The sequence below is a fragment of the Lewinella cohaerens DSM 23179 genome (assembly GCF_000379805.1).
In the GTDB taxonomy this organism is placed as follows: domain Bacteria; phylum Bacteroidota; class Bacteroidia; order Chitinophagales; family Saprospiraceae; genus Lewinella; species Lewinella cohaerens.
In genome coordinates, this window is sequence record NZ_KB903552.1 from 1 (window position 1) to 57,671 (window position 57,671).

At 46.4% G+C, this 57,671-nt stretch carries 28 protein-coding genes (1 of these 28 running past the window's edge); 9 read left to right on the forward strand and 19 right to left on the reverse strand.

The window, feature by feature from the left end:
- From A3EU_RS35550 to A3EU_RS0117350, 3 genes are all read right to left on the reverse strand, one after another.
- Positions 1-147, reverse strand: a 147-nt coding sequence (locus tag A3EU_RS35550; RefSeq protein ID WP_020537459.1) for a DUF4372 domain-containing protein, incomplete at its 3' end; no start/stop codon positions are given.
- A 127-nt stretch (positions 148-274) separates the two neighbouring features.
- On the reverse strand, positions 275-622 hold the full coding sequence (locus tag A3EU_RS0117345) for a hypothetical protein (RefSeq protein WP_020537460.1): 348 nt from the start codon (positions 620-622) through the stop codon (positions 275-277).
- Between the two features lie 181 nt (positions 623-803).
- Positions 804-1,673 (reverse strand): hydroxypyruvate isomerase family protein, encoded by an 870-nt coding sequence (locus tag A3EU_RS0117350; RefSeq protein ID WP_020537461.1) that lies wholly within the window; start codon positions 1,671-1,673, stop codon positions 804-806.
- 65 nt (positions 1,674-1,738) lie between these two features.
- On the opposite strand from A3EU_RS0117350, the gene lgt reads away from it, so the two are divergent.
- A complete protein-coding gene (gene lgt, locus A3EU_RS0117355) occupies positions 1,739-2,551 on the forward strand; it encodes a prolipoprotein diacylglyceryl transferase (protein WP_020537462.1) in 813 nt (270 codons plus the stop codon).
- Between the two features lie 13 nt (positions 2,552-2,564).
- Here lgt and A3EU_RS0117360 read toward each other — a convergent pair whose 3' ends face one another.
- A complete protein-coding gene (locus tag A3EU_RS0117360; protein WP_044086163.1) occupies positions 2,565-4,247 on the reverse strand; it encodes an aryl-sulfate sulfotransferase in 1,683 nt (560 codons plus the stop codon).
- A gap of 184 nt (positions 4,248-4,431) precedes the next feature.
- Between A3EU_RS0117360 and A3EU_RS0117365 the strand changes: the two genes are divergently transcribed.
- Entirely contained in the window at positions 4,432-5,421 is a 990-nt protein-coding gene (locus A3EU_RS0117365; RefSeq protein WP_020537464.1) for an N-acetylmuramidase domain-containing protein, read from the forward strand.
- A gap of 156 nt (positions 5,422-5,577) precedes the next feature.
- Here the strand turns inward: A3EU_RS0117365 and A3EU_RS0117370 are convergent, their stop codons facing one another.
- The 4 genes from A3EU_RS0117370 to A3EU_RS33035 all read right to left on the reverse strand — a co-directional run bounded on the left by A3EU_RS0117370 (position 5,578) and on the right by A3EU_RS33035 (position 15,478).
- On the reverse strand, positions 5,578-9,621 hold the full coding sequence (locus A3EU_RS0117370; protein ID WP_020537465.1) for a caspase family protein: 4,044 nt from the start codon (positions 9,619-9,621) through the stop codon (positions 5,578-5,580).
- A gap of 159 nt (positions 9,622-9,780) precedes the next feature.
- The gene (locus A3EU_RS0117375) at positions 9,781-11,040 is read right to left on the reverse strand and encodes a DEAD/DEAH box helicase (protein WP_020537466.1); all 1,260 of its coding nucleotides are present in this window, start codon (positions 11,038-11,040) and stop codon (positions 9,781-9,783) included.
- Positions 11,041-11,114: 74 nt separating this feature from the next.
- Positions 11,115-13,427 carry a caspase family protein gene (locus A3EU_RS0117380; RefSeq protein WP_020537467.1) on the reverse strand — a complete coding sequence of 771 codons (2,313 nt, stop codon included), beginning with the start codon at positions 13,425-13,427 and terminating at the stop codon, positions 11,115-11,117.
- A complete protein-coding gene (locus tag A3EU_RS33035) occupies positions 13,427-15,478 on the reverse strand; it encodes a sensor histidine kinase (RefSeq protein ID WP_020537468.1) in 2,052 nt (683 codons plus the stop codon). The genes A3EU_RS0117380 and A3EU_RS33035 overlap by 1 nt, the downstream gene beginning before the upstream one ends.
- A gap of 520 nt (positions 15,479-15,998) precedes the next feature.
- Here A3EU_RS33035 and A3EU_RS0117400 point away from each other — a divergent pair.
- From A3EU_RS0117400 to A3EU_RS0117415, 4 genes are read left to right on the forward strand one after another with little or no spacing between them, the layout of a single operon-like run.
- Positions 15,999-19,220, forward strand: a complete 3,222-nt coding sequence (locus A3EU_RS0117400; protein WP_020537471.1) for a LamG domain-containing protein — start codon at positions 15,999-16,001, stop codon at positions 19,218-19,220.
- Between the two features lie 11 nt (positions 19,221-19,231).
- The gene (locus A3EU_RS0117405; RefSeq protein ID WP_020537472.1) at positions 19,232-23,101 is read left to right on the forward strand and encodes a hypothetical protein; all 3,870 of its coding nucleotides are present in this window, start codon (positions 19,232-19,234) and stop codon (positions 23,099-23,101) included.
- Between the two features lie 58 nt (positions 23,102-23,159).
- Positions 23,160-24,530: a Bd3614 family nucleic acid deaminase gene (locus A3EU_RS30920; protein WP_020537473.1), complete on the forward strand. Its 1,371-nt coding sequence runs from the start codon at positions 23,160-23,162 to the stop codon at positions 24,528-24,530.
- Between the two features lie 47 nt (positions 24,531-24,577).
- Complete coding sequence (locus A3EU_RS0117415; protein ID WP_020537474.1) at positions 24,578-34,258, forward strand: hypothetical protein; 9,681 nt, start codon at positions 24,578-24,580, stop codon at positions 34,256-34,258.
- Positions 34,259-34,327: 69 nt separating this feature from the next.
- Here A3EU_RS0117415 and A3EU_RS33040 read toward each other — a convergent pair whose 3' ends face one another.
- From A3EU_RS33040 to A3EU_RS0117435, 4 genes are read right to left on the reverse strand one after another with little or no spacing between them, the layout of a single operon-like run.
- Positions 34,328-37,666: an nSTAND1 domain-containing NTPase gene (locus tag A3EU_RS33040; RefSeq protein ID WP_020537475.1), complete on the reverse strand. Its 3,339-nt coding sequence runs from the start codon at positions 37,664-37,666 to the stop codon at positions 34,328-34,330.
- Positions 37,667-37,670: 4 nt separating this feature from the next.
- Positions 37,671-42,212 carry an nSTAND1 domain-containing NTPase gene (locus A3EU_RS33045; RefSeq protein WP_020537476.1) on the reverse strand — a complete coding sequence of 1,514 codons (4,542 nt, stop codon included), beginning with the start codon at positions 42,210-42,212 and terminating at the stop codon, positions 37,671-37,673.
- Positions 42,213-42,216: 4 nt separating this feature from the next.
- Positions 42,217-46,026 carry an nSTAND1 domain-containing NTPase gene (locus A3EU_RS33050; protein ID WP_020537477.1) on the reverse strand — a complete coding sequence of 1,270 codons (3,810 nt, stop codon included), beginning with the start codon at positions 46,024-46,026 and terminating at the stop codon, positions 42,217-42,219.
- 31 nt (positions 46,027-46,057) lie between these two features.
- Complete coding sequence (locus A3EU_RS0117435; RefSeq protein WP_020537478.1) at positions 46,058-48,055, reverse strand: caspase family protein; 1,998 nt, start codon at positions 48,053-48,055, stop codon at positions 46,058-46,060.
- Between the two features lie 348 nt (positions 48,056-48,403).
- Here A3EU_RS0117435 and A3EU_RS0117440 point away from each other — a divergent pair, with 348 nt between their 5' ends.
- A complete protein-coding gene (locus A3EU_RS0117440) occupies positions 48,404-49,723 on the forward strand; it encodes a hypothetical protein (RefSeq protein ID WP_156825806.1) in 1,320 nt (439 codons plus the stop codon).
- Between the two features lie 545 nt (positions 49,724-50,268).
- Here A3EU_RS0117440 and A3EU_RS0117450 read toward each other — a convergent pair.
- The 5 genes from A3EU_RS0117450 to A3EU_RS0117470 form a co-directional block, all read right to left on the reverse strand.
- Positions 50,269-51,096, reverse strand: coding sequence for a M15 family metallopeptidase (locus A3EU_RS0117450; RefSeq protein ID WP_020537481.1), 828 nt, complete (start codon positions 51,094-51,096; stop codon positions 50,269-50,271).
- A gap of 392 nt (positions 51,097-51,488) precedes the next feature.
- Positions 51,489-52,355: an ATP-binding cassette domain-containing protein gene (locus tag A3EU_RS0117455; RefSeq protein WP_020537482.1), complete on the reverse strand. Its 867-nt coding sequence runs from the start codon at positions 52,353-52,355 to the stop codon at positions 51,489-51,491.
- Positions 52,352-53,026 (reverse strand): molybdate ABC transporter permease subunit, encoded by a 675-nt coding sequence (gene modB / locus A3EU_RS0117460; RefSeq protein ID WP_020537483.1) that lies wholly within the window; start codon positions 53,024-53,026, stop codon positions 52,352-52,354. The genes A3EU_RS0117455 and modB overlap by 4 nt, the downstream gene beginning before the upstream one ends.
- On the reverse strand, positions 53,023-53,814 hold the full coding sequence (gene modA / locus A3EU_RS0117465) for a molybdate ABC transporter substrate-binding protein (protein ID WP_020537484.1): 792 nt from the start codon (positions 53,812-53,814) through the stop codon (positions 53,023-53,025). Before modA ends, modB begins: the two co-directional genes overlap by 4 nt.
- Before the next feature lie 149 nt (positions 53,815-53,963).
- Positions 53,964-55,385, reverse strand: a complete 1,422-nt coding sequence (locus tag A3EU_RS0117470; RefSeq protein WP_020537485.1) for a hypothetical protein — start codon at positions 55,383-55,385, stop codon at positions 53,964-53,966.
- Positions 55,386-55,605: 220 nt separating this feature from the next.
- On the opposite strand from A3EU_RS0117470, the gene A3EU_RS0117480 reads away from it, so the two are divergent.
- Positions 55,606-55,977 (forward strand): nuclear transport factor 2 family protein, encoded by a 372-nt coding sequence (locus A3EU_RS0117480; RefSeq protein WP_020537487.1) that lies wholly within the window; start codon positions 55,606-55,608, stop codon positions 55,975-55,977.
- 106 nt (positions 55,978-56,083) lie between these two features.
- On the opposite strand, the gene A3EU_RS30940 is transcribed toward A3EU_RS0117480, so the two are convergent.
- Entirely contained in the window at positions 56,084-56,716 is a 633-nt protein-coding gene (locus A3EU_RS30940) for an HD domain-containing protein (RefSeq protein ID WP_020537488.1), read from the reverse strand.
- Between the two features lie 21 nt (positions 56,717-56,737).
- Positions 56,738-57,196 carry an Lrp/AsnC family transcriptional regulator gene (locus tag A3EU_RS0117490; RefSeq protein WP_020537489.1) on the reverse strand — a complete coding sequence of 153 codons (459 nt, stop codon included), beginning with the start codon at positions 57,194-57,196 and terminating at the stop codon, positions 56,738-56,740.
- 150 nt (positions 57,197-57,346) lie between these two features.
- On the opposite strand from A3EU_RS0117490, the gene A3EU_RS0117495 reads away from it, so the two are divergent.
- On the forward strand, positions 57,347-57,671 hold the 5' portion of the coding sequence (locus A3EU_RS0117495) for a MarC family protein (protein WP_020537490.1). The gene runs 233 nt beyond the window's last position; only the first 325 of its 558 coding nucleotides appear in the window; the start codon lies at positions 57,347-57,349; its stop codon lies beyond the right edge, outside the window.

A 57,671-nucleotide genomic window follows, 5' to 3' on the forward strand; every position in this document is an offset into this window, starting at 1 on the left:
CTGGCCAAAGCTCATACACAAAAACTGATGCCAGCAGGTGAAATTGCGAACTCGATAATTACCGCCGTACTTGTCAACATACTTGGTAAACTCTTTGTGATTGATCAAACTCATCAACTGCGCAAAGACATATTTACCTCGATTCATTAGCTACCCTCTTTTGGGCGCTAATTTGGCCTTCTTCGCAGGCGATTCAAATCGTTTCCGAAGAAAACCGTTGTAACTTATTGATAAACAGAAACCTTATGAAGGTTCCTTGTTTTTTAACCGGACACTACTGACTTTGAATATCTTTTCTCTGATCTAAATTTATACTCCAAAGGGCCGGGAAAGAGTTGGGGAAATACTCACCTACACCTTTGAAGAATATACCATTTACCTCTACATCAAGATCACTGGAATATGTCCCAATATCAACTCTTGGACTGAATATAACGGTCGACCTCTTACTAATAACGGGATTAAGAGGGTACATGATTTCATTGGCACTACTCGTCATTGGCTCGTCCTGCGTAAAGATTGGCTTTAAATAATTAACTCCAATAAAACCTATCACACCTACACAAATAGTTACTATCAATTTATTAACTAAATTGTTTTTATCGATTTCAATCTTGGTCATCGTCAATAAATTTTTATTACCTCAATCAATATGAAAAAAAATAATTAGACAACGTAATTATTAACTTTTCCTATTTGAGATGCAAAAAACGAGACTAGTTATATTTATAAACAAGAATTAGCAGCTTCTTGTCAAGAAGTTGGAATTTTTCGCTCTTCTTCTCCTTTTCCACCAACTCCTTCTACCCCAAACTACAAATCCCCAGCCCCTCTCTCAATGCTTCAATCTTACTATCATAAGAAGGAATAAACTCTTGCCCAATGAAGCCAGTATAGCCAGTGTTGTTGATGGCTTGGATAACGGCAGGGTAGTTGATTTCCTGGCTGGAATTGATCTCTCTACGGCCGGGCACGCCACCGGTGTGGTAGTGCGCAATGGCCGCGTTATGTTCCTGAATATTAGCTATGAGGTTGCCCTCCATGATTTGCATGTGGTAGATGTCGTAGAGCAGCCTGAAATTGGGAGAGCCAATCTTATTGACGAGGGCAACACCCCATTCGGTGTGGTCGGCCATGTAGTCTTTGTGGTCGACTTTACTGTTGAGGAGTTCCATGATGAGGGTTACGCCAGCGCGTTCGGCTTCGCGAACTAGTGGCTCCAGGCCCCGGGCGCAGTTTTCCAGGCCTTTAGCGTCTTTCATGCCGTTGCGGTTGCCGCTGAAACAGATGACGTTGGGGATGCCAGCATCGGCAGCTTTGCGAATCAAGGCCGGATAAGCTGCTTGAAGGGAGGCGTGATTCTTGCGATTATTAAAACCATTGGGGATGCTGGCGAAGCTATCGGTAGCCACGGCACAATTTAAGCCCTTGGCTTGTACAATGGCCCATTCTTCCGGGCGCAATAATTCTATACTTTTTAAACCTATGTCTACGCCTCGTTCAGCCAACTCTTCAAGAGGGATGTCCTGGTAGCACCAGCGGCAGGCAGAATGCTGAAAAAGCTGTTTTGAGGTGGATGGAATACTGCTATTTGTAGCTTGGATGGCATTGCCCAAACTTAGCGCCCCTGCGCTTAGGAGGCTGCGGCGGAGTAATTGTCGGCGGTTTATCATTCTTTAAAGATAAGGAAAGCTAGAATATTTTGCGACCTTTATGGTCCAATCAACCCAGGTGTGTTATGCAGTTTTTTCTTCTTGCTATTGAATGGAGTATTTCGCCAGAGATTGCCGAGTTGGGCCCATTGAGCCTACGCTGGTATGGTTTGTTATTTGCACTGGGCTTCCTTTTGGGGCTGTTTATTGTCCGCCGGATGTTCCTTGCGGAGAAGGCACCAGAGGAATGGTTGGATAAGTGTTTCATGTACATGGTGATCGGTACTGTGATTGGGGCACGCTTGGGGCACGTCTTTTTCTATGATTGGGACTATTACAGCCAGCACCTTGGCGAAATTCACCAGATATGGAAAGGTGGCCTTGCCAGTCATGGAGGTGCGATGGGTATTGTGATTGCCCTTTGGATTTTCTCTCGCCGGATCAGCAAGAAACCTTTGCTGTGGATTTTGGATAAAGTTGCAGTGCCTACAGCACTGGCCGGTTGCTTTATCCGTTTAGGGAACCTGATGAATTCTGAGATACTGGGCAAGCCTTCTGATGGCGACCTGGCCTTTGTTTTTACGCGCGTAGATGATGTGCCCAGGCACCCAGCGCAGTTGTACGAATCTATTACTTACCTTATCGCTTTTGTGATTCTTTATTACGTGTATTGGAATACCGATAAGCGGAAAAAGCCAGGCTATATTCTAGGCTTGTTTTTCGTGTTGGTATTTGGCAGCCGCTTTTATATCGAGAATTTCAAAGCCAGCCAAGGAGGTTTTGAAACCGTTTTTGGCAATGCGCTTAGTACCGGCCAATTGTTGAGTATTCCTTTTGTGCTGGTAGGTCTTTTTCTGATGTTTCGCCCTGAAGGGCAGAAGGTTGGGAAACGGGCTTGAGGGGGCGGTGGAATTAAAGCAATATGATCTTTTCGGTTAGCGCTCCGCTTGCTGTTATTACCTTCAAGTAGTAAATTCCGCGAGGATAATCAACGGTTTTTATAACCGTATTAAAATGATCATTTTGCTTCTTGAACCCTTTAATCATCTGGCCAGATGAGTTGTATAACTCTACACTGAAAACATGATTGTCATTAAAATCAATGGCAATGTTTAAGTGGTTGGTTGCTGGATTGGGGAATACCTTGAAAGATGCTATTTGAGCCTCTGAGTTTTCTACGATGGTACTGGTTTTTAAAGGGTGACTTCCCACCATGCCTATGCCATGGGGCACCCAAACTTGATAAACACTATCTGTAGTGGCAGTAATTGATGGCGTAGTTTCTCCGGTAGACCAAATATACTCGGCGTATCCTGCCGGAGCGCTAATAACGATAGAATCACCAGAAATATCATAGGTTAGCAATGGCCGAGGAAGATCAAATCCCAATGTGGTGGCCTGTATTCTATAGCTCATATAGGAGTCTTCAAAGTAAAGACTAGTGAGCAAATCTCCAGCTTGATTAACAAGACTAAAGGTAGGACTAGGGCGAAAAACATAGCCCCAGTTTATTAAGACTAGGCTATCACCTAGCCATTGTGCGTTTCCCATTGCAGAAGCGTAAATACTCTGATTTGCATCGTAAGACCATTCAAGGGTAGCGGTAGAATCTGAAAAATCGAGTGCATAAGCGGCGGCCCTGGAGTACTGTGTTGGTACTCTTAAATTGCCATTGTCATAAATACCAATATTTCCGTTGGATAAGCGATTTGCAGAATGTTGTGCACTAAAAGTATCGCCTGGATTGAGGATGTTAAAGGTACTCCGTTCTCCTCCTAATCTCCATAATATCTCGCCTGTTCTATTAAGTCTATCTACTTTGTACACAGTAGATGTATTACGAAGAGAGACCAATAAGTCACCATCATCATCGAGGGAAAATGAATTGCCATGTGCATAATCAAAATCACTTGAATAGTAACTCAAACCTTCGGAGAATTCCTCGGGGTGCACAAAATCAGTGCTGTGCCATTGCCAGATTAGATGGTGTTCTTCATCAAATTCCTGGATGCCATAACCTCGTACTGATGTATTTACCGATCCGGTAATGCCATTAAATGTGTATTGGCTAAGATTCATGATGGTGTCGTACAAGGTGCCGATGATCTTGTTTCCGTTTTCTAATAACAAAAAATCATGGGTGTCACCACGTTCATCACTAATTGCGGTTGTCAAAGTGTCGAGTAATTGAAGATCACTATCATAGGTTAAAAACACAGCTGCTACTTCGGGCTTATAGGTTATTGAGCTAAAGTTGTTTATTCCTTCATGGTATTTATAGTCGAAGGATGTTTCTTGTTGGTCTTTTCTGTACCAGGCGATATAGCCTAGCGAATCAAGAATAAACATGTTCGTTTTGGTTGCGGCATTGAGTTGATACGAATTGGCGCAATAATGCCCCCGGAATGAAAGCTCATTCAATTCGAACTGATAACTTGGGAAATCTGGTGGGGTTGGTCTGTTGTATTCCTGAGCACTCACATATTCAGTAAAAAGGGCAAGTAGTAGTAAATATTTATAGTGCATAGTGTTCATCAAAATAAGGGTCAAGAATAAATGCTGATACAATATATAGATTTTTGAATTTGCGTCCATGACTACGCTTTGCCACTTATCCTTGATTTATTGTCTGTTACCTTGTCATTATAGCTGGCAGGCATGAGGTTCTTTTATCCTGCGGCAACAAGGTGTAATTTGTAATCAATACCCTTAGGCGTTTTTTTACCGAAAAAACACTATCTTTTTACCTCGCTATTAAAGCATCTAAAATACCATAACCATGTTAAACCTAGTTAAAGACCCCAAAATTCAGCAAGTACTGAGTCCACCCAATGCTACACCACACTGGGAAAAAGACCTGGACCGTTTGGTAAAAGGCGATGTGACGCTTAATCGCCGGTCGGCGGGAGAAGATTCTATCCGTGCTTTTCAGCGATTACTGATCTTTCTTGGATATTCCACCTCTTCTTCAGGCTCCTTTTCGATTGATGGGGATTTTGGTCGCGGCACCAACCGGGCCTTGGCCCAGTTTGAGTTTGACAACAAGTTGGAGTCATCCATAATTTCACGGAAAACACTTACTTATGATTGCTCCTGGCAGACCGCCCGCAAGCTTATCAAGAGTATTCCTGATGTGAAATTAAACATCAAGACCCTTGAAAAAATGCTGGAGTTGGCCAAAGAGGCCATCGATACCAACACTGTCAATTGTGGCGATTTTGATGAAGCCATCTTCCAGCTTAACGCCCTCCACGATAAGAAAGGACTCACTTGCCGGGAAATTAATAAACGCTACGGCGCTGCTGCTGAAAAGGCGGCAAAGGAACTAAAAGCCGCCAACGGGCGCATCATCCTTCCTGAATGGATATTAGCAATTATCCGCCAAGAAACGGCCGGTGTAGTTCGCCCAAGATTTGAACAGCATTGGTTGTCAAAATTGGCAAAAAAACACCCTAATACAGACCTTGTTGAACTACGCTATCAATCCATGAGTTTTGGCCTGGGCCAGGTGATGGGCTTCAATTACAATCGGGTAGGGGCCTCTTCGGCCAAGGAGTTGTATACGTTGCCGTTAGACAAGCAGATTACGTCGATTGCCCGCTTTCTGACTTTGAGCTCACGCGTACGCCCGGCGGTGCAAAAGTTAGACCCAAGCGCAGATGACTTCAAAGCGGTAGCGCGATACTATAACGGTTCTGGCTATGCGGCTCATCATTACGATGAGAGTTTGGCAAGATGGTTCCGGGAGTTTAAGGTGCTGCGGGGATAAAATCCCAGAGGAGCCTCTTACAAAAACAAATGAGCCTCTACTTGGCCTGCCAGATAGGGGCTCATTTGTTTTGTGTGTGCAATACTAAATGTTTGTGCTGAAAATATGGCTTGGACTGTACCCTGCTGAAGCCCAAGCTACGCTATACTAAAGCCATTAGACTTGTTCTGACAACCATTGGGCATCATAAGTTTGGAGTATTTCAACTAACAATTCTTGGAATTTCTCTGCCGTTCCATCCATATGTCGCCTTATCCAGAAGCCCAGGGCAATATATTGACTGATAATATGTGGGCTGGTACTTTGAAATGAATTGTTGCGCTCCGCAAAGAAACTGTAAGGGCCTTCTGAGGTTGAATCTTCTTGCCAAAGCCGGTAACGCACTTCTTGCCACCGATTAACATCAAAGCCACTAGCGTTATAGTCGATAATAATCAAGCGGTATTTTGTGATGGTACGTTCTTTTTCGCTTGGGTGTTCCTCCCAGTACTGGGAAGCCCAATAATATACCCTGGCCAGGTCTTTTAGCTTGTGGTTGTAGAAGGCCTGCGCTAGCTTTTTCAACAACTTATTTTGCTTAAAAGAAATAGCCGTTTGGTGAAGCCAATCAATAAATTCCGGATTGTATTTGCCAAATTCATCCGATGAATCGAGATTGAATTCCTCACCATGCGGACCGCTAATAAAAATGGCTGCCGGCGCTAAAGATTGGAGTTTTTTCAAGCTCAGCAGCGGCTTGAAAGTATGATATAGCGCAGTGGTGAAATAAATAGGTTGACCAAGGTGCTCAATGTCGTATTTATCCGCTTTTTCCAAAATATCGACGACCTCTTTAGCTATTGCCTCCTTATTAGTCGCTACTTCTTTTCGATAGTCTTCCGGGGAGTCCCATATTTTATCTGTCGCTGCCAACCATTCCGGATCATAAGCCTGCAACATTTTTTCCAAGATGGCCCGAAAGTATTCCATCGTGCCATCCAAGGTTCGCCGTAGCCAAAACGCACAAGCGACCCACGCAACCGTCTCGTTTTTATCAAAGCCTCGCTCCTCAGGCATTTCAGGAGGTGTTGAAGCAGACACTACAAAGTTATAATAAAACCAAAAAGTACTCTTGTCTTCGTCACTAATATCCCCTGATTGAGCCAGATAAGCTTCTGCCATAGCAGGAAGGATGTAATCGTTTTTTGCGTGGTACTTATAAATGTTGTAAAAATTCCGAATCTGCACTTGTAAGAATTTCGTGTAAAACGGCATGGTCAATCGACGGAGAAAGGAGTCCTGGTGTGCAGGAATAGCGTATTTTGTCAACCAATCCAGAAAGGCCGGATTGTAATGGCCAAAATCAGCAATACTATTTTCAAAACCCGCTAGATGTGGCCCACTTGAAAAGACAGGTACAGGTGAAATGGACCGAATTTTATCCAGATCCATCAAGACTTTAATATTGTTATAGATATCTCTTACCCCTTTGAGATTTCCAAAATCTTTGTCATCCAGAAAAGAAGTGGCTCGCCAGGTAGCACCCATCATTTCATGGATAACTTGTTCTTTTTGCCGCTTGAGCTCAATGATACTCGCGATTCGTTTTTGCCAACTTTGTTGGATAAAAGACGCCTCCGCCTGGTTGAGGCCATGCTTGCCCTGTTCCAGTAAAACGGTTAGTACTTTATCTGAATTCCCCGAAAGGATAAGAGAGTTGAGGTCGGGGAAGGTTTGTTGGCTATGGCATTCGTGCCAAAACTCAAGAAAGGCTGCTTTGTCTTCCTCTGGTGTTTCTGCCAGCATCTCGTTGACAAAAACGTTGTCCTTGTCTTCCAGTAGGAAAAGAGAAGCATCAGCGACTTGCTTGATAAGTTGGAGTAATTTGGGATTACTGTCCCAGAGGCGGCTAAAGGTGGTATTTAGGTCTACCAAAGAACGTTCTTGTTCGTTCTGTTCTTTTTCGTAGCCCCTTGGGCTTGGTGCCGCCGCCCTGGCATTATCTGTTACGGCTTTCCATAGCTCTCGCTGTAAGCTCAGGTTTTCTTTTCCAAAATTGTTGATCCATTTTTTACCCATCGTCCAGGTGTTGATCAAGGAGTCATGGATGAGTTCTTCGTAGCGGATACCTGCTTCGCCGCCGGTAGAGATGAGATTGGCCGCGCGTAGCGCATCCAGTATTTCCTTGACGGCTTGGTTGTCATCCGCAAAGCGTAATTCATCGAACTGCTGGTCACGGTATACCCTACGGCGGGTGTATTCGCCATCGCTAAGGCTTACCATCCGCAGGAAAACATGGCGTAGGAGTTCTTGCTTAGGGTTAGGGGCTTGATCAGCGTCTTGATTTTCTTCTGCTGGCTTAGCGCCAAAACCATCATAAATGAGTTGCATCCGCCTGCTGAGGGCACCGCTCACGCCGCCCAGCTTATCACGGTAGGCGGTGCGTTTGAAAAGGCGCTCGCTAGAAGCCGTATGGGTTACCATCTCTTGCATGGTGTAAGACAGCAATGGTAGGGCACTAGGTAGGTAGTTGAGGTCTTCCAGAATAGCATCTGCCAAGTCGCCAGCTTCATCTTGTTGGAATTCGTAAGCAAACAAAGTCGCGGGATTCACCAATGCCGATCTTAGATCATCAAGCCCCAGCGTAGAGAGGCGATACAGCTTGAAATAATCATAGTAAGATTGCTGCTTACCCCAAAATTGCGCTCCAAATTCAGAAACCTCCAACTGCCATTCAAAATCAGAACGCATGGAGATGATTATTTGCAGATTGCCCGCAACGGCCGCTTCAAACAGTTCTTTGAGGTAAGTGTTGATGATGGCTTGCTCTTCAGTGGTGCAGGTCGTGAACAGTTCTTCAAACTGATCGAGATAAAGGACTTGTTTTTTGCCTGTGTTTAGATAAAAAAGGCGTTCACCAAAGAAGGACGACGACGGCATCTGGTCCATTGATTTCGGCGGTGCAAACCGGAAAGGCTTGGTCTCGTCGCTCATTACTTCTACCCATTTCTGGTCTTGGTACCGCTTCATTGACCAGGGGCGATCACCAGGTCGGAATTGAAAAATTTCGTAGCCTTCCTGCTGGTAAGTCGGTAGTAACCCTGCTTTGATCAAAGAAGATTTACCGCTACCTGATGGCCCTGAAAGGACTAATAGGGTGGGGCTTTTTGGCGACTCCTCTTCTTCTGTTTGGGCAGAAAGCCCCATGATAGCCCGCAAGTTCTCTACATCGCTGGTGCGGCCAAAGTAGTAGTCTGCATCTTCGAGGTCGTATTGTTCTAGCCCTTTGTAGGGGTTTTTACGCTTGCGCTCGTCCCACTTGGGGTCGTTCTCTGGATGGCGAGGGTCGCAGAAGATAAATTGGCCGCCATCGTGTTTACCCATTGGGAAAAGGTCGGGGTTTTGAGGCTTGAAGGCTGTTGCTTTGCGGGTGCGCCGTTCTACTTCATCGTGGAGGTAAATGAATAACTCATGAGTGGTCAGGATACCATCGCCGAGATTTTTACCCGCAGGTTTGAAATCGGGTCGGGCCTTGCCACTGAGGGCGGCGACCAGTGCCTCGGCAAAAGGAGAATTGGTAGCTGCGGCTTCTCCTCGTTCGCTGATCAAATCGGCGGCTTTTTCGGCGGGGCCAGCACTGGCTAATACCTGCCAAGCGCGTTTCTCCTGATAGCGATTGAATCGCTTTTTACTCATGGGCCGCAAGCCGACTCCCATACTTGCTCGAGTGCGGCTGATACGCCGGAAAGCACCTGCAAAACAGCAATCCATGATGGCCAAGGTATGGTGACAATCGAAGGCTTCCAGCTGTTCAAAAAGCCACTCCATCTTGATTAGTGTCTCATTTTTGGAGAGTTCTGCGATGGAGAAGCTGACGTCACTGGGCATCAGATAGCCAGCAGCGCCTGCGCCATCAATATCGCCTGCAAGACCGTGGCCAGCGTAATAAAACAAGAGACCGTCTTTGGATTTGATGGTACCTGCTTGTTTTAGCTCGGCAAGAAACTTTTCAATTTCTACTCGCGTCGGGTCGTAGCAGGTGTGTACATTTTCTTCGTCAAAGCCCTGGTAGTTGACTAGCGCTTCTTTGAGCGCGTTGGCATCGGCTTGTGGTGTCAGCAGGTGGGCACCGATATTTTCATAGCGGTTGATGGCAATTAGAATTGCGTGTGCCTTGAGGGCGCCGGGAAGTTTGGTGCGGGTTATTTTTTGAGTAGGCATGGTGGTGAATTAGGGGTTCTGTTAATGGTAGAAATCAGTGCATTCGGTGCGCACCTTCAGTATAGGCTAGTGTAACTTGGGCTTCAGCCCGAGTGTAATGACAACGCTCGGGCTGAAGCCCAAGCTACGGTTTACTACCAGTTTTAGGGCCAAAAGGCACTAATGCTTCTTCCCTTTCCGGCGCTTTGATTTACCTTTCTTGTTTAGCGCGAGTGCTTCCTCCGTCGCTTTCATGAGTTCTTTTATACCAAACTGGTCTTCTTCGGCCATCTTTAGCGTTTCGCGATAATCGGCCCGATCGAGGTCGAGAATCTTGATTTCGTAGCCGGTGTAGGAATGAATAGCGTGCAGCAATGCTTTCTCCCCAGGCGCGCAAAAGGAGTAGGCTATCCCCCTTTGTTTGGCCCGTCCGGTACGGCCAATACGATGCACATACTGATCTGCTTCGGTGGGTAAATCGTAATTGATAACGTGGGTGATATTGGAAATATCGATACCACGTGCGCTCACATCGGTTGCAATGAGTAAGCGTTCTTTGCCTGCTTTAAAGGCAGCGAGGGTAGTAATTCGTTCTGATTGTTCTACATCGCCATGCAAGATTAAGCTGGAAATACCTACTCGCTCCATGGCTTTTTGTACCCGCTCTGCACGTACTTTGGTACGAACAAAAACGAGCATTTTGCCTTCCGGTTGCTCTTTGAGGACGCGCTCTAGGAAAAAGCGTTTATCATCCATTTCTACGAAGAGCACGGAGTGATCTACATTTTTTGAAACGGGATCTTTGGGCGAAATTTGGATACGAATGGCCTGCTGGGTCAACGAATGGGCCAAGGATTTGATTTCATCGTCGATAGTAGCCGAGAAGAAGAGGGTTTGCCTGCGTTTAGGCAGCAGCCTGAGCACATCTTGCACATCCTTCAGAAAGCCCAAGCCCAGCATTTGGTCGGCTTCATCAACAATGAGCATTTCTACTCGTTCCAGGCGTAATACGCCCTGATGACTGAGGTCAAACATCCGCCCTGGAGTAGTGATCAATACATCTACACCTTTGGTGAGCGTGGCAATCTGCGGATCTTGTTCTACGCCGCCTAACAATCCATAAATCTTAACGCCGGTATTTTTTCCTAATTCCTGAAACACTTTGGTAATCTGTAGCGCCAACTCCCGAGTAGGGACCATGACCAGGCATTTGATACCATCTTTCCTACGTTGGCGTTCCTTGAAACTTTGTAGTTTTTGCAAAACGGGTATCGCAAAAGCCGCGGTCTTTCCTGTGCCTGTTTGGGCAACAGCCAATATATCTGCTCCTTTTAGAATGAGTGGGATAGCCTTATACTGGATATCCGTTGGGCGTCGGTATTCCAGCGCTTCGATATTCTGTTTTATCTCGGGAGAAAGGGGGTAGTCGGAAAATTTCATGGTACAAAGATAGATGCTTATAGAGAAATATTTTTACCCCCTCAGGGCTTTCGGCAAAACGCCGAAAGTACAGCTTACTGCCGAACAATCGTCAGCTTGAGTGTTCGTGCATCCCAACCATCGGTAGATCCAGCGCGTTTTAGACGGCCCATACTTTTGTCAGCATCCAGACCGGATTGTACCAGCAGTTCCTTGTCCAAGAGTTGTTTTTGGGTTACCAGAAGTTTCAATTGCAAAACACCTTTTGCTTCGGATCTCGCCATGGAGAAGGGCGTCAAGTCGAGAAGATCAGTGCCCGCTTGGTCCGTTTTTTTGTTCAGCTCTTTGTCGAGTACGAAGTCAATAGCGGCATTGCTTTTAAAATCGTAGAGATAATAAAAACGGTTTTCTTTGTTACTGTACAACCGTAAGCCAAAAAGAATAGTGTCGTCTTCTAACTCCAAACCCATTTCTTCTGCCTTGTCTGGCGTGATAAAGCTTTCGGTAGGTAGTTGCAGCTCTACCGGGAATTGATCGAATTTTTTCGAATTTTTATAAATTTCGGCCATATTTAAACCATCTCCTTCAAAAATATTCACCTTCCCCGTCGCGCTCCATTGGGCATAGTCCATGACAAATAACTCCACCTTAAAATCATCCTTTATTTTTGAGGCTTCATTTTTGAGGGCCAGTAGCCTGGTCCAGCGGGCAATTTTTCGGAGGTGCCCTTTTGTCATTTCCACAATGGTTTTCTCTGTTACCTCCGTGGTTATTGCGATGGGGTTGGAGGTCCAGGGGCGATCTTGGGTCAGGTCCCAAATTTGGTAACCTTTGGTATTAATAATGATGCGTGCACTGGCCTGCTGTTTTTCTGCTGCGTTTCCGGCGATGAGAATATTGTTTTTTGACAAATCCTGGTCTTGTTCGTGCATGATTTCCGACCACTGTTCCCGCAACATGGCGGTGGCATTGGTAGAGCCTTCTAAATGAACGTAGAAGGGGTCTCCCGGCAGCTGGAATATTTCCGCAATGTAAGGCTCCTTGGCGAGGTCGTCTTGCTTAGCGGAATCTGGTTTGATGGCCTCCAACTTGCCAGTAAGGTCTTCCAATAGTTCGAGCTCACTTTCCTGTACCCCAACCTTTTTGACGAGGGCAAAACCAAGAAATTCTCGTCCCTCCTTCTTGTACACTTTTATGATGATCTCCTGGGGAGCCCCTGCTGGCAGTGCTGAGAGATCAACCTTCGTCGGGAGGCCGTGAATGGCACCACAACGAATAAACCATTTATCATTGTTGGGTACGACTTCGTATTCCTGAGCATTCCCCAGCGTCCAGCCTTCCAGAAAGGCGGTGTGCGGATTGAAGCCAGCAATGGGCTCAAACTGCGGACTCTGTGCATTGCGCTTGGAGCGCGCCTGAGAACGGGTCTGTTTGAATAAGTCGGCATAGTTTAGCGTCCCTACTTCAGCTGCCGTAGCTGCCGTTGTGAGTACACTGATCAAGCTGCTGCTAAAGATGCCCCCAGCAGGTAGGTCGCCTGCTTTCTCCACATTGGAGCAAGCCGAGAGGAGTACGTGCCGTGATTGGGGAATACGCAATAGTCCACCGTTGGCAATTTGGTCGCTATAGTAATTATTGTAATAACTGTCCAGCGGGCGGACGCTCTGGCTAGTGACACCATCACCCCGCAGGAAATCAAAATGACGAGATTTAAACCCGGCGGGTTCCTGAAAATCGCGCGTGCCTGACCCGGAATGACAACAATCCAACGAGACAACGATATGAGGAATAGCACCCTCTTTGGTGGGTACGCTATGGTAGAGCGTATCAATCATGGCTGCCAGTTCTTTATCGGCCAGAAAGATGTCGCTTTGGATACCTTCGGGGTTGTAGCATACCAAGCTTTGGTCTTTGCCATTAGGTTCCAGGGAAGGCAAGGCGTTGCCGTTGGCGTCTACCGGTTTGGCAAACTCGGCAGCGGTAAACTGCTCGGTGCCGTGGCCACTAAAATGGAACCAGAAAGTATCATCCGCCGTACCACCGCCGTTGACGAGGTGGTTTTCAAAGGCACTGATGATATTCACATAGGTGGCCTTGGCGTTGGTCAGAATGCGAAGGTGTAGGCGGCCGTGTTGTTCGGTGAAATCTACAGATTCCTTGGCTTCGATCAGTTTCGCATCTTTCTGTTTGCCAAATTTTTCGCGCAGATAATTAGCCGTAAGGTTAACATCATTGATACAGCCTCCCAATTTGGTGACGGTACCCTGGTAGTCATTGATGCCTACCAGAAGGGCAAAAATACGCGGTTGTACGCCGTTTTTATCACGCAGGGTGGTCGGAAATGGTCTGGGGTTGCCGTCCTTTTCTTCTGGTACCTCCGTCGATGATTTCTTTTTTTCTTCAGCCATTATGGGTTTTGTTTAAGGGTGGAGTAATTGTTTTTCAGCAACTTTAAAGGCAGCCGGAGGGTGACCCGCGTGCCGGCAGCAACACCATTGTCATGGTACAAATCTTCTATTTGTAAAGCAGGGCCTTTTACTCGTCCCAGTGATTTTAAACGCTGTTGGGTAATATCCATACCCATTGATTTTTGTTGCTGCAAGACCGACGCTTCTTTTTGCTTGCGTGCAGCCTCGCGACCAATGCCATTGTCTTCGATGACAAATTTGAGGACCTTCTCTTCCTGCCTCACCCACAAGTTGATGTGTCCTCCTTCCGGTTTAGGTTTGATGCCATGGAGGATAGCATTTTCAAGGTAGGGTTGTAGGATCAATGCTGGCGTCGCAATGTCCTCGGTGGGGATATTGGGGTCGTACTCAATATTAAAGGTCAGCTTATCGCTGAAACGAAGTTGCTCAAGTGCTAAAAAATGCTTCAATGTTTTTAATTCCTGGGCCAGGCTAATGATGTTGTTGGCTGATCCGTTGAGGATTTGGCGAGTCAAGCGAGAAAAATGCACCAGGTATTTAGAGGCTTTTCTGGCTTCTCCTTTGTTCACCAGATGCTCAATGGCATTAAGGCTATTGGAAATAAAGTGGGGGTTGATCTGGGCGCGCAGGGCTGCCATCTCTGCTTTCAGTCGGTGGTTCTGGAGGCGTTGCAGAAAAATTACGAATAGCACACCCACGGTCAGCAATGCTGTCAGCCCAATCATCAACTGACGCTGTCGCTTGTTCGCTGCGCTGACTCGGAGGTCGCGTTGTTCGACCTGGTTGATACGCTGGTAGGCCGTTTTCGCGTAATTCGTGATGGTATAAACGACACCAGTGTAATTTTCATTGAGGAAAGGCCCAATGGCTTCGCCTAAAGCATCTTGATGCAGTCCATCACTGTAGCTGTACAGATAGGCCAGCTCTTCACTGATACTTTCCATTACCCTGATGCCGCCTTCTTCTTTAGCGCCGAGCATGGCTTTTTTGTAGTAAAAAATGGCAGAATCGGCGTGGCTTTCGTCAATGTCAATGGCCCAACTATCCTGAAAAACGTTACCCAGTAACTGATAGGTGCGATAGGCGTTATCGCTCGGCAAAGTCAGGCTTTTTTTCAATTGTTCGACGGCAATAGCAAAATCGGTAAGATGACCGGATTGGTTGAACTTGAGCCGATAGAGATACCCTCGCCGCTGGTAGGCGCGCACCAGGAGGTCTTGGTCCTTGTTAGCTTGCCCGTAAGTGAGGCAAAAATTAAGCAGGGAATCTGCCTGCTGGAATTGTTTCTTGGTGTCCATGTAAAAAGTTGCCCAGTCCAGCCACAGTCGGGTACGGTTTTCCCAGTTGTCCAGGTCTTGAAAGATGCGGTCGCTTTCCTCGTAATAGGCCTGCTCTGCTATGGAGTCGGTGCTGGAATAGGTGGTGGCGAGGTTGTGCAAAATCATGGCCTTGTTTTTTTGGGCGACTTCCTGCTCAAGCGATAATTGAGGGGTCAGTTCCAAGGCTCTGGTAAAATAGAAGCGGGCTGAATCCTGCTCTCCTTGACGATTGTACAGGTACCCCAGCAGGTTGCTCACATCCACTTCCCAGTAAGGATATTTATGCTTGGTCAGGAGGCGTTTGCTGATTTGAGCATCGACTAAGGCATCCTCCACATCTTCACCGTACTTAGCGCGTTTTCCTTTACTCCAAGCCAGCCTGTTGGCACTGATGCCACGTGGAATATTCCAATTGTTTTCGGTAGAAATATAATAGGCCAACTGGGCGTAGCGCAAAGTAGCATCCTCATCGTAGTTTTTTACCCATTCGGCAAAATGGAGAAGGCTATCCACTTGCTGACTGGGGTTTTCCATGGCCCTTACCCTGGTCAGTACGCTGCTGGTATCAGCGTAGGTGACTAACCCTTCCGCTGTTAGCTGGCGCAACAACTGAGGCTCAAAATCACTACCCTGGTATTGCCCACAGCTGTAGAGCAGTAGCAGCAATAGTACCCCTGGTAAGGGTTTTGATGAGAAAAGGGTGTTCAGCATACCGCCTTTGGTTTAGAAGCAAGCGGTAGATAATGCTCGCTCACTTCAATAATTAGGTCTAAAGTTACAGGAAGCCTAAGATAGTATAATCCTGCTTTAAGCGCTCGTCCGTTTTGCCTAACCCGAATAAAAACCTTGCCAATTCAGGAATAACCAAAGCCGCCCTCTCTTGATGGAATAATTGATTGTTCTTCTTGCTGGGTGAAATTTGTGACTGTGAAATGAAAGATATGTTGAATTTTATTCCTATTATTGAGTAGTTTTTACATAAAAACTGATCCAATTTTCTTTTTGTGCAGATGCCTGTACAAAAAGCTTCAAGTAAAAAAGTAGGTAACAGCGGGCCTTGTTCGGTAGCGCGTATTTCAAAGTTGTCTACTCGTTTTACGATCTCCCTTCAACACAGCGTTTCTAAGCTTCTGCATTTTCAGAAGGAACCATATTTTGAGTATTAGAGGACTTTTTTCTGGCGTTTGATGCAAATTCAAATATCCAAGGAGCACTTAAATGTAAACCCATTATGGCAAACCCACACCTTATCGCAACGGGAGTTGTTTACCTTTCCAATGCCACTGTACCTACTCCTTTCTTTATAGATACGGATGGCTTCAAGATAGCGAAAATGAATTTGGGCCCTAAAGATTTCTTTGCCCGAAATAGCCGTCAATCGAATCAGCTAAAAGGAAGCGGACATGTGATTTTTGCCAACCTTTTGGTATCTCCAAGCTCTGCTTCGTGTTCAGCTAACTTTGCTTTGAATCAGCAGGGCCTTACGCTCACCGTAGAGCATACGGGAACCATCGGTGAGTTTTCAAATGCACACTTTTCCGACTTGAAAGTAGTTTTCGAACAAGATGCTGATGGGCCATTAAAAGTATCGGAAGCAAATCTTAATATGACGCTGATGGAGTCAACGCTCCGATTAGAGGGCAAGCTCGATCGCAAAGGATTTCACTTTCAGTTAGTACAAAAACCACAGACGCTTGAACTGCCCCCGATAGGTACGGCTACCTTATCGAAGGTTGATGTAAATACGAATGTACAGCGTTGGGAAAAACTGATTTTGTTATATAACTTTTCGGAGTCACTGAAAGATATTGTATTCGACAATGCTACGGCTGCTCCACGCTTGCACCTGAATGTCGCCAATGTTTCTAGAATAGCCGGAGGTGGTATTAAGTTGATTAAGAAAAGTAAAGCCGTCTCCGTACCCTTCTTTCAGCGGATACCTGGAGAGATGCACGAAAGCAAGGCTTTCACCTTCGAATTATGGATTACCCCTACCGCCTCAGGTAGAAATAAATCAGGAACAATCCTGTCGATGGGCAATCCAAAAGGAAGGTCCAGCGAAAACTATTTAGATATTTCTCAGAATGGTGCGGGAAATATACTGGTTAACGGTACTTACACCACCACTATTGGTGCTTTTGAGGGCCCTTCGATTTTGACGGGAAACCTTTGTCATTTGGTATTCACACATGATGAAAGTGGCGCAGAGAAATTATATGTTAACGGTAGCTTGCTCGCTGCCAGATCAGTGAATGGTGAGGTGCAGCCCGGAGAAGAAGGGCTGCTGCTGACGCTTGGCAACGCTACCAAGGAGGACAACGCCTGGTTGGGAGAGTACCACGGTTTGGCTATCCACACTCGGGCGATGACCGAAGAAGAAATAGCCAGCATTGATCAGCCAAGCGTTGAAATTGAAGGAATGTTTAGCATTGCCAACGCTCCGGAACCCCTGGATATAATGCTTCCTGCCAAGCTGGAACTCCTCCAGCCTCAACCGCGTATCTCAATAGATATTGATGATCGGGAATTTGCGATTCGCCCCGAATTAAAAATAGGAAACATACATCTGCAATGGCGAGGATTCGGTAATAATCAATGGCAACTAGCCGGGGAGGCTGTAGCATCGTTTTGGGAAAGCAAGGTGCCAATGTTGGTTGGCCAGGGCCGTGGAAGTACCACTAAGTTTGCCACAGTAAGTAACGATCCCCGCCTGGAATTAATCCAAAAGGAAAGTCCTGTAGAGATACAATTGGACAAACTTGGGGCCGTTGAGTTTACCCAGATTACCTTAAAGGTTTCACGAAGGAGTGAATCAAAATGGGAGTTGCGATCTACCGGCGACCAAGAATTTGTCATCTTACCTGCCATTCGCTTCCGTGCTTTTGATTTGTTCGCCGATATGCTGGTGGAAACGCCTCAATTGAGTCTTACAACAGCGCATTTGGTTTTATCCGGAAAATGGTTGGAGGAAACAACCGCGCTGCATGCTTCCCGAACGACTGGTGACTTCCGCATGCTGGCAGAAATATCGTTTCCGATGATTTTCGATCTGGTCATCCCCACAATCCTTGATCCGCAAACAGGTGAGGTGCTTAATGATGGCGCCCAACTAAACCAGCAATTATTAAACGTTGATTTGGGCCTGGAGGTGAGTCAAAATGGTTTAATGACCAAAGTAAACAGCAACTTCAGCTGGATTGACCAAGAAGCAGTACAACAACAAACGGAGATTCCAGAATTCACCCTCTTCACCCCTCCTCCGAACAAGAATTCGATCCTGGGGTACATAAATAACAACATTCAGTCGAGCATCCACGAGCTGTTCAGCGAAACGGGTAAACAAGCCGCAGAATACTATCTGGCAATAGGTACAGATCAACCCAGGATTTACCTAAACAGTAAGGATAGTGAACCAGAAACCATGGAGACCATCACTCCTATGATTCTCCCCGTTGCTGCTGATATTGGTGGTGCCAGTAGCATATTCTGGCTCAATCAAACCGCTGATGAATGTAAGTTGATCATCAATATTAAAAACAAATCCGCGCTTGAAATTGATGAAGCTTATCTTGCTTTTATCAACGACTTAGCGAATCAGGAAGACGTCAGTGTGGCTGGTATTCAGCTTGTCCAACGCCGAATTGCCGAACGCCTGCCACTATCCTATGATCGACTTCTGGCCTATTATTACGGCTGGAATAAAGCCAAAGGGTACATCGATCTTCACTCGGGTATGCGCCTGCGTATTGATTTCCAAAATTACCAGTTTGTTCAAGCATCTGACCAATCGGCAGAGCGCGGTTTTACGGGCAGCGGCAGCACCTTTGTAGAGCTGGGGACTTATACCCGAAAGCTGAACGATGGCAGCTACGAGCAATGTCTGGGTTTTGATCCGTTCCTGTCTCAATTAGAAACAGAAGGGTCGGTTGATATTGCCAGCAGAGGAGCTGGTGGTATTTTTGATCTATTGAAGACGGAAAACAGGAAAGCGATTTATCGCTTGTTTTTACCCCTAAACCCATCTACGGGCCTGGGCTCCGAACGTGTCGCGACTATTATCGGAACGGATAGCATAGCAGACATGATCCAGGTCACGGATAAATTCGATGCCGACGCCAATATTCTGCCCGACACAGGGGCCAGCTTCTTCTTCCGGGGCAAGGCAGTGATAACCCCGGAGATACAGGTCTTTGTTCGTGACCAAGCCATCCGGGTACCTGTAGGTACGACCGTTCGGCAATTGATTCAACGCTTCGACGACATTCCCCAGGCAGGAATTGGGACCCAGGATTTGTCAAATTTCCTAAAAATTGGCAAACCGCTGCGCTTGGTTCACGAGGGAGTAAACAGCACGCCAGCCTACCGTTTTGTCAATATACAAAACGCCCAAGCTGTCAATCAAATGGATGCATTGGACCTCCCACTGGTCAAGGGTGATCGCTTTTATTTCTAATAATTCAAGTCATGGCAAATAATTGGAAATTCAGCGCGGCGGTATTGTCGAAGGTAGAAGAAGTACCCGGTTTTGATGGGGATCAAGCCTATACGCTTGCTTGGTATGGGACGGGAACCACTGCCGATTTGGCTAGCCGCTGGGCCAGCCAAACTGGAGCCTTCCTGTTTATAAAAGCAGCTTATAGCACTATTGATAATGATGTTTTTAAGGGAAAACTGGCGAATTATCTTAACGCTCCCCTTCGCGGAAATATCAGTTTATTGTGGCTGGAAAACCCACTGGCATCTCTCGCAGATTGGCAGACGAATAGTATTTCCACGCTTGCGAATGGAAACAGGGTAGAAGTAAGCCAGCTTGCTTATTTAGATATCCGCAATTATTCCTTTTCCATAGCTGCTCGGACCACGGTTGCTTTTAATAGTGCCAAGTTGGAGTTTCACCGCTCAGGACAAAATCCACAGGCTTTTGAATTGGCAACTAATTTTGGCCATTATCGATTGTACGATATTCCCGATGTAGTGAACCTACCCATGCAGGGGGCACAAGCAGGATGTATTGAATTCAACTTGAAGGTGAAAAAAGAAGTCGATGATCATTTAGGTACCTATGGTTATCCAGCTTTAGCAAAACTTGATCTGAGTATACGTTTATTTATGCGCGACCCGGATTTTCCGGAAAGTGGAGACAACTTCTACGTAAGTTCGCATCGCTATCCGTTTTTTACAGAACAAAGCGATTATGCTCTCGGCGAGTCTTACTACCGCGATAGTATTGATTTTCAGGTAAGCCTGGATTTCCTTTATCCGCAACATCCAGATCGCAGCTTTTTCGGCTTACAGATCATTGTTGACGACGATCCAACGGTGGACACTTTTAGGGACTTGGGGTACCCTACGGGGTTTCGTACCAACCTGGGCTACACCGCACACATCATACCCACCGCTACCAGTAAATTTGTCTTTGCTACCCGCCCGAATAAATTACTGTCCGAAGACCAGGCAGCAGCTTTTTATCTCACGCCGAGTGGTGCTTTTAACCTGAGAGTACCTCGCTACCACACAGACCTATCGGTAGATGTTAACCATGAGGATAGTTTAATTTGTGGAATTTCAGGGGTAGAGTACATCAAAATATCCGGTGATACGGGCTCGGTATTGCATTGTATTGCCGATCAACCGGCCTACTTGCCTAACTATGTTTCGGTGGAGGCATTGATGCGTGATCTGGGAACAATTCTCGAGTCCTATTCCTCCAGGACGCTTCCTGCAAATACCACCGACCTTGACATGCTCATTGAAGACAAGCAAGAAGGAGAAGCCAATGAAGCAATGGGCATCACGGATGATGAACGCGAGGAAATCCTGAACATCATCCGGTTGGATTATTTCCCTCCCGGCTACCAATTCACAGAAAAAGCCATCGCTGAGTACATGAATCTGGAGATTGTCGAAGAGTTGATAGAATGGCTGAGAACAACGCTTCAAGCGGCTACCCTAGCGGATGGTGCCGACGGCAATATACTAACTACAGCAGCCACTACGGCCTGGATTTATGTAACTGATCCTGAAGGCGCAGTATACTATGCCCAGCCAGATCAGGCTATTTTGTACAAAGCAGAAAAATCGAGCACCCAGTTTCTTGATTTTATGGAAGTGCCTTCCGTGGGCTTGCCGGCCAGCCTTACGACTAGCCAGGAGGCTGATCTTTTACAAAAAAGCAACACCAATGCTTTAGCGTTTCCGATGTTGCCCTATGGCTTTGTAGATTCGCAAAAACTTACAGACTTGAGGCAGCTGGAAATCCAGTTGATCAGTAACTTTCGAAGGGATCGAATTCAAAGTATTTCCGCTGTTTCAAACAACATTACCCCTTTAGTACCTGTAGGTACAGAGTCGAGTGAAGAAGAAATAATCTATCAGGGAGCAACCCCTCAAGGTTTACTGGCGAGCTACCCGAAGAATTTCATGCAGATTCAGGAATTGATGATCGCCAAAGACACCGAAAACGAGGAGGTTAAGCTGGTGAATATTGAGCATGGGTCAGCACTTAAGGCCAGTTTGCAATCGAACCAGCTATTTATGGTTGCTTCTGATCCGGATTCGCTCAAAGACTATTTTTCTACCGCAGAACTGGATCTCTATATTCAAGCTGCTACAGCGCAGGGAAAAACAGTAAAGGCAACCAACAGGTTGACCATTGGGGAGTGGATTTTTGAGCTGGGCCCCTATGGTCAAGAAGAGGAGACGAGTGGCGAAGCCATCAAGCACTGGGACAAAAACGGCACCATTGTGATCTTCAAATTTCACGACAAGCCCCTCATCGAGCTGGTAGATGATCCCAGCATGTGGTCCTTTGCTGGTGAGTTTAACGAGAATCAAGCCAAGACGAGCAGAACCTTGAAGCGCTTGCTTACAGAAGCTATCGAGTCGGGGAAAAGTGCCGACCCCAAAGAGCGGCGTAAGTACGAGGTACTGGCCCGAGCCGCTACCTATGCAGGCTGGTCGGGCATCCTTGCTTTCAACGTGGATATACCGCTGGGCAATTTACCCGACAGCCTTAAAGCCTTGGCTGCCGGAATCGATAAAGACAAATTTTTCTCTCAGTACGTGGGCATTGAGGTGACGCAGATACATTCTACAGGAACGGCGCTGGTGCCGCAACAGTCCTCTCTATTTGGACTGATTGATTACAACAACAATAACATCCCGCTGGCCGACGAAAGTGGCTACAATTTCCACGTTCGTTTCTTGACGGTAATCTTCCAGAATTCCCAGATTGTGGATTTTGCTGCTGAAGTACTCTTGATTCTCGACAAGCTCTTTGATGAGCCAACCCAGCTACTCAACAGCACCAATGGCCGAAATATTCTTAGGTTAAAAGGGGTGGCGGAAGAACACAACGGTAAAACCACCTACTCTTTCGGTTTCAGTGGTGCCAACCGCTTCCAGTTGTCGGGTAAGGTGATCCAGGAGGTAGAAATTGTGAAAGCCCAATTTGCTACCGATCCGATTGGGGCTGCGGTAAACAACAAGCTGGCCATCAAAGGCCGCTTCTCGCTTTGGGGGCGGATGCGGTTTGCTTACCTGGAAGGCTTGGATATTCTCTCCTTTGGGGCTTACCCGCAGCAGGAAATAGCAGGAGCACCGCAACCAACGGATCAAGCGGGCGAGCCAGACTACCTCAATATGAGTAACCTCCAGGTAGTAATGGCTTTCGATTTGCACGAAGTGACAGGAGACGTAAGCAACAAGACATTCTCCTTCAACCCCAACCAGGTAGCCTATGACCTCAAGCGCAGTGGTTGGCGCAAGCACAGCTTGTACGAGAAATTTCCACTCAAGTTCAAAACCCTCCGCTACGTCAAGAACGACGCCAATGCACTGGCCAATAGCGGCTTTATGCCGGTGCGTTCAGGTTTGCAGTCTACGCTCACCAAAGACGATATAGGCAGCAACTGGTACGGCCTGGTCTTCGACCTGAACATGGGCAGCATCGGTTCCCTAGCCGGGGGCGCAGGCCTAAATGTGGGCGTGATGGCCGCCTGGAAGCCAGGAAAAGAAGGGCTGTATATCGGCCTGAAACTCCCCGGGTCTTCGGGGGGCAAGAAAGAAATCAGTATTCAGGGCGTATTAAAGATCGCCTTCAAGCATATTCAGTTTGTAAGCTACCCTATTGTTGCCAAAGAGGTGGAGGATATGACGCCGGAAGAACGGCAGCAAGTAGGCTACCTGCTTAAACTGAAGAACATCGTAATCAAATTCTTCGTCGTGTCTTTCCCACCGGTGGGTAAAACCGAAATTATCCTCTTTGGTGACCCTCGGGAAGAGGTGGAGCGAGAGGATAAACTGGTGGGCTGGTATGCGGCTTATACGAAGTAAGCTGGATTACCTGAAAAGCAAGAAAACTATTTAACACCATAAAATTCATTCGATCATCATGCCTATTTCCGTAAAAGAAGCTGCTGTATATTTTGCCCTGGCGGAGAGCGCAAGGCAGGCCGGTAAAGAGGTTGCCATCAGGTTCGAAGAGAATGGAAAGATTACAGCTATTGGGGTGGGGGATGAACGGTCTCCCAATGATGCGCGCTCTGCGATTATCAATGTTTTACAAAATGCCAAATACGGCAATTTTATCGCTACTTCTTACCCCGCAGATACGGATGAAAAAAGCCTCGGCATGTGTATCATGCAAAGGGTAAAAGCGGTTTATTTCTTCAATACCGGAAATAAGACCATACAAAAACTGGAGAACATAACCGACCAAAATCCACCCTGGGATGGGACAGCATACACAAAAGTATCTGGAGAAAAAGAAGTCGGCTTACCCGAACTTGGCACTAAATCACCTTCGGATTGGCTGCAAGAAATCACCACCCGTCCTCCTGTAGCAGAAAAGGATAGCTCAACGATTGGCTCTAGAGCATTCCGAATGTATGATCAGTTTAACAAAAGTACACGGCTAAGTCATTATACCGCATTTCCAGATCTTACTTTACCTGCTAATTTACCTTCTCCCGGGGCGAGGGAAGACACCCCATTAAGGCACGAAATTTTCAATAAACTAGCTTGGGCCATTGTTGGAGAAGCCGCCACCCAACGCGGAGAGAATAAAAAGTACCCTAAAGGCCACAACATAGGCTCCGTACTCCGAGGCCCTAAGGACGAAATTCTGGCTTGGGGTATCAATACAGGATCAGGATCGAGAAACTCCACCCTACACGGAGAAGTTAATTTGATGCTTAATTATCGCAAACATTCTATCGACGGAGCAGAGATCGGGGCAAACCTTGCCGACAAGGACAAGCCGATCGTATACTCCACCTTAGAGCCTTGTCATATGTGCGCCGGAATCATCGCGACTGGAGGCAGCCACATGAGTTGCTATTACAGTCAGCCAGATGAAGGGATCAAGTTCAACGCATTGCAGAGAAAATACAATCAGAGCAAGCAAGATGCTATCGATAAAATCCCAGATATGCCTAAAAGTGCTAATCTGATGGGCGTTCTGGGTGGCTTTTTTTATTTGGGTGGAGAAGTAGCACTCAAGCAGACGAAGTCCAAAAAAACAAAACCAGCGGTGACTCCCCTGCTCAACGAAAAGGTTCATCGTTTCATTCTCATGGCCATTCAAGAGTATTTCGAATTGGTTCCTAAGCTAGGATCCCCAAAAAGAGACGACTGGGATGTGTCACCAGAGAAAAAAATATGGGACGCAGGTCTTAAGTTATTGCACCACATCAACCCAGGGGTAAAGGAAAAATGGAAAGCCTATAAGCCCGGCTATGTTAAGGGCATTATTCCTGATTAGTTTCCGATTTGACTATTTGACACATTGATCTACCTAAGCCTCATTTTATGACCTTTCTAGAGTTACAAACCCAAACAGCACCGGACGCCAGTGGAAATTGTACCCTTTCAGGTAGCGATTTCCCGGAAGATGTGGGCGTAGCACGCCTGCTAGAGGTCTATTTCGTCGGTGGCGAGGTAGCCTTGTCTGGCGCAGCACAAACGTCGAATGAAGAGGAAGAAATAGTTAAACTAACGGGAATACTGCAAAGTGGCTTTCTTGGGCTGCCCGTTTTAGCAGGTAAGGCGATCACTTTTTCGGGAGCGTTTTCCCTGTCGACAGAAATTCCCGATGTGAGCATCGTACTGACTTTTGATGACGACTGGTCTTTGGTAGAGGCTTTGACCGAAGGCAGCGATTTATCGAGCATTGATGAGGCTCTTAATATTGACATTGCCAAGAAATTGGCTTTCCCGGTCAAGACGATTGAACTAGAGAGCGGAACCCTAAGTGTTACTCTCAATATCAGCCCAAACAAAGCACTTGGTTTAAGTGAGCTATCCGAGTACGTGCAAGGAGCAGAGATCGTTTCTCAATTCCCCACGGAGGGCTTCCCTTCTTTTACTCAAAACCTAATCTTTGAATCCTTCGGGATAGGAGCACGTATTGAACCCGTGACCCTTACTTTTTTGACGGCAGAGGTGGCCCTCAATAACAAAAACACCAACTGGGCACCTTTTGGCGATTTGATTGAGTTTAAGGAACTACGAGCTGCGTTTCTCTTGATGAATCCCCTGGGTGGGGCTACTGCCAGTATACACATCCAGGCTACCGCCCTGATTGCAGATAAGGAGATTATCGCTGCCGTTGATTTGCCGTCTATGGTTTTTCAGTGTATGCTAGGCCCAGACGAGACCATTCAGCTCAAGGAACTATTAGCGATGATGGGCGTGGAAGAATTGCCCATGCCCGAAGTTGTTTGTGATGAACTCGAAGTAGTGGGCGATCCTGCATCCTCGACTTTTGAGCTGTTTGTAGGTTTCGAAACAAAGATTGAACTCGACCTGTTAGTAACTACCTTGTCGATTGATGAGTTGAGAGGGCATTTCACGCTCATTACCGGCCCTGAACGTGAAATTGGAGCAGAGATGTTCGGCAAGATAAGTTTCGGCGATACTGCTTTCGATCTTTCCGCTTCTTCCTTTCCTGGTGAGCCAGGGTGGATATTTACTGGCGGCCTGAGCGATGGAAGTGAACTAAACTTTGGAAAACTGATCACAGATTTGGCTTCCTCTTTTGATGGGATGCCAGGCCGGCCATCAGTATTAGAAGATAGCCTGATCGTCACCAACCTTCAGGTGGCCATCAACACCCAAACCAAAGACTTCCATTTCCTCTGTGAAATCGAATTTCCGCTTGACGGAAAGACTGCGCACCTGCTCCTCAATATTGATATCATCAACACCACTGGTGAGCTGCGCAAAACCTTCTCTGGCGTATTCACACTGGGGGCGCGTGAACTGTCGGTCGTCTTCGACAAAACCACGACGACCAGCAGCCTGATCGCCGCTTTCAAAAACGAGGAAGGAGAAGAAATCAACCTGGTACGCGATGTCGTAGAGCTGGTTTCTGACGGCACCGCCCTTGACCTACCAGATGATGGTCTCAACCTACTGACGCTGAAGCTTTACCTGCTAGAATTCAGTTATTTCAAGGATACGACCGCCGCCTTAACCCGTTATGGCATCAAAGGCGATTTTGCCTGGGAGCCCAAGCTAGGCCTAAGTAGTGACCCGAATGAAGCTTTCAAGGTGCGTGCTACTGTAGATTTAACCAAGGAAAAAGGTACGGATAAACACGTACTGGGAACCATCTGCGGCAGGATCGATTCACCCATTGACGGTTTGGAATTTCTGTCACTACAGGCTTGTTATAACATTTCACTTCTTACCCCTACCGAAGTCAAAAAAGAGCTGCTTTTGCAGTTGCAAGTTGGCCGAGTAGGATTTGAGGCCGTTTATGTGAATACGGATGGGGATATCGATCTAAAGTTCGGAATCAATATTGGTGATTCGCTGACCTTGGGGGAAGTAGCCTCGTTCTTCATCTCCCTAGTTGATCCTTCGGTGATTGAATACGAGTTTGATCCGCCCTGGGATGCTTTGGCAAGCATCAATCTAGCTTCTTTCATCAATAGCATTAAACTGAACCTGATCATCACCAAAGATCCGGTTACCAAGCGGAGTGTGACCAGCTTTGGTGTTACGCTTACCAACCTAAACGACCTGCTGCCCTCTGCCCTGAAACCCTTTATCTCCATCACTGAACTGGGCATCAATTATCAGGCACAACCCGCCACTACCAGCGGCGGCAAGAAGAAAAGCACGAAACAAGTTAAGGTCAAAATTCTAGGCACCTTCCTGGGCGAACCCAACAAAACCCTCGAATGGGACCCCCTTAATGATAAAGCTCCCGAAGTGCCGGGGCAAGGTATTTCCATGTTCGATTTGCGCTACCTCGGCTTGGGGCAGCGCGTCGCTATTACGCAAGCCAGTAATGTGGCCTCCATTGGTGAGGTCATGGAACTGTTGCGCGGTGTCATCGACGAAGGCCAAGCCAAATTGATTGCTGATCGCTCACTGAGTCAGCAGAACCCGCTGGCCATGTTTGGTGATAATAGCCCCATTTCATTTAGCCCGGAAAGCGAGTGGCTCATTGGTCTGGACGTATCGCTTTTGAAGGTTCTGAAACTCACCGTGATCTTTAATGACCCCGTCATTTATGGATTGCGCATTGAGTTAGATGGCGAAATGGCCAAGAACTTTGCTGGCCTTAAATTTGAAATCCTCTACCAAAAGGTCACAGACGATGTTGGTAAGTACCATATTGATCTGACCTTACCTGATTTTGTTCGGCACTTCACGGTAGGAGCCGTTTCGGTGACCCTCCCGCTCATCGTGATTGATATTTTTACAAACGGTGATTTCAAACTCGATTTTGGCTTCCCCTGGAATTTCAATTTCTCACGATCCTTTGCCATTGAGGTCTTCCCCTTTACCGGAGCCGGTGGTTTTTATTTTAACAAATTATCTGCGGCTACAGCCACTAGCACACCCGCTGTAGTGAATGGTACGGATGGCGAACCCGTAGGCGTTTTTACCCCTGTATACGAATTCGGCTTGGGCTTGAAAATTGGCTTGGGCAAGACCTTCAATTCCGGTCCGCTGAAAGCAGAAATCAGCATTACGGTACAGGGTATGATCGAGGGAGTCATCTCATGGTACAACCCCAGAAGTGGTGGTGATAAAGAATTGTATTACGCCATCCGTGGTGGTGTTGCGATTGTCGGAAGACTCTACGGAGAAGTCGACTTTGTGGTTGTTTCCGTCAGCGTGGAGGTGATCGCCAAAGCCACCGTACAATTTATGGTGGAATCCTACAAGGATATTCTGGTCAAACTCTCGGCGGAGGTGTCCGTGAAAGCAAAGGCAAAAGTGCTCTTCGTGACCGTCAAGTTCAAGTTCAGCATGAAAGTGGAGCAAAGCTTCACGATTAATGGTCCACAACACGGGATTACCCCACCGTGGCAAATAAGCACTGCAAGCCGCTCGATACGGGCAATGGCCATGCAGTCGCGTTCTCTTTTTGCCTGGAATTGGGAAAATCAAGCCCTTTGGGTAAAATCAGATACGACCCCCAAGCTGGATATCTTCTTTCAGCCTGCTTATACTTGGGTCAACGACAGTGCAAGCTCCAACTCCGGAAAGGTGAAGGGAGAAGCCTTGCTCTTTATCGAAAACGCTACAGGGGAAGATCGGGAAGATTTTGCTACGCTAGGGAACGCACTTTTCCAGTGGACCTGCCAAGCTGGAGGAATTAGTGACGGCGAATTAAGCTTAAATGAGGTCAGTAACTTGTATGATGAGTTTGTGGCGCAAGCCGATAGCCTCTTCTCTTTCGAGCAACTATCCACATTCCTGTTTACGCATTTCGATTTCCGCATCCAGGCGCAAGACGGCGTGATGGACGGAACGATTTTTCCCATGTTCCCCCAACTGAGCCTCACGCTGGGAGAAGCTGCGGAAGATGGCAGTATTACCACCATTAAATTTGATGAAATAGACTACCAGCTTTCCGCCAAGCAACTGGAGGAGATGAAAGCCTATTTTGCTAAGCTTAAAGTGCAGTTTACGTCCGACGCTAAGTTGGCATCACCCGAGCAGGCGGCTATTGGTACGGACAGTACTCCGATTACTTCTTTCATTTTTAGCGATTATTTCAAGATCATTATTCGTGCAGCCCTACAAGCCGCAAAAGATGAGTTAGAGAAAGAACTCCTGGCTGCTAAGACCAGAAAAATAGCACAGGATAAAGAAGACCAGAAAAATGGGATCACCCCAGCACAGACGCTGGAAGAATTTGTGGATGAGCAACGGGAAGAACCTTATTCGATTGCTACAGATATTTTACCTGCGATTGATTTCGAGCCAATTGCCAATATGGCCTCTCGCTTCCTGATGCACGGTCTTTGCCTGCCCACTATCCCACAGGATGGTAACCATGAAAAGCGGGAGAAGCAACCGCTGTACCAAGCTACTGGGCAGCAATTCGACTTTGCGGATGCTAAAGTTGGAAAAAAATACACGGTCACCTTACAGGATGAAGACAACCAAGCGGCCTTTAAATTTGGGGCAGGCGATAATCGGAGTTTTGCCTACCAATTGGATGAATTCGATGTAGACGCCAGCAAAGTCAGGTTCGCATTAGCGAATACCGTGCATATTTTGGATACCTTAAGTGGAAGCGATGTTCCTATTTCCAAGGCTGAACCAAGCCTCATTGATTTCTATGGCGACGAAGACAATCAAATCAATTTTGCCTTGCGCAAAGGCATGGCTTGGGGAACAGACAAGATGTTGATTGATTTCCCGAAAAGTCTGACGGCCTATTTGCAACGTAAGGTGAATAACCCTTCCTTTGATTTTAGCCAGGTTCCTCTTTCTGACGATCAGCCAGAAATCGAAGACCGCACTCCTGTCACCAACTTCAAGCTCGCTACCCGCATCGACATTAATATTAAGCGTATCCTCAACGCGGAGGGCACGGAGTTCTTGCCCAACACTTATCTCTTATTGGGAACTAGCGAAGGGGAGAAAGATTTATTAGAAGCTATTTTAGAAAATATTGCTACCGTCGAAACATTGTCGCTGGTTTACACCAATAGTAGCAGCAATGCTGGTGCGGTGATCAATGATTTTGGCGTAGCTGCTGCTGCCGTTGTGATTGTAAAAGCGAATTTATCGACAGGCAATAAGCTCGCTACGACTCAGTTCAGTGGAACGATGGATAATGCCGAGCAATTCCTCCGATTGGTCTGGGAAGGAAGCACCGCGAGCACAGGCGGCTATTACCTAAAGATTCCACATGATAATGCAAATATTGATGAGGAGTTGTTCCGCAAAGAATCGGTGGGACAAATTTCCTTACTCGTAGAATTTCCGGTAGACTTTAAGGTGGACACCACGAGTTTTGTGCCCGCTGATTTTCACACTGCCGCAATACTTGGCGAGGTCATTGATCTCGAAGAAGAATTATTGTTGGCTCAAAGTGAAGAGCAGGTACCCGTTCTGCGAATTCCGGCTGGCCATCTGGGCTTTGAACATCGCCGTGACGAAATCCAGGAAGAGGATCATTACACTGAAGTCACGCTCAAAAAAGAAGTGACCCCTAAAGCTGCACCTGATGACGCCGCCGCTGATCTCCCCAAAGTAGCTGCAGGAACGGTAGCCGCGATCAATACCAACAATGGCTACGTCTGTATTGCCTCCGGCCCTGATCGGCTGGTGTATGGTTGGGTGAAAATTGACAGTGAGGTCGTAACGGTGCCTGCTACGCTGAAGAGAAATGAATTGGATAATATTTACCAATTATTAGGTTACAAAATTAGTAACCACCCACTCGCCGAGAAAAATGATGTGGAAGGGCTGCCCATCGGCCCTACCGATGCAGGTGAACAAGAATTGTTTGAACGCATCATTCCAACCTTCGACGGGCAAGCCGCCGATGAGCATGGACTACCCGCTCCCAACCGCAACCCTTACCTGGGGATAAGCGACCAAGTGGCCATCAAGGTAGATACCTGGTGGCAAGATTTATACGGAAACAAGCTGAGTTTAGACAGTAAGGCTGGTGCAAAAAGCTTCACCTTGGGCTATACCGATCCCATTATTGGTTTGAACCAGTGGCCTTCCGTTTTGGAAAGTTACCGGGTTACCAAAAAATCAGATTCCGTAGCTACCCTCAGTCTTGATTTCTCTTTCAATCATTCTGGCTACCTCGCAGATAAAGACACGACTTTAACTACGCGAGAAAAAGCCGTAAACGCGGCCCTGGCCAAGTACGAGCAGGTTTATTTTCAGCTAAAAGCCGCAGATGTAGCACTGACGCTAAAGACGACCTTGTTTGAGGTGAATCCAACGGCCGGGCATGTTTTGGACAAAACCCAAATACTAACTTTTGTAGAGACTATATATAAGTTTCTGAAAGAAGCACAAGACTTGATAAAAGCAGGTTCTAATGATGCCCCATCGACCAGTGTTGCACCTTTCAGTGCCAGTGTTGACTTGACATTTAAGGAAGCTAATCTGCTCAAATTTCAAAAGGAATTCATCTATGACCTCACTGTTTTTGTAGAGATCACCAGAAGTGAATCTTTGGTTCACAGTTCCTTGTTGTTGTCTGGTAGTATCAACCCTGCTTACGAAAATGTGACTAAAAGTATAGACTATCTTTCGCCTAAACAAACTGACCTGGGCTCAGCTACTTCTCTTACCACCACCGCTAACCAAATGCTTCAGCAGTTGGTAGTTGCCAGCAATGGACTAGCCAGTACGGCTGCCGATTTACTACGGACCAACCTTCAGGTCACGGGCCTCTTGATAGATGATGTTTTACTGAGTCCGGCAGATCTGGCACCCGATTTTGGAGCGATGAAACTACGTAAGGAAGATTGGGAAGCACTGCTAGAAATTACGCCAGCAGCTACTGTTTCAACAGGAGAAGGAAGCTCTTTTGAACAACTGAGAGGTCGTTTCGAAATCGCCCTGAATGACCTGCGGGAGTCGGAAATTGATAAGCTCCAGGCGAGCTTTTCTGAAGCATTGGATAACCTAGAGAACCATAACGAATCGATCAATCAACTGCTAGCGGATAAACAGGCGGAGTTGGATGGAGTGTCAGATGAAAATGACAGCGAGCGACAAAGTATTGAAGAAAAGTATAGGCCATTGTTGAACCCACTGCTAAAACAGCAAAACCTGGATTTGCAGGATGCACGCAGGCAACAAGTGGCAGCATTGAGGAAATTGCAAAATCCGATCATATTCACCATTGAAGACTTAGCAGCGGTGTTGTCAAATACAACAGATATCCTGACGGCTGATGTTGAGTGGAAATTACCAAAACCATCTCCGTTACATCAGTTCGCAAAAGACTTTGAAACAGCACTACCAGGTTTATGCCTGGCTGTGAGTGAAGACCGGGATAAGAAAAATCAGGCACCTGATGAGACCAGACCTCTATACGTGGTGCAAATTGGCGCACAGGGGGTTAGTTATGATATCCAAGAGCAACTGCCCACTTTCTATGCTATTCCACCCATGGCCAATACTTTGCTTTCGGGTAAAGTACTCATCGATTCTTACGGTAGCGTAGTAGGTGATGAAAAGCAATTTGATGCCATTGACATCAACGGCTTAGCCCGTGATTTCTTGGTGGCTGTCGAAGACTTCCTCGAACCCGATAGTCTCCTTAATGCCCACCAATTAGCCCAAAGTGATACCGAAGCTGTTATCGCTGAAAAATCAACGCTGGCAAAGGCCATTAGTGATCTGATTGAGCCCGTCCTCCAAGACAGCATGCCGAATACGTCCAAAACACAGGAAGCCCAAACAGCCATCCAGCAACAAATGCTGGTCAATTTAGTAGAAGGCTACGATGTGGAAACCATCGTCCAGTTTGAGGTAGCGATCACCGTCGGCGATCACTTGGCCAATGCCTCCGAGCTTACCAAGGAGCAAAAGCCCAAGGTTGTTGGCAAGGCAAAAGTCGTAAGGATATTGCAGGGAGAAGACCCCCGCAACCTGGTGGAAGTAAATCCCAGAGAGTTCGATTTTTCTCTGTCTTTAGGCAAGATTTCCTTGACCAATTCCGAAGATGCCCCCTCCTCTTTCACTTATCTGTTTGATACTAAAACACCGGAAAAATACGCCAACCTATACCTGGAATTAGAGTTCCATTCCGTGGGTATTGAATACGCAATTGAAACGGTTTCCGGAGCTGTTGAATACCAGGCCTCCAACTGGCTAACGCTTATCAGGCCTGACAATCTCAAACAATCAATGGGGCAATCGGCGATCCCGATACCCCTGCGAGATTTCCCTATGCCTCCTTCGTTGATCTTTCAGCGAGCGGAGCCAGACCCCAGTAGCCGCGAAATACTGGCGGATGTAAGACAATGGAAGTATACCATTATGTTTGAACACCTGGATGTGGCCCAGGATAAGGTAGACTGCCTCACCAGGCTTAACCAGGAACTGACTGCGGCTAGCACTACTGACGGAAGTGTTTCTGCAGGGACGACCCCAGAGCGCGACACGCTCTTTGAATCGCTCGTGAACTTCTCACAAATTTATCCTGAACTTGCTAAAGACCTGAGTTTGTTCCGAAACCAAGCCGTTCTTAGCGATAGTACGGATGCTCTTGCGGCATTGGCAGTATTCAAGAACCTGGTGAAGGAAGTTGCGAGCCATTGGGAGGATTATACTATTCCTGCATTTACCTCAACTTACGAGTCGGTAGAAGGAGATTTGCACTATGAAATTAGCGAAGAACCCTTGGGCGATTTGCGGCAAGGTTTTGTTAGAGGTGTGAAAACGATTGATGGTTTCAATGGAGAGGCCGCACCAGACCCTATCCTGGAATTACCTGGCTTTAAAGAGTTTGTTCCAACGTCTTACGAAGAGGCCACCAAGATCAAAACCTTTACGTATGAGGAAGACCCCGAAGACCAGACGTTCTTCGGCGATTCTTCGATTCCTGACCGCAAATTTATGATTGAAAACCTGGATGTGATCCCGCACCAAAATGCTTGGGCCTCCATTTGGCTAAGCCGTAACAAAGGCCTTTTGAAAAACGCGGACAATACGGATATCCCAACCAATCCAAAATTCGTATTCCAAACGCCAGCCGTGCGCTTTAATAACATGGTCACACCAGTCATTATCAATGATGAGCCCTGGAACCTCGGCAATGTTGACATTGTTACGACCAATGGTGATAAATCCATCAAATCGTCCCTGAAGCAACGTTTGACAGAAATGTTCAACATTCTATTCCCCGATGCAGAAGGGCAAAAAAATTATGAGGTCCAACTCAGTTGTCGCTATGCCTTTGCACTGGCTAATGGCCTCGGATTGAATGATGATCTCAAGCCCACTTTACCCGTGCTCCTGGGCTTGAGGTTAAGTTCGGCTAATCGTTCCTCCTTTGGTACTTACCCTGAAGAATTGGCAATAGAAATTGATACCTGGTGGAGCAATAACAAACCTTCCTCTGATGATGCTTCACTGATTTTCAGTATTAGCTTGTTCTCCAAGCTGGATTCAGATGACAATACGAGTCTGCCGATGCTGAGAATAGAACACCTGGAGATGAATTTGATCGCTGACCAAAACAGTAGGGCCATTTAGTAGCTGGATCAGGGAGTTCGTTGGCTAAAATTTGCATGGGTTCTTTACCTGGCTTGATAATGACTTAATTTACTTTAATTCACTTGCCCTAAACTTTGCCTGATCGGCTTCACTTAACTTAGGGACCCCGTTGGCGTTGGCCCAATTACAGAGTGTCTTGGCGCTGAATGGGTAGATTTCTAAATCAACAGGAGTATTGTGCTTTTCAGGTGGTTCTATTTTAGGCAGAGAAGGAAACCGTAAAATAAAGTCTCCATCAGGTGAAAAATCAGCTTTTCCTCCCTTGGGAAAGGATAAATAATTATACCCCTTCCAGTCCCATAGTTTGAGTTCTTGTTTGGAACAAGTGAGTATCGATTGTCCGTCAGGGGAAATGGCAATAGATAATATAGGGTGCTGATGCCCTATGAGTTCGACGGACTCGAAGCTACTCCTGTTTGTTATTTTAATCCCATTTTTTAAGCGATTTTCAGATAATACTTCTATTTCAAAGTTTACAGGATCAAAGGATTGGTACGTTTTGTTATTCCCTGAGAATAGCTGTTCTCCAGAGAAGGGAGTACAGGTGTTTAATGTTATTTGAGTGCCTTTCTCTTGCTTGATAACCAGGTTGTCCTGTGACCTTATTACGATGGAGCACGGAAAAATGCCTCGTAGGTTCCAGGTGTTGTCGAATTCCCATACAGAGAAGGAATCATTGTCGCGGTATTTTAATGCCAGCGTTTTGCTGCTCTCAGAATAAAAAAGACTATCGATCGATGTGTGTTTTCCTGAAATTAGCGTGAATAATCGGTTCTTTATTTCCTCTTCTACATTAAATTGTTCGGGTGTGTATCGACCAGAATGTAGCTTGTTTAAGAATAAAGTAGAATGCTGCTGACTATTGTCTTGATCGAATGCCACTGCTGGCCTTGAAGCGTTCTCTATGTTGGCATAGAAGGCCTTTAAGAGGGCTATTTTGGCCAGCATACTATTTGAATCCATCTTCAGAGAATGCTCTGCTAAACGGAAAGCGACGATGGGGCGGGCGCGTCTGGCTAACGCAGATCGGGTGGTTAATTCACGAGCGATGACCAAATTGAGCGCCTTTTTTCTAAGACCTTCAATGCTGTCTATTTGCGCTGTTAATTCCTGTTTTTCGTGATTTAAATTATCTATTCTCTGTTTTTGCGTGGCGTCTACTGCCTTGAATAATTGTTCTCGTCCCAACAAATAATACCAAGCCCCTATGGCTATTAGCGGTACAATGATCAAAGCCCCCCATGTACTCGCTCGCCGAATGCTTTTCCGTTTAAGGCTTGTTTGAATAAATGCTTCTTCCTGCTTGTTAAAGCCATGGTTGCCTGCCTGGCATTCTATCTTGAGCACCTCAAGTTGAGGGTTGTTGTCCCAAAGAAGGCCACGTGCTTTTTGAGGGGCTGTAGTTTGCTGTTTATTATAGTTTTCAACGGCGTGCCTGAGTTTGTAGCGCTGGATGATTTTTTCTTCGCCTTTTATGGTTATCCACTCTCGCAGACGCCCCCAGATATGGAGGAGATGACCATAAGCGGGTTCGAAAAAGCGCTGGCCTTGCTCCGTGATTCCGGTAGCAAGCAAATGAGCGGTAACCAGTCGTTGCGCTATATCAAGGGTTCGCTCGCTCTCCTGAGGGTCTGCGTAAATGAGTTCATCTGTATATATTCTTCTGCAAGAAAAGACTCCTTTTTCCACTACAATCATTCGTAGTAGAAGCTTGCGCATACTTTTTTGGTGAGTCTCATCCAAATTGTCATAGAGGTCGTTGCCCCAGGTTCTTAATCCACTAAATAAGCCCCCTTTTTTCTGATAGTCTTCCTCGGTCAGTGACCTGTCAGTTCGCCCGGATTGGATATAAGCTTCATATAATTCACTCAGGGTAAAGGAGAGTAAAGGCAGGGCGCCACTAGTTTTATCTACCTCTGTTACCAAGGAGTCGATCAAGCCTTTGGGCTCAAAAAAGAGTACTTCTTCCCGTGCGGGTTTGACAATGATTTCACGAACCTCTTCTGTTGTAAGAGCGGGGGTCTCGTAGCGACACTGTTGCCATCGGTTTTTTAAGGGACCTTCCGCGAGAGCTGGTTCAAGGTCTTTGCGAACACTGACAATCACCATTAAATGCTTGAACTTGAGGAGCAGGCGTTTAAGCTTTTTCTCGAAACCCAGGCGTTCCTCCGGTATTTTACATTTGGTAATCAGTTCCTCGTACTGGTCAATGTACAATACCGTGGGGGTGTTGTTGGCCAGACGTTCTTTGAATTTTTTACTACTTGCCTTAAGGGTAGCGAGAGGTGTTTCGCCAGGTTGAATAACGGGTAAGATTTGCCACTCTTGTTCCCGTAATACGGGGAATAACCCTGCTCTTACGAGAGATGATTTGCCACTTCCTGATTCCCCGCTAATCACTAAAAAGGCCGAAGGTTTACAGTAGGCTTCCAGTGCTTTTATAGCCTTCTCTCGGCCAAAAAACAGGCTGGCATCTGCTTCTTTATAGGACTTTAGCCCCATAAATGGATTGCGTCGAGGAATAGGAGGTAGGTTTAAGCGATGCCGAGGGTGGAAGAAGATATATTCTCCTTTTTCGTGCTTGTCCAAAGAGAAAAAAGAAGGACTTTGGTTCTTGCCATCCTGATTGGTCTGCTCTTCAACCCGATCGCGGAGAAAGGCAAATAATTCGGTAGCGGTGATGACTCCATCTCCACCGCCACTGGGGATTCGGTCGGCGCTTCCGTCGAGCCCTTCCAGTAAGGCCAAAGCAAAAGGAGAGTGTTCGCTACCTTCTTTGCTGCGTAAACCTAAACTGTTTTCCACGAGCACATCCAATGCTTTTTCATCAGAGGCCGAAGAGGTGATGACCTGCCAGGCAGGGTGCTTAACATACTGAGAATAGCGTTCTTCGTAGAGAATGGAGGGTAAATCAAAGAGGACATCCCGATAACCGGTTGACCATTTAAAAGCACCAGAAAAACAACAATCCATAATGATCAACCCGTGCTTGCAGGGCAAGTCAACAATCATTTGGTAGAGCACATCCATGGCTACCAATGAGTCTATTTCCTGTGGCTTAGCATCTGCGGGTACCAGGTATCCCTTGGGGTTGAGGTCACTGTCTAAAGCGATTCCGTGACCGGCAAAATAGAATAACACCCTATCTTTCTCGCCTACTTTCTGAGGGATTGTTTCTTTTAAAAAGGTGAGTAAGTTTTCTTTATTGGCATTCAGTAAGGGAGGGTGTACCTGATAACCATGCTCTTTCTCCAACCGCTCCGCCAGCACCTTCGCATCGTTCACTGCCGTGTTGAGCGGCGTGAGGTGCTCGTAGTCATTAATACCAATGATAAAAGCATGACTAGTGGTGAAGGGGAGTTGTATGGTGTTGCCGGTGTTTTGCATAGTTTTAGTATTCCCAGTCTATTCCATATTCGGCTTGTTCCGCTGGAGTTAGTTTGTAGACGTCATTCCAGAGGGTGCCAGCAGTGTACTGGCCAAATATGTTCCGCACCAGTGTTGCTTTGTTCTCTTTACTTATAAGGATGATTTGCCCATTTGGTGAAAAATCGACACTCTGCCCTCCTAAGTTTCTATATAAGCGTAGTAATCTTCCTGATAAGTCCCATAATCGGACAAATTCCTGACTTCCGGTCAACAGCGTCTTGCCATCAGGTGAAAAGGCAACACTGAGCATTTCCTTTCTTTCATTTTCTGGAAACGTCATTAGGTGCTCGCCACTTGTATTCCATAACTTGGCAGTGCCATCATAGCTGGCGGTTAGGACTAGTTTACCATTAGGAGAAAAACAGACATCGGCAATTTTTCCTCTATGGCCCCGTAAGTCGGTGATTTTTTCGCCAGTTTGACGCCAGATTTTTGCAGTATTGTCGTGGCTTCCGGTTACAAAAATACGACCGTCCGGTGCGAAATCTACACATGATACCAGAGCAGTATGTTCAGTAAATGTTTTAAGTTCTTCCCCTGAGATACGCCAGAGCTTAGCAGTACTATCAGCACCGCTAGTCAACACCAATTTTCCGTCAGGAGAAATGTCAACTCCGAGAACATCACCATGGGCCGTAAATGTTTGTAAAACACTCCCGGAAGAATCCCAGGCTTTAGCTGTTCCGTCGTTGCTTCCGGTTAAGAGTGTTTCCCCGTCAAGGGAGATGGAAGTGCTATTGATCCAACTTTGGTGGCCCTGGAAATTTAATAAGTATCGGCCTGAGCTATCCCATATTTTTGCTACGTTTTCTGTTGGTGTTCCTGTGAATCCTTGTCCCATTGATTGTCGTACATTTTGGAAGGGAAAAATCCCACTAATAAGTGAAGGTTTTCCTCTTTCACTGGCATAGGGATTGCCCTCCGCTGTAATGATTTTATCTCCATTAGGGAAAAACAGCGCCCCTGTGATAGCAGCGTTGTGTTCAAATGAGGGAAGACTTTCTTCAATATCCCATATATGGACAGTACCGTCTTCTTCTCCGGTCAGAAATTGTTTGCTGTCCGGTGAGAAGCATACGGCCATGACACTGTTAGAGTCCACATTTGTTTGCCACAAAGTAGTCCAGGGAGCTGTATCATTGTTCATCCACACTTCTCTATCGGGAAGTTGCCATACTTTTGAATTTCCATCGGTATCGCTACGGGTGATGATCTTTTTCCCATCAGGAGAAAAGGTCAGACTTCTCATCTTGTCGGTATCACTCTGATGATCATATACTTGGCCAGTTGCCAGGTTGGTAATGGAGATGGTTTTGTCTTCCCCTCCGGCGACGACATACGCTCCGTCTGGCGAGAAGCCGAAAGTGTAGATGGTTTGCCCTGCGGTGGGAACATCGGTGGATGCTCCACTTGCTATATCCCACAGCAAAAGGTGATCTCGCTGCCATCCATCGCCCGTCGTTAAGACATTTTTTCCGTCAGGGGAAAAAGTTACTGGTCCACGGCCTCCGCCAAAATCACGTATATTTTGGCCTTCTAAGCTCCATAATTTGGCCTGTTCTTGATAGCTGTTGGTTACTATCTTTGACCCATCGGGCGAGTACGCTACTTCCGATAAGGCTGCCGGATGAGCGCGAAATCTTAATATTTGCTCTCCATTGAGATGCCAAAGTGCAATATGGCCATCATACATTCCGGTAAGAATGGTGTCTCCACTGGGCGAGAATAGCGCCCGGGTTATTTCACTATTCTGACGAGGAAACTCCCGGATAAGCTGGCCGTTCAGTTTCCACAATCTTGCGACACTGTCCTTGCCAGCTGTAAGTATTTTTGTGCCATCAGGAGAGTAAGTGATACCGTTGACAATATTTTGATGGGCGCTAAACTTGTGTCGATAATATTGTCCTCTTCTTCTCCTGTGAATATCACGGAGTGCGCTACTCGTTTCTTCGGAAGGAAATAATTTGTGTGCTGCCAGGGCCAGGTTAAGTGCCAAGGTAGGATCTTCAGACATTTCTTTTTGAGCCTTTGCTGCTGCTGTTGCACTCTTCGCCTCAATAGTACTTTGCTCCGCTCGGCTTTGCGCCTGTCTTGCTAATTTCGTTTGCCAAAGCGCATTGTCTCTTTCCTGGCCTGCTATAACAGCACTTCGGCGAGCGAGGCTATCAGAGACTTCTGCTTTAAGCAAAGCTTCTTTTGCTGCTTTTGCTTCCTGTTGCGCAATACTATCTGACCTTTCTGCATTTTTTTGAGCCAGCAAGGCATTTTTAGCTTCTTGACTTGCTTGCAGTTGGGCATCTTTTGCTATTCCTTGCTCATAAAATGCGAAAGCCGCTAAGCCTAAAAGGCCAATCATCACGGCTGCAATGACTCCTGCACGACGGCGTTTGTTTTTTTGCCGTAAGGCATTGCTTTTCTGCAAAAAAGTTTCTTCTTTGGCATTGAATACGTGCCCTTTGATTTGCAAATCGGCAAGAAGCAAATCTAGTCGCGGATCATCGTTCCAGAGGTATTCGTTCTTTTGGTTGATTTCATAATCAGTGACGGCCAAACTCAGCTTGTACATTAATCCCAAGCGACCTTCGCCCTGGGCTTTGATCCATTCCCAAAGGCGGGCCCAGGCGCGTACGAGTGCGTCGTGGGCTGGTTCAAAAAACGTTTGTCCTTGGGTGTCAACCCCGGTAGAAATCAGGCGGGCAGTTACGAGCTGCTGGGCTACGTTTTGGAGGCGTTCGCTTTCGGCAGGGTCGCTAAAAACGAGGTCGCTGCTGGCTACTCTTCGACTGGCAAGCTCGCCGCCTTCCAAGGATACCATCCGCAGCATCAGTTTGCGCATACTGTCCTGGTGGGCTTGGTCGAGGTCATCGTAGATGGCATTGGCACGGGTGCGTAAGGCACCAATCACGCCGCCTAGTTTTTCGTAATCTTCTAAAGCGAAAGCGCGATTGGTACGGCCACTTTTGAGGTAAGCATGGTACAGTTCGCTGAGGGTGAAGGACAACAAGGGCAGTGCACCGGGCGCTTGATTGACGGCCTCCAGTAGCTTGTCGACCAAGATGTCGGATTCAAAAAACAAGACCTCTTGTACGGTCGGTTTGATAATGACTTCCCGCAGTTCGTCTTGACTGAAGACGGGTACAACGTAGCGGCCTTTTTGCCACCAGTTGGCGAGTGCTCCTTCTTCAAACTGCGGTTCAAAATCGGAACGAATACTGAGCACAATGCGCAGTTGGGGGTAGGCTTTCAGCCAATCAGCTAGTTGTGCCTCAAAATCCAATCGTTCTTGGGGATCAAGGCACTGGGTGATGAGTTCTTCGTATTGATCAATGATCAATACGCTTTTTCCTTCTTTTTTGAGCGCAGCGTCCAGGTCGGGTAAACCCGATTGCAAGCTTTCCAGCGGGCTTTTTCCGGGGCGGATGACGGGCAAGATGTGCCAATCGTTTTTCCGTAAGGAAGGCAAAAGGCCAGCTTTGATCACCGAAGACTTGCCTGTTCCAGAGGCACCACTTACAACGATGAGAGATTGTTCTGCCGCTAAATCAGCCAAAGCTACGATTACGCGATCACGGCCATAGAAGAGGTTGCTGTCGGTTTCGTTATACGATTTGAGCCCCATAAAGGGATTGCGATCCGGAATGGGCGGCAGGTTGAGTACGTGGCGGGGATGCAAAAAGATGTACTGCCCTTTATCATGGCGCTGTAGCGAAAACATAGCGGGGCTTTGCCGCTTACCCTCTTCCGTTGTTTCGTCTTCTACCCGGTCGCGCAGGTAGGTGTAGAGTTCGGTAGCGGTAATTACGCCATCTCCTTTTTCTTTGGGAACAGTATCTGCCTCTCCGGCCAAGCCCGCCAGCAAGGCGGTCGCAAAAGGCGAGTGTTTGGCATCGGCAGCACTACGCATACCAAGGGTGCGGTCGGAAAGTATATCTACGGCCTTTTGGTCAGAAGCCGAAGAAGTGATCACCTGCCACGCAGGGTCTTGGGTATATTGATGAAAACGTTCCTGGTATATGATGCCTGGCAGGTCAAACATCACATCTCGGAACCCCGTCGACCACTTAAAAGCACCCGCAAAGCAGCAATCCAGAACCAACAATCCGTGCTTACAGGGCAGCTTGGTAACCGCATCGTGGAAGGTATCCATTGCGAGCAGGGTTTCTGGGTCACCTGGTTTAGCATCTGCGGGAACCAAATACCCTTTGGGGGCGTCATCGCTGTCGAGTGCAATTCCATGGCCGGCGAAATAGAAGAGAATGCGATCATCCTCGCTCACCAAGCGGGGCAAATCCACTTCCAGTAGTTGCATGATCGCCGCCCGGTTGGCATTCAGTAATGGCGGATGCACTTGGTAGCCGTGGTCTTCTGCCAATCGCTCCGCCAGAACTTGTGCATCGTTTACCGCCGTACTCAGTGGTGTGAGATGCTCGTAGTCATTGATGCCAATGATGAATGCATGACTGGTGGTAAAGGGGAGTTGGATGTTGTTGTTCTCAGTTGACATGGTCCTACTGCTCTTTTTTTATAAAATCACTTCTGATCCAACCCCTTCCTTTTTGATTTTGAATAAGGTACCAGGCGTGTTTTTCTCCTGCTGGAGTTTTTTCTTCGAAAATGGTGACCCGATCACCTATGCTCAATTTAAAGATGGGTGTACCACTTACAGGGGCTTCACGAACCCGTACGTTGTCGCCAGTGAGTACGCCGTAAGTAGGGCCGGAAGATGCAGGTGTAGGTGGTGGTGTTACATTTTGCTGTGACTCGTTATTGGCTGCTGCGTTGTTGCGATGATTTAGCGCTGGAGCAGTGGCCGGGGTACTATTCTCCAGGTCAATTTTTGCCAACGGGCCTAGTGCGTTGTAGTTATTGATGTAGCTGAGAATTAACACGGGATCAAGAGTGTAAACATCATGTTTGATTTGAATATAGCGGTTGTCCTCTGAGAAAGCTCCAAAAAAAGGATCATTGTCGTGATGGGGTAGGTTTAGGAGGATCAACGTTTCCCCATTCTTGGAATAGAATGCTTTGTTGTTTAAGGTATACTGCTCATTTTCGATTTTGACATTGTAGATATCACTGACTGCTTTAAAACGGATACTTGCTCCGGTAAAAACATCCAGGCAGCTTTCGTGAACGCCAAATTTGTGTCCTTCTCCACAAGGGTAGGGGAAGGTTTTTTCTAATGACCAATACTTACTTGCCCCGTCTTCTGTAGTGGTTTTTAGTACTTTTTCATCATTGTAAAATTCTAAAGTAGGAATAGGCTTGTTTTGATGAGCAGTAAACTCCCAAATTGGCACCACAACCTCTTCTCTACGGCCCGTTAAATTGAAAACCTTGACGTTTCCATCGGTGGATGCTGCCGCCAGGAAATCTCCCGATGGACTCAAAGAAATACCAGCAGTTTCGGCTCCGTAAACACTGATACGCTCAAGCTTTTGGGGTGCTGCATCGCGGCGATAAACACCAAGCAGTTGAACCGCATGGTCATCATCAAAAATGGCAATTTTATCTCCGTTTTGGTTAGCAAAAAATGGATTCTTCTTGTAGTAGTCAATATATAACCGCGCATAGATATCTTCGATTTCAGCACCGCCATGTTGGAAAAGCGCAAAACAATTACCTGATACTTCCCCTCCTTCAGGGCCGTACTCAACGATTACAAAGTTTCCGCCAGGATCAAATTCGGCTTTTACTATTCCTGTAAACATACCAGGATTGGTATAGCGATTTACCAATGCCTGGTTTGGCCCATATTCCTCGACAACCTGACCGTTAATGCGTAAGGTGTGATTCTTTACTCGATCCGATGGGTTGATTTTTATGGGCGAAAAGCGACTGGCCGGATCTAGCTCAAAGCGCCGGGGGCTGTAGACCAGTTTTATGAGTTCTTTGGTAAACTCTTGTGTTTCGAGGCCATTTTCGTTGGCTACCTGGTAGCCTTGCTCTGCCAGCCGAAGTGCTCGTAGCGGCTCCGAATCTTCTTTGGAGCGAGCTTCGGCCAGTAGACTTCGTAGGTTCGCATTGAGTGTTTCTTGTTCTGCTATGTCGCGCTGCTCATTAGCACGCTGCTCATTTTCTTGGGCAAGCTGTGCGCTTGATTCTGCCTTTACACTATTGTTATAAGCAAAAAGCGACAAAATAGAGAGCCCCGCGATCACGCCAATAGTGATTCCCCATGTCGTACGTTTTCTTGCGGACCGCCGTTTCAAACTGTTGCGCACGAAGGTTTCTTCCTGCTTGTTAAAAGCATGGTCCTTGTCCAATAATTCTACCTTGAGTAAATCCAGGCTGGGGTTGTTGTTCCACAAGAGATTGCGGGCTTTTTTGGGTGCTGTGGCTAGTAATCCGTGGTATTCATTGGTCGCTTGCCCCAGCTTGTAGTGCAGGGTGATTTTGCTTTCTCCTACGGTTTTGATCCATTCCCATAGTCGAGCCCAGGCGCGTACCAGCGCATCGTGAGCAGGTTCTATGAAGGTGCGCCCTTGGCGATCCGTACCTTTTAGGAGGAGGCGTGCATTGACCAATTGGTCGGCAATGATACGAAGGCGAGTCGTTTCGGCAGTGTTGCTAAATTGAAGCTCGTCCACAAAAATGCGTTTGCCTGCCAGTTCGCCACCTTCCGCAGAAACCATCCGTAGCATAAGCTTGCGCATACTGGTTTGCTCTGCCGGGTTCAGGGACTCATACTCGGCATCTGCACGGGTACGTAATGCGCCGATCACGCCACCCAGTTTTACATAATCTTCTTGCGCCAGGGCGCGATCTTCCCGACCACTTTTGAGGTAAGCGTGGTATAATTCACTCAAGGTGAAAGAAAGTAAGGGCAAAGCACCGGGTGCTTGGCTTACTTCTTCGCTGATTTGTTCAACCAGGTCTTCTGGTTCGTAAAAAAGCACGGCCTGGGCGGCAGGTCTGGTAATCACTTCCCGTACTTCATCCAAGCTGAAGGAAGGCACCACATAACGCCCTTTGGCCCACCATGGAGCCAATGCTTCGCTCTCGAATTGTGGTTCGAAATCTGCGCGGATACTTAGGATGATGTCCAACTCAGGATATTGCTGTAGCCACTGTGCTATTTGTTGTTCAAAGGCCAGTCGCTCCTCCGGGTTCAGGCATTGTGTGATCAGTTCTTCATATTGGTCGATAACCAGAACGGGAGAGCCATCTTTGAGCTGCTTTTCAATACCCGGTAGCTCGGTGGCAATGGTCTGCATGGGTTCTTTGCCGGGGCGGATAATTGGTAGAATCGTACGCCCTGCTTTACGCAACTGAGGTAATACACCAGCTTTGATGACTGAGCTTTTGCCTGTGCCGGAAGCACCACTGACCACGGTCAAGGAATTTGCGTTCACCTTTTCAAGGAGTACTTCAACGACACGGTTGCGGCCAAAAAAGAGGTTGGCGTCATCTTCACTATAGGAAGAAAGGCCCATGAAGGGGTTGTGGTCAGGCGTAGGCGGCAGATTAAAACGATGGTTAGGATTGAGGAAAATAAACTCTCCTTTATCATGCCGTTTGAGGTTGAAAATAGAAGGACTTTGCCGCTTGGCATTCTCTGTTGTCTGTGTTTCTACGGAGTCACGCAAGTAAGAATATATTTCGGTAGCGGTCATTACTCCATCGCCTTTACCAGCGGGGATGACGTCGCCAGCGCCACCTAGTGCTTCTAACAAGGAGGCCGCAAAGGGGGAGTGATGGCCACCGCCTTCTTCGCGCAAACCCAGGCTTTGATTTGTGATAATATCCACCGCCTTCTGATCATGTGCAGAGGAAGTGATCACCTGCCAAGCCGGGTCTTTGCAGTAACGCCAGAATCGTTCTTCATAGATGACTTTGGGTAAGTCAAAGATCACGTCCCTAAAGCCAGACGACCACTTGAAGGCACCAGAGAAACAGCAATCCAGGATGAGTAGCCCGTGCCGACAAGGTAAGGTTGTGAGCGCGTCGTGTAGGGTTGCCATCGGTATAAGTGTCTCTTCCTGCCCTGGGCGGGTGTCGGCAGCAACGAGGTAGCCGTTGGGGCCTTCTTCTCCGTCGAGTGCTACGCCGTGGCCCGCGAAGTAGAAAAGCACGCGGTCGTCTTTATCAACCAACCTAGGGATGTCTTCCGTAAGGAGCTTGTGCAATGATTCGTGGGTAGCATTGAGTAAGGGGGCGTGTACCTTGAAGCCATGTTGCTCTGCTAGTCGCTCTGCAATTACCTGCGCATCGTTCACTGCCGTGCTGAGTGGTGTGAGGTGCTGATAGTCGTTGATGCCCACGATAAAAGCGTGGCTGGTAGTGAAAGGAAGTTGGATATGGGTATTGGCTGACATGTTGAATCCTTTTAAAGTTAATGCGGGTTACTTAAATGCCTGAGGTGAGTTGTACCCTCATGGTGAGCGTACACCACTCGTCACTTACGCCAATGGGTTTCCAGTTCCAGTTGGCGGCGCGATCTCCTCCAAGCCCGCTTTGGAGCAGTTGTTGGTAATCCAATTCTTCGGTGGTGACAAAGAGTTTGAAATAAGAATCGGCGGATTTATCATCAGCGCCTAAGCCCCAGCCTTTATGTTCTTTCAAAAGAGGGAGTATTACTTCTTGCAAGCCTGGATGTTCGTCTGGCCGAAAAACGGCCCCTCCTTCGTACGCCGAAATGCTGTAATCACTGCGTAAGTGAAAAAGGTAGCAATACAATTGCTGCTTGGTGTTTTTGATCACTAGCTGTGGTAAAAAACCGGCAAGGAATGCATTTTGGTGTTTAATGAAATCAGTGCTGGCTGTGTCGAATACGATGGTCTCTCCAGTGATTTTTTGTTTTTTGTTTTGATTTAGCAGCACTTCCATTTCCAAGGCCACCCGGGAGCGAATTCTCGACTTTTCGTTTGCTAAAGCGAGTGTTCGTTCCCACCGGACTATTTTACCCAGGCTACTTACGATCAATTTTGGAGCGTTATCTACTGCTCGCTCCAAAGAATATACCTGCTTTTGAGTGCGCTGGTCGGTAATGTGGTAGTGTTCGGCAGCGACCTCTACCAGTAATTCGGCTTCCTTTACTGCACTTGTTTCCGTTACCCATTTAATACCCAGGGAGTCTTGCCATTGCTCAATAATTTCTTTTACCGCCTGTTCTTCTCCCGTTAGGCCGACGTGCAAAGCGGGCAGAGGAAGGTAGGTGATTTTAGCTTGGTAAAGTGCTTTTGCGTCAAGAGCAAGAGCGTCCGCCAGGGTTACTTTGCTTTTGTGAGCACCTACGGATGTGAGGTGGCCGGTGCCCAGTGTTTCTCCGCTTGGGCCAAAGGCTCTTATTTCTACCGTGATGGGGGTGGTGGGGCGCACGGGAATGCCGTGAATTGCACCACACTTGATCATCCAATGGTTTCCTTCTTTGACGAGTTCGAAAAGGTCAGGGGTGCCGTGTGGTTTTCCATTTAAAAACTGACGGTAAGGATCAAACCCGCCGATCGTCTCAAACTGGGGCAGCTGTTCTTTGCGAGCCTGTTTGACGGTAGCACGCGTGCGCATAAAAAGATCGGCGTAGTTTAATGGTCCGTTGGCGGTGGCTAGGGTTTCTATCAGGCTTCGGGTGAAAATGCCTCCGGTGGGAGTGTCACCTGCCGTTTGGATACTTGTGCAAGCGGAGAAAAGAATGTGCTCTGATAACGGAAGGGCCATCGGGTTTTTCTCGAAATGACCATCCAGGTAACTGCTCAATTCCCGCAAGGCACCGGTAGCCTCGGCTTCTTCCCAGGTGTCAAATTGTTGAAGGCTAACGGTTCTTTCTGTGATTTCAGTAAGTTCCCACTCCGAATCTCTGGTGCCTGATCCAGAATGGCAGCAATCCAACGAAACGACGATGTGCGGCGGACTGGCCTTGGTGTCATGGTTGGCAACCTCGTGCAATAAGACGGCCAATTCTTTATCCGCGAGTAAAAAATGTTCTTGCTCTGGATTTTTGGCATAACACACCAGGTTTTGGTCTTTACCATTGGGTTCCAGTGTTTCTCTGAATTCCTTGGCGGTATAGCCCTCTGTTCCGTGGCCACTAAAGTGGAACCAAACGACATCGTCGGGGCCAGCGTTATGCAGATGTTCCCGAAAAGCGTTGATGATGTTGGTATAGGTTGCTTCTTCGTTTTCGAGCACACAAAGGTGTAAAGGCCCCTCTTGCGTGATGGATAAATTGGAAGGGGTATGGCTGGNGTTTTTTGCTGCCTGATTTTCGTCGATAGCAATATGTTCTCGAAGATATTGCTCTACGTTGCGAATATCATTTAAGCAACCATTTAGACGAGGAATCGGTGCAGGATAATCATTGATTCCGACCAATAGAGCAAAAATACGAGGAGTATCAATTGTCGCCATAAGTAATTGTAAAGGGTTTGAATACGGGGTGGTTTACCTGGCTTGCTGGGCTTTAGGTAAACGAGACAAATAAAAGTAGGAATTCTAAAGAAGAAAAGAGAAAGACATTTTTATTTAGTAATAATACTTTAAAGTATTGTTTTTTAGTGCAATGTTTTGGTAAAGAGTGGATTGTTTTAAAATAAATAAGGATAAAAAATTAAATTTACCAATGAAACCAGTTTCCCTTTCGGGTGAAAAATGTACAAAAGCAAGCTTGTTCAACACTTACGACTCCTGAATCAGGCAGAACTTAAGCGTTTACTACAGTTTTTAAAATCGCCGATATATAATGCCAATCCTCGGATAGTGAATTTTTATTTGTTGGTACGCAAGTGGTATCCCGATTACCGGCATGCCAAATTGCAGAAAGAAAAAGTCTTCCAGCAGCTTTTTCCTGATCGCTCTTATGATCACCAAAAGTTATTGAATCTGATGTCTGCTTTTACGGCTTTACTTCGGCAATACTTACAAGTTTTACAGTTGGAAAAAGAGGAACATACACAGGATCAATTATTGCTACGAGCGCTGGCTGAACGCCCTTCAGCTTACCCTGTTTTTACAAAAGAAACAGCAAATGCTCACCAAACGCTCGAAGGACTTCCTTATCGGAATGCGGATTTTTACTACCAAAAGTTTCAACTTAATCGTCTTTATTTCAACCACCCTGAAACCGATCAATTCAACCTCAGTAAAGTAGAATACGAAGAAGCGATGCGGCAACTGGATCGCAGTTTTATGTTGGATAAGCTCTCGTTTAGTTGTGAGGTTAAAGCACGGGAAAAACCACTAGATGAGCAATATAATATTTGGCTGTTGCCAGAAATTCGGGCAGGCATTGCCGATTATCCGGTAGATAACCCGATGACTGGTGCCTATTTAGCGATGCTCGATTTGCTGGAGTCTGGCAATGCGGCCGCTTATTACCAACTAAAAGAACTCTTCGAAAATAACCTTTCGTCTTTTCACCGTCAGCAGCAGCAATACTTATTACAGAGTTTGATTAATTATACGATCAAGCAAGGAAATAGTGGTGACGGCGGTTTTGTTTTTGAAAATTTGCAACTCTATCAGCTAGGCCTTAGGCATGCACTTCTTTTGGAGCATCAACGACTGAACGATATGACTTATATCAGCATCGTTAATGTTGCACTACGTGCCAAAGAGATCGCCTGGTGTCAAAAATTCATTGAAGATTATGCACCTTATCTTCCTGTTCACAACAGAAAGGATGCCAAGGCGCTTGCTACTGCACTTTGGCATTATGCTAACCGGCAACCTGAAATGGCGACCAAGCTTTTACAAGAAGTAAGCTTTTTGAATATCTACTACCAAATTCAAGCGAGGGTATTGTTGATTAAGATCTTTGTAGAAGCAGGTCTTCAAGGCGAAGATCATACCGAACTTATCTTGGCACAGGCCGATGCTTTTGAACGTTACTTGCGCAGGAATGACAAAGTAGCGAAGGGGCAGAAAGAAGCATTGCTGAATTTTGCATTTTATATCAAAAAGATATCCAAGCTACGTCTTGAACCTACGTTTCCTCAACTTAAAGCCGAATTGCGGAAAGAAATGGAGCAACGCAATGCCCTGTACAATAAGGCCTGGTTGCTCCATCTTTTGATATAGTTGGGTTTTAGATGCTTAAGAGATACTAACGCAGCGTCTCTAAATTTCCGGGATATCGGTAATGATATTTTTCTGGCCGTGGAAAAATAATTGTAGGGAATAACTGTTAAGGGAAGCTTTCTCAAATTGCATGGCAATACGGGTTTGTCAGTAAATTGGATCAATGCTCATTTTGGCAAACAGCAACTAGTGCTAAGCAGGTACGCTTAACAAGGAGTAACTTAATAGCTGTTTTACGCTGGATGTTTGCCCCGGTATCTCAACCGGAATACCAGCAATTTAAGGGGAGTAACCAGGCTTTTTCAAGCCTATCAGGGTAAGTGGAATCTTACAAGTGGCAGGAAGTACTTTTGCTCGGATAAGTGGTAAAGCACCTTTTTTTGTGCATTTCAGAGGGGGTAAAACTTAGTGTTATACCAGTATTTGTACCCCATTAAACTAAGGAAGATGTCCACACTATAAAGGTGAGGACATCTTCCGAGTAAAATCTGGACAAATTTGACAAAAATCTGGATAATTCTTGTACCGTAGCTATCAACTTAAGTCTATTCTTTACACTGTTGGCTGACGCCTAAAACGTATTTTTCTACGACGCCAATTTCTACGGCGGTAGCTGCGCCTTCAAAGCCATCAATCTGCTCATCACGTAGCTCAGTACTCGCTAAATCAGTTAACTGCCGAGCAATGGGTTCATAGCTCCAGTGCCATTTTTCCTCGTTATAGCCATTTGGTCGCTCAGTCCCTTTTGGGGAATAGGGCTGGCAAAAACCAAACTCATGAGCATGAGCAGTCAGCCACTCATATACTTTCAGGCCTTCCCCTTTTTCAAAATAGCTATTGGTAAGCTTATTGATGTCCATGTCTGTCCCCCAATGGTGACGGCTGGTACCCGGCATAGAACTCCAGCGCAGAATTGCCAGGGCGCGATCTTTGGGGACTGGATACACCTCGGGGGCTTTTTCGCGCCCTTCCAAAAGGCGGTTGCCGTTCCATTTGGCTTCCCATATACTCTTCTGGCGATCAAAATTGCGGGTGGCAGATACGATTTCCAGCTTTACGCCTTCCTTGGCTGCGGCCGCGTGCATCTCCTGGAATGCAGCGTAAGCATCTTTGCGCAAATAGTAGGTGCCGTCGCCATCCGTAAGTCCAGGGCTAACCTTGGTAAAATCAGGATGGGTGGCCGGGTTGAATCTGCCTCGGAGATAATCAATATTCAGGGAAGAATCGATAGGTGCCGTCATCGTTTTTTTAGCGACGGCGACGGCTTCAGGAGCAGGTTCTTCCTTGGTGGTATCCTGCTGAATATCTGTGGAAGAGCTTCCACAGGCATAGCAAAAAGCAAGAAGTAAAAGAGAGAAGAGATACGTTTTCATGTTAGTTAATTTTGGGATTTTTTGGTTCTTAAAGCGGCACTAAATTAATGCTTTTCAACAGATCTTACGACAGGAATAGTTTTGATTGAATCCGTAAAACTAAAAGTTTTTATTTTTTTATTTAAAAACTTTTAAATATATTGGAACTTCCTAGATGAATTGACAACTCATTTAGCTATCAGAGGTCAATAACCCTTCGCTTGTCAAGAAGGATTCAGAGGTGTTTTTTGCGTGTTGTTAGGCTGTTCTGAGCATTCAGAGCAGGTGTTTCGCACGCCCTTTAGTCTGGTTTTAGACAGGGGGCGCTCCGGTTTCCGGGCTGCTGGGTTGGGTCCCTCCCACTTGAGGGTGCTGTGCCACTAAGCTTCGTTTCCCTACTTTTTTCTCGTTATTTATTTTTTTGCAATTTTCACCTCCTTAGCTTCTAGTTCCACTCGCACGTCTTCCCCAATTTGATATTCACGGACCTCGTCGTCCAATACCCTCCAAACATTATCCCCATTTTCAATCGTTAGCAAAGTGCCACCAGCAGAATGTTCGGTTTTTATTAAAGTACCTTTTAAGGTGATCAACTGTTCTGGAGCGACATTGTCAAAAACATCTTCCACCTTCCCTTGTTTCACTACTTTTCCTGCATCCAACACCACAACCCAATCTGCCATTTTTTCTATCTCCTCTTGGTTATGGCTGATCAGTATCGTCGTCAGGCCATAGGCTTGGTGTACGCGGAGTAAATATTGCTGCAGTTTTTCGCGCATTTCCTGATCCAAGGCAGATAAAGGCTCATCCAGTAGTAGTAATTCCGGGCGTTGTACGAGTGCGCGTGCCAAAGCTACCCGTTGTTGTTGACCTCCGGATAATTTTGGTGGCAGTTGGTGTTGTAGATCGCCCAGCTCACTGAGTTCGATAAGCTCTTCTACCATCTCAGGCGATTGTCCTTTGCTTAGCGCAAAGAGCAAGTTTTTTCGCACCGTCATATTGGGGAAAAGCGCATAATCTTGAAAGACAAGCCCAACTTTTCGTTTTTGAGGGGATAATAAAATGCCTTTTCGAGTATCTATCCAGGTTTTGTTATTAACGATAATCTGTGCTTCGTCGGGAGAAAATAATCCGGCCAGGATTCTTAAAAGTGATGTTTTACCAGCGCCAGATTTGCCATATAGACCAATAAGTTGACGAGGCGGTAACTGAAGATCTACGTTTAGCAGCATTTCCCCTTCGGCGGCATTGAGGGTTTTCTTTACCTGTATTTGGGTCATAACCAGGAGCGTTTAAAGTGACCACCATTGAAGAGGTATACCAGTAAAAGAATGATAAAAGTGGTAATAAAAAGTACGATAGAATAGCTGTTGGCTGCTGCATAGTTCATGGATTCTACCTCGTCGTATACAGCAATGGCGGCTACTTTTGTTTCTCCGGGAATGTTACCGCCAATCATCAATACTACACCAAATTCCCCGATAGTATGGGCAAAAGCCAGTACGATACCAGTAAGCAATGATGGTTTTATATTGGGTAATAACACCTGCCAAAGGGTTGTCCATCGTGATTTCCCCAATACATAAGCTGCCTCTTTTAAGGAGGGAGATAAATTACTGAGCCCAGATTGGATAGGGTGTACCATAAAAGGTAAACTGTATAACATCGACGCCAGCACTAATCCTTCGAAGGAAAATACCAATCGTAAGCCCAAGTGTTCATCTATCCAGCCACCAAAACTATTAGCAGGACTAAAGGCTATCAATAAATAAAAACCAAGTACCGTTGGCGGCAATACCAATGGCATGCTTACCAATGCTTCTATGATGGGCTTGATACGATTTCTAGAATAAGCAAGCCAATAGGCCAATGGGATAGATGCCACCAAAAGCAGCAAAGTGGTAATCAATGCTAACCTGAATGTAAGTAATAATGGTGTCCAGTCAATCATTGCAGCTGCGTACTATCGGGTACCAAATAACCATGCGCTATCATAATATTCTTTGCTTCTGCGGTAAGCAGAAAATCAGCAAATTGCTGTGCTTGCTTTACTTTTTCTTCGTTCCCTTTTAGTACAACTACGCCCTGTGCTATAGGTTCGTAACTCTCATTAGGTAATGCCATCCATCGACCTTTGTTCGTCAATATAGGCGCTTCAACGACGGATCGTGCGGTGAACCCAATTTCAGCAGCTTGTGATATGATAAACTGATTCGTCTGAGCGATACTTTCTCCAAATACCAACTTTGGTTGTACGGTGTCTGTGAGTTGATAATAAGAAAGCACTTGTGCTGCCGCCACTCCATAGGGTGCTGTTTTGGGGTTGGCCATGGCAATATGGCGAACTTCCTCTTTGGTAAGCGCCGCAATAGAAATATCTAGCGTTGTTTTTTTGGTCCAAAGCACCAGTTGCCCATAAGCATAAACGCGTACCGGGCCATCCGTTAATTGTACATCAACCAAGGCTTGTGGGTACTTTAAATCAGCAGACACAAATACATCAAAAGGTGCTCCTTCCGTTATTTGAGCGGTTAGTTTCCCGGAAGAACTGATAATAGTTTCGCAAGCAATGCCTGTTGTTGCTGTAAATGCTTGGGTTAGGGCTTCCATTGCAAACTGCATATTTGCAGCGGTGGCAATGTGCAGTTTCTCCCCTGATTTGCTTCCACAACCAGCAAGCAATACCAGAATTAGTAAAATCAATAACTTTTCTGAAGGAAAAAGTTGTTTGCGCTTCATCTTACAAAAGTAAGGCTTGTTGGGAGAAACTACATTTGGTATGAAATTGAAATGTAGGTAGGTGCCAATCGTACCCTTGCGATAGGCATTTTTTAGTCCTTAGAGGCTAGTCAAAAGGCGCAAAGCTACCTGTGTATCCCAATGCAGGCTTAATACTCAAACTCCAAAGTCTCCGTAGGGTAGCCGAATAGACATTTTTCTTTGATGAGCGCCGCTACCTTTGGTGGTACCATGTTTTCCCAACCAGAAGCACCTTCTCTGATTTTTTTGAGAATATCTTTCGAAAAGATGTGGAGATGTTCAGCATGGAAGCCTTTAACATCTACAATTTGCTGATTGTCGAGTAAATGGCGGTACAAAAACTTAAGACCTTCGGGAACCGGGAGCGTCTCTGCGGTCATCAGCTCGGCATTGCCTTCCTGCATATACGGGTAAACATAGATACGGACATTGCGTGCAAACAATTCACCAAAAGCAGCCAATAGGCGCGTTTCCATATTTTGGTAATACTGGTTGTTGAGCATATCCAGCAAAGGCCTAACTCCGAGCACCAGCCCCAGCTGTTTTACTTTGTAATCGGCAAGATAGCTGACCAGCCTCTGGTGTTCTTCACAGTCAGATATAATAACGGTTTGCCCCAATGCACATAGTAACTCTGCCCGGTCCAGGAAGTCTTTTTCGTCCAACTCACCATCTTCTGACCGGAGGTTGTCAAGGGTGATCTCCGTCATTAGGAAGGTCCGGCTAGCCTCTACTTTGGGGTGGTTTCGAAACTGCTGGTTAGAGGTTTTAATCATGTCGAGGTTGACCAAAGTAGGTGGTCTGTAACTTCCTCTAACGACCAACACATCTTTTTTATACAAAAACTCTGAGGCATGGATACTCTGTCCGTCAGGGTTGAAAATAGCCACCTCTGTCAGGCCATACCTCACCAACCATAGGCAGATAAGACGATTGTCGATATGATCAAATTCCGGACCGGTTAGGCGAACCATATCAATTTTTACCCGCCCCTCCAAACCATCTAGCAGTGATTGAAGCATCTCCTTGGGCTGCTCGTAATAATTGAAACAAGCATAAATCAAATTGACTCCCAAAACACCAATGGCTTGCTGCTGCAACTGATTGTCATTATCGAGCATTCGCACGTGCAAAATCAGTTCGTTAGGCTCTTGGTCTGGTTTCAATTGAAAACGCAAGCCTAACCAGCCATCGCCTTTGATGGTACGAGAGTAGTTGATCGCTGCCACGGTATCCGCGAAAACGAAAAAATTAGTACCTGGTCGTTCGTGTGTCAAGCGAGTGCTAATCAAGTCATACTCATGATCGAGCATCTTGTAAAGTCTCGATTGGCAAACATACCGCCCCGTAGGTTCGGTACCATATATATGGTCGGAGTAAATCTTATCGTATGCCGACATCGTTTTGGCAATCGTGCCAGCGGCGGCTCCCACCTGAAAAAAGTAGCGGGCAACCTCCTGGCCGGCGCCAATTTCGGCAAAAGTGCCGTAAACGGAGTCGTCAAGGTTAATTTCTAAGGCTTTCTGTTCGGTTTCCAGCTTCTGCCGCATGGGGTTACTTTCTTTTGCCCTAAAGATACAGGGATTAAGGGAATTTTATTTAACCACCAAGTGGTCGAAATCGGTGATCTGAGAATCTTTTTGGAAACGTAGCGTAATCAGGTGTCTTTTTTTAAACAAATAATTTTTTTTAATAAAAAATAAAAACAATTAAAGTATATTTGCTCACCGACTTAATGATCACCTGATTTGTAAACTAAAACCATGTTTTATGACCACTCAAGAAATCGCTCAACGGCTTGTTACATTATGTCGTCAAGGGCAAAGTGACCAAGCGTACAAAGAGTTGTTTGCCGACGATGCCGTAGGTTTGGAGCCAGCGGGCTTTCCTAATGCAGAAGTAAAGGGCCTGAATAACCTGTTGATAAAGTCTCAACAATTTCAGGAGATGACCGAAGAATTCCACAGCCTGGAGGTTTCTGACCCCATTGTAGCCGGCGATCACTTCTCTGTTGTGATGACGCTTGACGCTACTATGAAAGGAAGACCTCGGGCAACGATCTCGGAAATCATCGTTTATGAAGTCACTGAGGGAAAAATCACCCAAGAGCAATTTTTCTACAAAATGCCAATGCCTGCTTAAAAGTGGCCTGTCTGGCTACTACTAAAATACGTTTTGTGTAAATTGATTTCCATGCAACCCTTTTTCTGGCCGACGGAGAAGGGTTGCTTTATTTATTAGGAACTCTCTAAAGTCCTAATTCTTGGCGTAGATTTTCTTTGGCCTTTTCCTCCAATAACTCATACATCACCTTCGTCCGATAAAGTCGGGGAGCATCCAAAAAGTAGCGCAAAACCTTTTTCCGGCCACGGCGATACAAAAAGCCCGGCACGTGCTGGTACTCCTGTCGTACGGCTTCCGCGTATTGTTTGTATTCCTGGGCTGGAGCTCCTAAGATCGCCAAGTCGAAATCCAGAAAAAAAGCCAAATCTCCAGTCGCTTCTACATTTAAGTGTTGTGAAGTAGCACGAATATAGGCGGCCACTTCGATCGTTTTCGCAGCTGTTAGTCCTATCTCATTAAGGCGATTTTCGGCTAGGAGAGCACTTTGTTCTTCATTGTCCCGGCGACGAGCTTGGTAGATGACATCATGGTACCAGATAGCCCAATAGACAATTTCAGGATCGGCCAGCAGTGTTTTATACCTATCCGCCCAGCGGAACAATGCCCTTAGGTGATCCAAATTGTGATATGCGCGTTTGGGGTTGCCGTAGTGTTGAACGATCTCGTTCCACCATAGGGCTTCTAGCTCGGAAGAAACACCATAGGGGCGTATGTCTTTTTGGAAACGCAGCTGTAAATCAGTCGTTTGCTTGTTCATACCATTGGTAGCTTGTTTTCCTTAAATCGGGACCGTACGGTTAAACGCCGTCTCAAAAGCAATGGTCGTATTGGTTCCTTCGACCCCGGAAATGGTAAGGATTTGTTCGTAAATGATATCGCGTAAGTGACGATTGTCAGTGGCGTATATCTTGACCATCAGCGCATACCGGCCAGCAATGTTTACACACTCGACAATTTCCGGAATTTTGGCCAGCTCGTCTTCCACCGCACGGTGCAACTTAGCTTCTTCCAGCATAATCTGGGTATAAGCAGACGTTTGGTAGCCCAAGCCCCAGGCATCCAGTCGGTAAACGGCTTGTTTTAATACCCCGCTATCACGCAGTTTTTTTACGCGTTGATGCACAAGTGTATTAGATACGTGCAGCTTTTTGGCTAGTTGCACGTAAGGAATTCGAGCATCCTGTGTCAATTCATGCAGTATCCTACGGTCGATGGGGTCAAGTTGATTATCCAGCATAGGTCTATAATTGTACTGTTGTTCGTTTTGACACAAAAATAAGAAATTTAGAGTTAAAGTGACCAAAAATGACATTCTAGGAAGTTATTTTTCCTTTCTAGGCGTTATTTGTGTCAGTAATAACATTGATAATCCTTTAATTTAAAAACAATGGCAGCTGTATTGTCTGTGAGTCTGATCCTTTTCTCGGTCATTGACATCATCGGTTCTTTACCTATTATCATGAACATGAAACGCGAAGGCGTTAAAATCAATGCTTCTGTAGCTACGTCTACAGCAGGTATTATCATGTTGAGCTTTTTATTTTTTGGAAGCGCTATACTGGGCTTGTTTGGTCTGGAGGTTGCTTCTTTTGCCTTGGCGGGTGCACTCATCATCTTTTTCATCGGTCTGGAAATGGTGCTGGGAATCCGTTTTTTTCGTGACCATCATGAGGATGGAGGGTCTGGCAGCGTTGTGCCGATAGCCTTCCCAT

What these genes read in the sequence shown, in the direction of transcription:
- A3EU_RS0117345 (WP_020537460.1), bottom strand. Translation starts at nt 622, where the DNA reads ATGACCAAGATTGAAATCGATAAAAACAATTTAGTTAATAAATTGATA.
- A3EU_RS0117350 (WP_020537461.1), bottom strand. Translation starts at nt 1,673, where the DNA reads ATGATAAACCGCCGACAATTACTCCGCCGCAGCCTCCTAAGCGCAGGG.
- lgt (WP_020537462.1), top strand. Translation starts at nt 1,739, where the DNA reads ATGCAGTTTTTTCTTCTTGCTATTGAATGGAGTATTTCGCCAGAGATT.
- A3EU_RS0117360 (WP_044086163.1), bottom strand. Translation starts at nt 4,247, where the DNA reads ATGGACGCAAATTCAAAAATCTATATATTGTATCAGCATTTATTCTTG.
- A3EU_RS0117365 (WP_020537464.1), top strand. Translation starts at nt 4,432, where the DNA reads ATGTTAAACCTAGTTAAAGACCCCAAAATTCAGCAAGTACTGAGTCCA.
- A3EU_RS0117370 (WP_020537465.1), bottom strand. Translation starts at nt 9,621, where the DNA reads ATGCCTACTCAAAAAATAACCCGCACCAAACTTCCCGGCGCCCTCAAG.
- A3EU_RS0117375 (WP_020537466.1), bottom strand. Translation starts at nt 11,040, where the DNA reads ATGAAATTTTCCGACTACCCCCTTTCTCCCGAGATAAAACAGAATATC.
- A3EU_RS0117380 (WP_020537467.1), bottom strand. Translation starts at nt 13,427, where the DNA reads ATGGCTGAAGAAAAAAAGAAATCATCGACGGAGGTACCAGAAGAAAAG.
- A3EU_RS33035 (WP_020537468.1), bottom strand. Translation starts at nt 15,478, where the DNA reads ATGCTGAACACCCTTTTCTCATCAAAACCCTTACCAGGGGTACTATTG.
- A3EU_RS0117400 (WP_020537471.1), top strand. Translation starts at nt 15,999, where the DNA reads ATGGCAAACCCACACCTTATCGCAACGGGAGTTGTTTACCTTTCCAAT.
- A3EU_RS0117405 (WP_020537472.1), top strand. Translation starts at nt 19,232, where the DNA reads ATGGCAAATAATTGGAAATTCAGCGCGGCGGTATTGTCGAAGGTAGAA.
- A3EU_RS30920 (WP_020537473.1), top strand. Translation starts at nt 23,160, where the DNA reads ATGCCTATTTCCGTAAAAGAAGCTGCTGTATATTTTGCCCTGGCGGAG.
- A3EU_RS0117415 (WP_020537474.1), top strand. Translation starts at nt 24,578, where the DNA reads ATGACCTTTCTAGAGTTACAAACCCAAACAGCACCGGACGCCAGTGGA.
- A3EU_RS33040 (WP_020537475.1), bottom strand. Translation starts at nt 37,666, where the DNA reads ATGCAAAACACCGGCAACACCATACAACTCCCCTTCACCACTAGTCAT.
- A3EU_RS33045 (WP_020537476.1), bottom strand. Translation starts at nt 42,212, where the DNA reads ATGTCAACTGAGAACAACAACATCCAACTCCCCTTTACCACCAGTCAT.
- A3EU_RS33050 (WP_020537477.1), bottom strand. Translation starts at nt 46,026, where the DNA reads ATGTCAGCCAATACCCATATCCAACTTCCTTTCACTACCAGCCACGCT.
- A3EU_RS0117450 (WP_020537481.1), bottom strand. Translation starts at nt 51,096, where the DNA reads ATGAAAACGTATCTCTTCTCTCTTTTACTTCTTGCTTTTTGCTATGCC.
- A3EU_RS0117455 (WP_020537482.1), bottom strand. Translation starts at nt 52,355, where the DNA reads ATGACCCAAATACAGGTAAAGAAAACCCTCAATGCCGCCGAAGGGGAA.
- modB (WP_020537483.1), bottom strand. Translation starts at nt 53,026, where the DNA reads ATGATTGACTGGACACCATTATTACTTACATTCAGGTTAGCATTGATT.
- modA (WP_020537484.1), bottom strand. Translation starts at nt 53,814, where the DNA reads ATGAAGCGCAAACAACTTTTTCCTTCAGAAAAGTTATTGATTTTACTA.
- A3EU_RS0117470 (WP_020537485.1), bottom strand. Translation starts at nt 55,385, where the DNA reads ATGCGGCAGAAGCTGGAAACCGAACAGAAAGCCTTAGAAATTAACCTT.
- A3EU_RS0117480 (WP_020537487.1), top strand. Translation starts at nt 55,606, where the DNA reads ATGACCACTCAAGAAATCGCTCAACGGCTTGTTACATTATGTCGTCAA.
- A3EU_RS30940 (WP_020537488.1), bottom strand. Translation starts at nt 56,716, where the DNA reads ATGAACAAGCAAACGACTGATTTACAGCTGCGTTTCCAAAAAGACATA.
- A3EU_RS0117490 (WP_020537489.1), bottom strand. Translation starts at nt 57,196, where the DNA reads ATGCTGGATAATCAACTTGACCCCATCGACCGTAGGATACTGCATGAA.